The organism is Streptomyces sp. NBC_00878, from assembly GCF_026341515.1.
GTDB lineage: Bacteria > Actinomycetota > Actinomycetes > Streptomycetales > Streptomycetaceae > Streptomyces.
In genome coordinates, this window is sequence record NZ_JAPEOK010000001.1 from 5,731,766 (window position 1) to 5,787,462 (window position 55,697).

55 protein-coding genes, 1 tRNA gene and 3 pseudogenes (2 of these 59 running past the window's edge) are annotated in these 55,697 nt (G+C 70.1%); 28 read left to right on the top strand and 31 right to left on the bottom strand.

Translation table 11 applies throughout. The annotated features are described in order from the left end of the window. Positions 1 to 611, bottom strand: partial view of an MFS transporter gene (locus OHA11_RS24665; protein WP_266499768.1) — the 5' portion only. Its footprint begins 628 nt before the window's first position; 611 of the gene's 1,239 nt are visible here — the first part of the coding sequence; its start codon is at positions 609 to 611; the stop codon falls past the left edge of the window. Positions 612 to 700: 89 nt separating this feature from the next. On the opposite strand from OHA11_RS24665, the gene OHA11_RS24670 reads away from it, so the two are divergent. Beyond that, complete coding sequence (locus tag OHA11_RS24670) at positions 701 to 1,462, top strand: DeoR/GlpR family DNA-binding transcription regulator (protein WP_266499769.1); 762 nt, start codon at positions 701 to 703, stop codon at positions 1,460 to 1,462. Positions 1,463 to 1,565: 103 nt separating this feature from the next. Here OHA11_RS24670 and OHA11_RS24675 read toward each other — a convergent pair whose 3' ends face one another. From OHA11_RS24675 to OHA11_RS24705, 7 genes and pseudogenes are all read right to left on the bottom strand, one after another. Further along, the gene (locus OHA11_RS24675; RefSeq protein ID WP_266499772.1) at positions 1,566 to 3,206 is read right to left on the bottom strand and encodes a GMC oxidoreductase; all 1,641 of its coding nucleotides are present in this window, start codon (positions 3,204 to 3,206) and stop codon (positions 1,566 to 1,568) included. A gap of 376 nt (positions 3,207 to 3,582) precedes the next feature. Then, positions 3,583 to 5,118, bottom strand: coding sequence for a fused MFS/spermidine synthase (locus tag OHA11_RS24680; RefSeq protein WP_266499774.1), 1,536 nt, complete (start codon positions 5,116 to 5,118; stop codon positions 3,583 to 3,585). A gap of 164 nt (positions 5,119 to 5,282) precedes the next feature. After that, positions 5,283 to 6,056 (bottom strand): polysaccharide deacetylase family protein, encoded by a 774-nt coding sequence (locus OHA11_RS24685; protein WP_266499775.1) that lies wholly within the window; start codon positions 6,054 to 6,056, stop codon positions 5,283 to 5,285. A 347-nt stretch (positions 6,057 to 6,403) separates the two neighbouring features. Next, a pseudogene (locus tag OHA11_RS24690) lies at positions 6,404 to 6,561 on the bottom strand (thioredoxin-disulfide reductase); the annotation flags it as partial. A gap of 31 nt (positions 6,562 to 6,592) precedes the next feature. Next, on the bottom strand, positions 6,593 to 7,645 hold the full coding sequence (locus OHA11_RS24695) for a serine hydrolase (RefSeq protein ID WP_266499778.1): 1,053 nt from the start codon (positions 7,643 to 7,645) through the stop codon (positions 6,593 to 6,595). Positions 7,646 to 7,691: 46 nt separating this feature from the next. Continuing rightward, positions 7,692 to 8,528, bottom strand: a pseudogene (locus tag OHA11_RS24700) (UDP-N-acetylglucosamine 1-carboxyvinyltransferase); the annotation flags it as partial. Positions 8,529 to 8,530: 2 nt separating this feature from the next. Next, positions 8,531 to 8,968: an ATP-binding protein gene (locus OHA11_RS24705; protein ID WP_266499780.1), complete on the bottom strand. Its 438-nt coding sequence runs from the start codon at positions 8,966 to 8,968 to the stop codon at positions 8,531 to 8,533. A 175-nt stretch (positions 8,969 to 9,143) separates the two neighbouring features. Here OHA11_RS24705 and OHA11_RS24710 point away from each other — a divergent pair, with 175 nt between their 5' ends. Further along, complete coding sequence (locus OHA11_RS24710; RefSeq protein WP_266499782.1) at positions 9,144 to 10,415, top strand: helix-turn-helix domain-containing protein; 1,272 nt, start codon at positions 9,144 to 9,146, stop codon at positions 10,413 to 10,415. Further along, a complete protein-coding gene (locus OHA11_RS24715; RefSeq protein ID WP_266499785.1) occupies positions 10,412 to 10,957 on the top strand; it encodes a flavoprotein in 546 nt (181 codons plus the stop codon). Before OHA11_RS24710 ends, OHA11_RS24715 begins: the two co-directional genes overlap by 4 nt. Before the next feature lie 92 nt (positions 10,958 to 11,049). Here OHA11_RS24715 and OHA11_RS24720 read toward each other — a convergent pair whose 3' ends face one another. After that, positions 11,050 to 11,850 (bottom strand): hypothetical protein, encoded by an 801-nt coding sequence (locus OHA11_RS24720; protein WP_266499787.1) that lies wholly within the window; start codon positions 11,848 to 11,850, stop codon positions 11,050 to 11,052. A gap of 89 nt (positions 11,851 to 11,939) precedes the next feature. Further along, entirely contained in the window at positions 11,940 to 12,572 is a 633-nt protein-coding gene (locus OHA11_RS24725) for an RNA polymerase sigma factor (protein WP_266499789.1), read from the bottom strand. Positions 12,573 to 13,335: 763 nt separating this feature from the next. Here OHA11_RS24725 and OHA11_RS24730 point away from each other — a divergent pair. Next, entirely contained in the window at positions 13,336 to 13,830 is a 495-nt protein-coding gene (locus tag OHA11_RS24730; protein ID WP_266499791.1) for a DUF1877 family protein, read from the top strand. On the opposite strand, the gene OHA11_RS48380 is transcribed toward OHA11_RS24730, so the two are convergent. After that, positions 13,776 to 14,375: a hypothetical protein gene (locus OHA11_RS48380; RefSeq protein ID WP_323186629.1), complete on the bottom strand. Its 600-nt coding sequence runs from the start codon at positions 14,373 to 14,375 to the stop codon at positions 13,776 to 13,778. The two genes, OHA11_RS24730 and OHA11_RS48380, sit on opposite strands and share 55 nt — an antisense overlap. On the opposite strand from OHA11_RS48380, the gene OHA11_RS48385 reads away from it, so the two are divergent. Continuing rightward, positions 14,362 to 14,628 carry an FMN-binding protein gene (locus OHA11_RS48385; RefSeq protein ID WP_323186630.1) on the top strand — a complete coding sequence of 89 codons (267 nt, stop codon included), beginning with the start codon at positions 14,362 to 14,364 and terminating at the stop codon, positions 14,626 to 14,628. The genes OHA11_RS48380 and OHA11_RS48385 overlap by 14 nt on opposite strands. Before the next feature lie 33 nt (positions 14,629 to 14,661). On the opposite strand, the gene OHA11_RS24740 is transcribed toward OHA11_RS48385, so the two are convergent. Together OHA11_RS24740 and tgmA are read right to left on the bottom strand one after the other, a co-directional pair. Then, positions 14,662 to 15,618, bottom strand: coding sequence for an MvdC/MvdD family ATP grasp protein (locus tag OHA11_RS24740; RefSeq protein ID WP_266499795.1), 957 nt, complete (start codon positions 15,616 to 15,618; stop codon positions 14,662 to 14,664). A gap of 14 nt (positions 15,619 to 15,632) precedes the next feature. Then, a complete protein-coding gene (tgmA, locus tag OHA11_RS24745) occupies positions 15,633 to 15,824 on the bottom strand; it encodes a putative ATP-grasp-modified RiPP (protein WP_266499797.1) in 192 nt (63 codons plus the stop codon). A gap of 905 nt (positions 15,825 to 16,729) precedes the next feature. Here tgmA and OHA11_RS24750 point away from each other — a divergent pair. Further along, positions 16,730 to 17,965, top strand: coding sequence for an LCP family protein (locus OHA11_RS24750; protein ID WP_266499799.1), 1,236 nt, complete (start codon positions 16,730 to 16,732; stop codon positions 17,963 to 17,965). Between the two features lie 402 nt (positions 17,966 to 18,367). On the opposite strand, the gene OHA11_RS24755 is transcribed toward OHA11_RS24750, so the two are convergent. Further along, entirely contained in the window at positions 18,368 to 19,591 is a 1,224-nt protein-coding gene (locus tag OHA11_RS24755) for a beta-ketoacyl synthase (RefSeq protein WP_266499800.1), read from the bottom strand. Further along, the gene (locus OHA11_RS24760) at positions 19,581 to 19,850 is read right to left on the bottom strand and encodes an acyl carrier protein (RefSeq protein WP_266499801.1); all 270 of its coding nucleotides are present in this window, start codon (positions 19,848 to 19,850) and stop codon (positions 19,581 to 19,583) included. The genes OHA11_RS24755 and OHA11_RS24760 overlap by 11 nt, the downstream gene beginning before the upstream one ends. Positions 19,851 to 20,151: 301 nt before the next feature. On the opposite strand from OHA11_RS24760, the gene OHA11_RS24765 reads away from it, so the two are divergent. Together OHA11_RS24765 and OHA11_RS24770 are read left to right on the top strand one after the other, a co-directional pair. After that, positions 20,152 to 21,159 (top strand): hypothetical protein, encoded by a 1,008-nt coding sequence (locus OHA11_RS24765; RefSeq protein WP_266499803.1) that lies wholly within the window; start codon positions 20,152 to 20,154, stop codon positions 21,157 to 21,159. A 3-nt stretch (positions 21,160 to 21,162) separates the two neighbouring features. After that, positions 21,163 to 22,542 (top strand): cytochrome P450, encoded by a 1,380-nt coding sequence (locus OHA11_RS24770; protein WP_266499805.1) that lies wholly within the window; start codon positions 21,163 to 21,165, stop codon positions 22,540 to 22,542. 83 nt (positions 22,543 to 22,625) lie between these two features. Here OHA11_RS24770 and OHA11_RS24775 read toward each other — a convergent pair whose 3' ends face one another. Next, positions 22,626 to 23,888 (bottom strand): condensation domain-containing protein, encoded by a 1,263-nt coding sequence (locus OHA11_RS24775; RefSeq protein ID WP_266499806.1) that lies wholly within the window; start codon positions 23,886 to 23,888, stop codon positions 22,626 to 22,628. Positions 23,889 to 24,158: 270 nt separating this feature from the next. Between OHA11_RS24775 and OHA11_RS24780 the strand changes: the two genes are divergently transcribed. The 7 genes from OHA11_RS24780 (at position 24,159) to OHA11_RS24810 (ending at position 30,198) form a co-directional block, all read left to right on the top strand. Continuing rightward, entirely contained in the window at positions 24,159 to 25,517 is a 1,359-nt protein-coding gene (locus tag OHA11_RS24780; RefSeq protein ID WP_266499807.1) for a cytochrome P450, read from the top strand. Then, a complete protein-coding gene (locus tag OHA11_RS24785; protein WP_266499809.1) occupies positions 25,514 to 26,152 on the top strand; it encodes an ATP-binding cassette domain-containing protein in 639 nt (212 codons plus the stop codon). Before OHA11_RS24780 ends, OHA11_RS24785 begins: the two co-directional genes overlap by 4 nt. Next, positions 26,149 to 26,931: a hypothetical protein gene (locus OHA11_RS24790; RefSeq protein WP_266499811.1), complete on the top strand. Its 783-nt coding sequence runs from the start codon at positions 26,149 to 26,151 to the stop codon at positions 26,929 to 26,931. Before OHA11_RS24785 ends, OHA11_RS24790 begins: the two co-directional genes overlap by 4 nt. A 555-nt stretch (positions 26,932 to 27,486) precedes the next feature. Further along, the gene (locus OHA11_RS24795) at positions 27,487 to 27,753 is read left to right on the top strand and encodes a hypothetical protein (protein ID WP_266499814.1); all 267 of its coding nucleotides are present in this window, start codon (positions 27,487 to 27,489) and stop codon (positions 27,751 to 27,753) included. A gap of 29 nt (positions 27,754 to 27,782) precedes the next feature. Next, entirely contained in the window at positions 27,783 to 29,429 is a 1,647-nt protein-coding gene (locus tag OHA11_RS24800) for a cation acetate symporter (protein WP_266499816.1), read from the top strand. Between the two features lie 140 nt (positions 29,430 to 29,569). After that, entirely contained in the window at positions 29,570 to 29,791 is a 222-nt protein-coding gene (locus tag OHA11_RS24805) for a type II toxin-antitoxin system VapB family antitoxin (protein WP_172629543.1), read from the top strand. Further along, complete coding sequence (locus OHA11_RS24810) at positions 29,788 to 30,198, top strand: PIN domain-containing protein (protein WP_266499818.1); 411 nt, start codon at positions 29,788 to 29,790, stop codon at positions 30,196 to 30,198. The genes OHA11_RS24805 and OHA11_RS24810 overlap by 4 nt, the downstream gene beginning before the upstream one ends. A gap of 195 nt (positions 30,199 to 30,393) precedes the next feature. On the opposite strand, the gene OHA11_RS24815 is transcribed toward OHA11_RS24810, so the two are convergent. Then, complete coding sequence (locus OHA11_RS24815) at positions 30,394 to 30,660, bottom strand: hypothetical protein (protein ID WP_266499821.1); 267 nt, start codon at positions 30,658 to 30,660, stop codon at positions 30,394 to 30,396. A gap of 297 nt (positions 30,661 to 30,957) precedes the next feature. Then, positions 30,958 to 32,277, bottom strand: a complete 1,320-nt coding sequence (locus OHA11_RS24820; RefSeq protein ID WP_266499822.1) for a sodium:proton antiporter — start codon at positions 32,275 to 32,277, stop codon at positions 30,958 to 30,960. 443 nt (positions 32,278 to 32,720) lie between these two features. Between OHA11_RS24820 and OHA11_RS24825 the strand changes: the two genes are divergently transcribed. After that, positions 32,721 to 32,948 carry a DUF5133 domain-containing protein gene (locus OHA11_RS24825; RefSeq protein WP_266499824.1) on the top strand — a complete coding sequence of 76 codons (228 nt, stop codon included), beginning with the start codon at positions 32,721 to 32,723 and terminating at the stop codon, positions 32,946 to 32,948. Positions 32,949 to 33,136: 188 nt separating this feature from the next. Here OHA11_RS24825 and OHA11_RS24830 read toward each other — a convergent pair. The 3 genes and pseudogenes from OHA11_RS24830 to OHA11_RS24840 form a co-directional block, all read right to left on the bottom strand. Beyond that, a pseudogene (locus OHA11_RS24830) lies at positions 33,137 to 33,688 on the bottom strand (DUF2252 family protein); the annotation flags it as partial. 155 nt (positions 33,689 to 33,843) lie between these two features. Next, positions 33,844 to 34,257 carry an SHOCT domain-containing protein gene (locus OHA11_RS24835; protein ID WP_266499826.1) on the bottom strand — a complete coding sequence of 138 codons (414 nt, stop codon included), beginning with the start codon at positions 34,255 to 34,257 and terminating at the stop codon, positions 33,844 to 33,846. Positions 34,258 to 34,359: 102 nt separating this feature from the next. Further along, a complete protein-coding gene (locus OHA11_RS24840) occupies positions 34,360 to 34,482 on the bottom strand; it encodes a hypothetical protein (RefSeq protein WP_266499828.1) in 123 nt (40 codons plus the stop codon). A 375-nt stretch (positions 34,483 to 34,857) separates the two neighbouring features. Here OHA11_RS24840 and OHA11_RS24845 point away from each other — a divergent pair, with 375 nt between their 5' ends. The 3 genes from OHA11_RS24845 (at position 34,858) to OHA11_RS24855 (ending at position 38,188) form a co-directional block, all read left to right on the top strand. Then, positions 34,858 to 36,192, top strand: a complete 1,335-nt coding sequence (locus OHA11_RS24845; RefSeq protein ID WP_266499829.1) for a diacylglycerol kinase family protein — start codon at positions 34,858 to 34,860, stop codon at positions 36,190 to 36,192. A 37-nt stretch (positions 36,193 to 36,229) separates the two neighbouring features. Then, the gene (locus OHA11_RS24850; protein ID WP_266499832.1) at positions 36,230 to 36,712 is read left to right on the top strand and encodes a potassium channel family protein; all 483 of its coding nucleotides are present in this window, start codon (positions 36,230 to 36,232) and stop codon (positions 36,710 to 36,712) included. A gap of 291 nt (positions 36,713 to 37,003) precedes the next feature. Next, positions 37,004 to 38,188: a hypothetical protein gene (locus OHA11_RS24855; protein WP_266499834.1), complete on the top strand. Its 1,185-nt coding sequence runs from the start codon at positions 37,004 to 37,006 to the stop codon at positions 38,186 to 38,188. Between the two features lie 376 nt (positions 38,189 to 38,564). Here the strand turns inward: OHA11_RS24855 and OHA11_RS24860 are convergent, their stop codons facing one another. Next, entirely contained in the window at positions 38,565 to 39,029 is a 465-nt protein-coding gene (locus OHA11_RS24860; protein ID WP_266499836.1) for an FMN-binding protein, read from the bottom strand. 7 nt (positions 39,030 to 39,036) lie between these two features. After that, entirely contained in the window at positions 39,037 to 40,398 is a 1,362-nt protein-coding gene (locus tag OHA11_RS24865) for a ferric reductase-like transmembrane domain-containing protein (RefSeq protein WP_266499837.1), read from the bottom strand. A 220-nt stretch (positions 40,399 to 40,618) separates the two neighbouring features. On the opposite strand from OHA11_RS24865, the gene OHA11_RS24870 reads away from it, so the two are divergent. Together OHA11_RS24870 and OHA11_RS24875 are read left to right on the top strand one after the other, a co-directional pair. Then, entirely contained in the window at positions 40,619 to 41,368 is a 750-nt protein-coding gene (locus tag OHA11_RS24870) for a response regulator transcription factor (protein WP_323186633.1), read from the top strand. 23 nt (positions 41,369 to 41,391) lie between these two features. Beyond that, the gene (locus tag OHA11_RS24875; protein ID WP_266499840.1) at positions 41,392 to 42,888 is read left to right on the top strand and encodes a cell wall metabolism sensor histidine kinase WalK; all 1,497 of its coding nucleotides are present in this window, start codon (positions 41,392 to 41,394) and stop codon (positions 42,886 to 42,888) included. Positions 42,889 to 42,942: 54 nt separating this feature from the next. Here the strand turns inward: OHA11_RS24875 and OHA11_RS24880 are convergent, their stop codons facing one another. Together OHA11_RS24880 and OHA11_RS24885 are read right to left on the bottom strand one after the other, a co-directional pair. After that, positions 42,943 to 43,299: a hypothetical protein gene (locus OHA11_RS24880; protein WP_266499843.1), complete on the bottom strand. Its 357-nt coding sequence runs from the start codon at positions 43,297 to 43,299 to the stop codon at positions 42,943 to 42,945. Between the two features lie 329 nt (positions 43,300 to 43,628). Further along, positions 43,629 to 43,702, bottom strand: a tRNA-Gly gene (locus OHA11_RS24885). Between the two features lie 579 nt (positions 43,703 to 44,281). On the opposite strand from OHA11_RS24885, the gene dcd reads away from it, so the two are divergent. From dcd to OHA11_RS24905, 4 genes are all read left to right on the top strand, one after another. Further along, positions 44,282 to 44,857 (top strand): dCTP deaminase, encoded by a 576-nt coding sequence (gene dcd, locus OHA11_RS24890; RefSeq protein ID WP_266499844.1) that lies wholly within the window; start codon positions 44,282 to 44,284, stop codon positions 44,855 to 44,857. A 47-nt stretch (positions 44,858 to 44,904) separates the two neighbouring features. Then, entirely contained in the window at positions 44,905 to 45,402 is a 498-nt protein-coding gene (locus OHA11_RS24895) for a phosphoribosyltransferase (RefSeq protein WP_266507425.1), read from the top strand. A gap of 181 nt (positions 45,403 to 45,583) precedes the next feature. Next, a complete protein-coding gene (locus OHA11_RS24900) occupies positions 45,584 to 46,588 on the top strand; it encodes a hypothetical protein (protein ID WP_266499846.1) in 1,005 nt (334 codons plus the stop codon). A gap of 17 nt (positions 46,589 to 46,605) precedes the next feature. Beyond that, positions 46,606 to 47,394 carry a hypothetical protein gene (locus tag OHA11_RS24905; RefSeq protein ID WP_266499847.1) on the top strand — a complete coding sequence of 263 codons (789 nt, stop codon included), beginning with the start codon at positions 46,606 to 46,608 and terminating at the stop codon, positions 47,392 to 47,394. Here the strand turns inward: OHA11_RS24905 and OHA11_RS24910 are convergent. Beyond that, positions 47,285 to 48,523, bottom strand: a complete 1,239-nt coding sequence (locus tag OHA11_RS24910; protein ID WP_266499848.1) for a sulfite oxidase — start codon at positions 48,521 to 48,523, stop codon at positions 47,285 to 47,287. The two genes, OHA11_RS24905 and OHA11_RS24910, sit on opposite strands and share 110 nt — an antisense overlap. A 215-nt stretch (positions 48,524 to 48,738) precedes the next feature. On the opposite strand from OHA11_RS24910, the gene OHA11_RS24915 reads away from it, so the two are divergent. Then, the gene (locus tag OHA11_RS24915; RefSeq protein ID WP_266507427.1) at positions 48,739 to 50,115 is read left to right on the top strand and encodes an FAD-binding oxidoreductase; all 1,377 of its coding nucleotides are present in this window, start codon (positions 48,739 to 48,741) and stop codon (positions 50,113 to 50,115) included. A gap of 61 nt (positions 50,116 to 50,176) precedes the next feature. Here the strand turns inward: OHA11_RS24915 and OHA11_RS24920 are convergent, their stop codons facing one another. The 3 genes from OHA11_RS24920 to OHA11_RS24930 all read right to left on the bottom strand — a co-directional run bounded on the left by OHA11_RS24920 (position 50,177) and on the right by OHA11_RS24930 (position 52,118). Next, positions 50,177 to 51,163 carry a Yip1 family protein gene (locus OHA11_RS24920; RefSeq protein ID WP_266499849.1) on the bottom strand — a complete coding sequence of 329 codons (987 nt, stop codon included), beginning with the start codon at positions 51,161 to 51,163 and terminating at the stop codon, positions 50,177 to 50,179. 114 nt (positions 51,164 to 51,277) lie between these two features. Then, positions 51,278 to 51,673, bottom strand: coding sequence for a nuclear transport factor 2 family protein (locus OHA11_RS24925; RefSeq protein ID WP_266499851.1), 396 nt, complete (start codon positions 51,671 to 51,673; stop codon positions 51,278 to 51,280). 49 nt (positions 51,674 to 51,722) lie between these two features. Continuing rightward, on the bottom strand, positions 51,723 to 52,118 hold the full coding sequence (locus OHA11_RS24930) for an ATP-binding protein (RefSeq protein WP_266499853.1): 396 nt from the start codon (positions 52,116 to 52,118) through the stop codon (positions 51,723 to 51,725). Between the two features lie 196 nt (positions 52,119 to 52,314). Here OHA11_RS24930 and OHA11_RS24935 point away from each other — a divergent pair, with 196 nt between their 5' ends. Further along, positions 52,315 to 53,157, top strand: coding sequence for a helix-turn-helix transcriptional regulator (locus tag OHA11_RS24935; RefSeq protein ID WP_266499854.1), 843 nt, complete (start codon positions 52,315 to 52,317; stop codon positions 53,155 to 53,157). 11 nt (positions 53,158 to 53,168) lie between these two features. Then, complete coding sequence (locus tag OHA11_RS24940) at positions 53,169 to 53,360, top strand: DUF397 domain-containing protein (RefSeq protein WP_266499856.1); 192 nt, start codon at positions 53,169 to 53,171, stop codon at positions 53,358 to 53,360. On the opposite strand, the gene OHA11_RS24945 is transcribed toward OHA11_RS24940, so the two are convergent. Together OHA11_RS24945 and OHA11_RS24950 are read right to left on the bottom strand one after the other, a co-directional pair. Then, positions 53,354 to 54,730 (bottom strand): FG-GAP and VCBS repeat-containing protein, encoded by a 1,377-nt coding sequence (locus tag OHA11_RS24945; protein WP_266499858.1) that lies wholly within the window; start codon positions 54,728 to 54,730, stop codon positions 53,354 to 53,356. The genes OHA11_RS24940 and OHA11_RS24945 overlap by 7 nt on opposite strands. A gap of 62 nt (positions 54,731 to 54,792) precedes the next feature. Then, positions 54,793 to 55,697 carry the 3' portion of an FG-GAP and VCBS repeat-containing protein gene (locus OHA11_RS24950; RefSeq protein ID WP_266499861.1) on the bottom strand. It continues 502 nt past the right edge of the window, so only the last 905 of its 1,407 coding nucleotides appear in the window; the start codon falls outside the window, past its right edge — the gene reads right to left on this strand; it ends in the stop codon at positions 54,793 to 54,795.

Consider the following 55,697-nt stretch of genomic DNA (forward strand, 5'->3'; position numbering starts at 1 on the left):
CTCGTGGAGTCGGCCTCCCGTGCAGAGTCGGCGTCGGTGTCGGCAGCCACAGGCGCGGCCGGCAGTAGGGCGCGTGCCGACACCAGGGCGGTCACGATGCCCAGGGTCCCCATGGCGGCCATGCCCGCGGCAGGGCTCAGACCGGCGCTCGCCGTGGCAGCTCCGACGAGCGCGGCGAGGACGCCGCCGACCGAGAACGTGGCGTGGAAGGCCGACATGACGGGCCGCCCGTACGCCTTCTCCACGTGCACGGCGTGGGCGTTCATGCTCACGTCCAGGCAGCCGTTGCAGAACCCGAAGACCAGCAGGGCACCTGCCAGCGTCCACGGTTCCCGGGGAAGGCCGGGCAGCACCAGGGCCGCGCTGCACAGCACGCCGGTGGCGGGGACGACGATGCGCGCCCCGAGCCTGTCGGTCAGACGCCCGGCCACCTGCATACCGATGAAGGCCCCCAGCCCCAGCAGTACCAGCAGCCCCCCGAGCGTCGCGTGACTGATGCCCACGCGCTCCTCGATGGCGGGGATGTTCACCACCCAGGTGCCCATCAGAGTGCCGCAGAGGCTGAAGTAGACGAAGGTCGCGACGCGGGCGCCCCGAAGCGGATGATTCATGGAATCCACCGTAACGAACATCTGATGCGATCGAATACTGGCACTTCGCACACATTGAATGTTCGTTTCGTGTGGTGTTCAATCGCGGCATGAGCAACGCAGACCGGCACGGGATGATCGCGCAGGCCGTGAGGGAGTCGGGAAGGATCACGGTCCAGGAGCTCGCCGAACTGACCGGCACCTCCGAGATGACCATCCGGCGCGACCTCGACACGCTGGCCGCGCAAGGTGTCCTCGAGCGCGTCCGTGGCGGGGCGCGCACCCTGCTGCTCAGGGGCCAGGAGCCGCCTTTCGCACTGCGTGCCCACGAGGCCGTCGACGCCAAGCGCCGCATCGCCGCCGAGGTGTCCTCGCTCATCGCCGACGGCGAGACCGTCCTCCTCGACAGCGGCACCACCTGCCTGGAGATCGCCCACCTGCTGCGCCGCCGGCCGGTCACGGTGATGGCCCTGTCCTTGCAGGCCGTCCACGTACTGGGCGAGGGCCCGAGCCCGGCCACGCTGATGGTCCCCGGTGGGCAGCCGCGCGCAGCCGAGGGAGCCCTCACCGGCCCTCTCACCCTCACGTCCCTGGCGGCGCTGCGCTTCGACACCGCCGTCATGGGCTGCTGCGGTCTGAGCGCGGCCGACGGCCTGACCGCGTACGACCTCGACGACGCGGCCGTGAAGAAGGCCGGCATCGCCGCCACGCGCCGCATCATCGTCGCGGCGGACGGCAGCAAGCTCGGCCACACCGCCTACGCCCACGTCGGCCCCGCCACACTCCTGCACACCCTCGTCACCGACACCACGGCACCGGCCGACGAGGTCACGGCACTCGAAGGCACCGGGGTCGTCGTCAGGGCCGTCTGATGGGAAGCGACGGCCCCACAGGTGTCCGTACGGCGCCCGTACGGACACCTGTGGGCGCCCGTACGGCGCTCGGACGGCGCTCGGACGGGACGCGGGAACGGTGTCAGAAGTCCTCGGCGATGACCTTCTCGATGTTGCGCTCGGCGAGCGCGGTGATGGTCACGAAGGGGTTGACGGTGACGTTGCCGGGGATCAGCGCGCCGTCCATCACGTACAGACCCGAATGGCCTTGCAGGCGGCCGTAGTTGTCAGTGGCCTTGTTCAGGACCGCGCCGCCCAGGGGGTGGTACGTGAGATGGTCGCCCCAGATCTTGTAGGCGCCGAAGAGGTCCGTGCGGTAGATGGTCCCCTCGGTGGCGTTGATCTTGTCGAAGATGGTTTTCGCCATGTCGATGGACGACTGCTTCCACGCGGTCTGCCAGTTCAGTTCCACCTGTCCCGTCGACGCGTTCCAGGTGAACCGGGCGCGGTGGGGATTGTTGGTGATCGACAGATAGAACGACGCCCAGGTCTCGATACCGGTCGGCAGCGGCGCCACCTCCGCGAACGCACCGCCCGCGGCCCAGTTGTCGATGCCCGATGTCGGCATCGACGACTGGAGCGCTCCGGTCGGGTCCCACAGGTGGTTGGCCCGGCCGCACATGACGTTGCCGTTCTCGCCCCAGCTGTTGCCGATCTCGCTGTTGAGGCCGGGCAGCGCGCCCGTCGCCTTCAGCCGGACCAGCAGCTTGCTGGTGCCGACGCTTCCGGCGGCGAAGAACACCCGCTCGGCGAGCACGGTCTTGGTGGTGGTGACGGCTCCGTTCGTGTCGAGCTGCTCGATGGTCACGGAGTGGCCGCCGGTGGCCGGCGTCACCGTGGTGACCCTGTGCAGCGGTGAGATGGTGACCCGGCCGGTGGCGAGGGCCCGCGCGAGATAGGTCTTCTGGAGGGACTTCTTGCCGTAGTTGTTGCCGTACAGGATCTCGGCGGCCAGGGCCGACTTGGGCACCGTCCCCGCGGCCTCCCGCTTCATGTAGTCCCAGTCGTAGACGCTGGGGACGAACCTGAACGGGAAACCGGACCGTTGCGCGTGTTTGCGGCCGACGCGCGCGTACTGGTAGCAGTCCGTCGTCTCGAACCAGGCCGGGTCGATCGTGCCGACGCCGAGCGCGCTGTTCGCGCGCGGGTAGTACACGTCGTACATCTCGTCGGCGTCGACCGAGGGGAGCACCCCGGGGAACCGGGACCGGTCGGGCGTCACCGCCATACCGCCGTTGACGAGGGAGCCACCTCCGACGCCCCGGCCCTGGTACACGATGATGCCGCCCATGTCCTCGGCATCGAGAATGCCCGTGTACTTCGGCACGTCCTTGTCGAGCGGGAAGCCGAGGAACTGGCTCACCGGCTGCTTGGTGCGGGTCCGCAGCCAGAAGGACCGGTAGTCGGGGCTGGCGGTGTTGGCGAAGATCTTCCCGTCCGTTCCCGGGGTGTCCCAGGCCATGCCCATTTCCACCATGTGGACGTCCACGCCGGCCTGTGCGAGTCGCAGTGCGGTGACGGAACCCCCGTATCCGGTTCCTATCACGAGTGCGGTGACCTGTGCGCCGGGTTCGATCAGGTCGGCCTTCCGGGGGAGCGCGGCGGCGGTCGGGATGTCCAATGCGCCCAGAGCGGCGGCGCCTAGAATAGAACCAGTTCCTCCAATTATTCGGCGTCGGGTCAAACCTCTTCCTTGCAGTGTGTTGGCATGTCTGGTGCCCACGTAGATCTCCTTCCTCTTGCATAATCGAAACGAGTTCTACTAAGAGGAGTGAAATAAGTCACGAGAAACCTACGGGTAACTTAAGTGTTTTGAACGGGTTTTTCGCCTCAGGAATTAACCGATAACGCACCCCTCCCTCTGGCATCAATTCAAAATCGTGAATCATGCCTTGCGGAGCTGATCCCTTTGCGATTTCGCCGCGTGCGGGTTCCCTCGCCGGACGAGATCGCCGCCGTCCTCAGGGAGTCACACGGGGACGTGTGTTTGCCCGCCGAGCCTGACGAGCCCGACGTGCCCGCCGGGGCCGTCCGTCGGCACCTTGTGCGTGGGGGGCAGCTTGTTCAGATGCGTCGCCGGGACCTGGACGCGTGTCCTGTCACCGTCTGCTCCGTGGGCTGGAGGGCTGGAGGAGCTGGTCGACGGGTGCGTAGTCGTCGGTGAGCAGTTGGGCATCGCCGATCCAGGAGGTGAGGTCCTCGCCGGTGGCGATCTTCCAGCCGGTTCGCCGGGCGTCCAGCGCTTCCTGGGTCGCGCGCAGATCGACTGGTCGGTCGGAGGCGAGCACCACCAGATTGCCGCCCTCGGGCGTGGTGGTCGGGTCGAGGCCGATATCGGCGGGTTCGCCGACGAGGGCCACGTGCTCGAAGGTCTCGCCGAGAGTGGCCACTTCGGCACGTGCGAAGTCCATACGACCGTGATCGATGAGGTTGGCGACGTACAGGCCGTCCTCGTCGAGCACGCGCCGCACGTCTCTCATCGCTTCCACCGTGGTGAGGTGCCACGGCACGCTGACACCCCCGAAGGCGTCGCCGACGACGAGGTCACGACCACCGGCGTCCAGTCGCCGCAGGCCGAGCCTGCCGTCCTCGGCGCGTACCTCGATACCGGCTTCCGGTCCCAGACCGAGTTGGTCGCGGTTGATGCGTACGACCCCGCTGTCGATCTCGGACACAAGGCTGCGCGTCCCGGGCCGGGTGGCCGCGAGGTAACGGGGAAAGGTGAGCCCGCCGCCGCCCAGGTGGTGGGCGACCAGTGGCTCACCCTCGGGAAAGGCGGCATCGACCACCGACGCGATGGCGCGCACATACGCGAACTCGAGGAAGGTCGGGTCGTCGATGTCGACGTAGGAGTGTCGCAGGCCGTCCAGAACGAGTGTGCGGCCGCTGTCCCGGTCGGGGTCCGCGACGACCCGTGCGCAGTGGTACTTGGTCTCCGTGTCGCAGGCACCGGGCGCGACCGTGGTGGCGAGGCCCCCGGCGACGACCACGAGTGTGAGGGCAGGGGTGCCGCTCCAGCCGCGCGTTCGCCACTCGACCAGCGCCGCGCCGACCACCAGTAGTGTTCCGAGGCCGATCAGTATGCCGCTGACCGATAACCGCGATACGAGGACGAAGCCGGTGAGGACGGTGCCGAAGATGGCGCCGACGGTACCGACGCCGGACAGCCGGCCGACCACCGTTCCGGTCTCGGCGAGGCTGGTGAGACGGAGCTTGGTCACGATCGGCGTCACCGCGGAGAGCAGCGCGCCCGGCACGAGGATGGTCAGCGACGCGATCAGAAAGAGCAACGCCGGCGCCCACTCGGCGGTGGTGCGCAGCACGGCAGGGGTGACCGCCACGACCGCTCCCGACACCCCGAGCGAAGGACCTATGAGCCGACGTGGATCGACCTGGTCGGCGACGAGCCCACCCAGCCACGAGCCGAGGGCGATCGCGGTGAGGGCGATGCCGATCACCATGGTGCTGGTCTCAAGGGTGAGACCGAGGTAGGGAGCCAGCAGCCGCAGGGCGACGATCTCGACCACCAGGACCGCGGCCGAAGACCCGAACACAAGCGCGGCAGCGGCACGGGAACCCAGGCCGTAGTCGCGAGGCGGGCCCTCGGCGACAGGCGAGGACGACGATCCGGTCACGGGCGCCATCCTCGCATGCGACTCATCGACGGAACAGCACGGTGAAATCCTCGTTCCTTCAGCCACCTGGTGCTGTGACCGGGAAGGTTCACGGCCGCCATCCTCAAGGACACGATGGCCGGCGTCAGGACACCGCTGTGGCACCGCAGTGTCTGGGCCGGGGCTCAGTGCACCGGGAAGCCGAAGGAGTAGCCCTGCTCCGTGAGCCGGGGGAGGATCCGGCGCAGGGCCTCGACGGTCTGGGAGCGGTCGCCTCCCGCGTCGTGGAAGAGGAGCGTCGGCCCGTTCGGCACCTCCCGCTCGACGGTGGCGACGATGGCGTCCGTGCCCGGCCGCTCGAAGTCCTTGCTGTCCACGTTCCAGCCCAGCGGGCGCATGCCGCGGGAGGCGGCGAGCGCGCGGCTGGACGGGGTGAAGGCCCCGCCGGGCGCCCGGTAGTACATCGGTCGTACGCCCCCGGACGCGTCGGTGATCATGCGTTCGGCGTCGAGGATCTGCTGCGACTGGTAGGCCTGGGACTTCTTGTCCATGGTCGTGTCGTGCGACACCGAGTGGTCGCACAGCCGGTGTCCGGCCGCGACCACCTTCTTCACGAGGTCCGGGTGGGCCTGCGCCTGCGTCCCCACCATGCAGAACGTGGCCTTCACTCCGTACTCCCGCAGCACGTCGAGCACTTGAGGGGTCCACACGGGGTCGGGACCGTCGTCGATGGTGATGTTGACGCCGCGCGCCCCCTTGTCCGAGGCGTGCGCGATGGTCACCGCGACCGGCTTGACGTCACTGCCAGGCGTGGCCGACGCGTTCGCCTTCGGCGACGAACCGCCCACGGCACCGGCCTGCGCGGTCCACATCGAGGCACCGGTGGCGAGCAACGCCACCCCGAACGCCGCGCCGAGCACCTTGCCGTACCAGCCCCGCCCGCCGTTGTGCCGTGCCATGTCCGCCCCGCTTTCACACAGTTCGCCGATTCCTTGGTCAACTCGCGACCATCCGACAGGACGAGGAGTGGCGGCCACTGGATGCGTCGGTTACCGACCAAGGACAATTCCGGGGTGGTTCCCGGACAACCGAGCGAGCAGCGGGCAGACTCAGGCCGCTCGGCCAGATCCCGCCTCCCCGCCTCCCCGGCACCGCCACCGCCAACGGCGCGCGCACCGCGACGGCCCGCCAGAGCCGACGTCCTCAGCCGAGTGGAGTACCGCTCACGTCGGTGATGCCGCCGGGCGGACACCGCCGCTCGCGCCGGGGCCATTCCAGAGGGTCGCGGTCGTGGAAGAAGAAGCAAGTCGCAGATGGCGCACCAGGACACGCCCCGACAGGACAGCTCGTCCTTGTTTGCGGCAGGCCGAGCTTGCGGTAGCCGGGGCCGATCGCGACGATCACCGTCTTCGCGCGGTGCACGGTGCCTGTGGTGTCGGTGACGGTCTTGATGCCGCCGGTCAGTCGCCTGGCCGACCTCTGAAACCGACTCGGCTCAGGCGAAGGCCAACGAGCGGAATGTGTTGCGGACGTGGGTGAGCGGCTCGCGGTCGCGGGTGTAGTAGAGCTTGTTGGTGAGCAGAGTCGCCCATCGGTCCTTGCCGGGTGAGATCCAGATGCCTGTGCCGGTGAAGCCGTAGTGGACCCAGATGTCGTCGGTCTCTGGCGCGGTGCCAGGGGCCGGGTGCCAGAACAGGCCGCGGGGCGGAGTCAGTTCGCCGGTGTGGATCCGCAACGACTCCTTGATCCAGTCCGCGCCGAATCCGGGAGCCTCGACGGACCTGGTCGGCGCGAGCAGGTGGCGAAGGAACGTGGCGAAGTCGTCGAGGACGGAGAAGGCGCCCGCGATGCCGCACACCCCGCCGAGCAGGCGGGCGGAGAAGTCGTGAGCGGTGCCCTTGAGATGGGTTGCTGTGCCGTCGTCGAGTTCGGTGGGTGCGCAGCGCCGGACTGTGACAGTGGGCAACGGCCCGAAGCGGGTCTGCGGCATGCCGAGGGGGTGCCACACGTGGTGCGTCGCGAGGTCGTCGAGGCTCTGGCCGGAGAGGTGCTCGGCGAGGTAGCCGAGGATGAGGGCGGCGCGGTCGGTGTACTCGACCGCCTCGCCTGGTGGCCGATGCGCGGCCTCGCGGAGGACGCCGTCGCGGACGTCCTGGGGATCGGTGCCGTACAGGTTCTTCAGGTTGGCCCGGAGCGGGACGCCGGCGGTGTGGGTGAGCAGGTGGCGAGCGGTCACCTGGGCCAGAGGGTGCCCGTACACCTCGGGCCAGAAGTCGCCCAACGGCGCGTCGAGTTGGAGCTTCCCGTCCTCGACGAGGCAGCCGATCGTCGACCACACGGCGAGGATCTTGGTGAGGCTGGCTACGTCGAAGACGGTGTCGTGCCGCATGGGCTCGCTGGGCCGCTCGGGATCCAGGACGCCCGCGGTGCCGCTGGCCGTGGTGCCGAGGCTGTCGCCGACGGCCCAGACGGCGCCTGGGTGGACCTTGTCGCGGACGCCGTCCTGGAGGAGTTGTTGGATGCCGTCGGTATCGAGGTCGAGCGCCATGGTCTCCCGATCGATCGTGGGCCGTGCTGTGTGGTGTCCCAGTGCCCAGCGGGCCGACGTCCTTGCCGCGCACCCCCTCGATGCGTGCTGTGCCTCTGGTCGCCGCGATCGCGCACGCCAGTGTGCCTGCCTCGATCTTGTCGCCGGGTACATCCCAGGCGATGTCGTTGCTCTGACCTGAGGACGGCGGTGCAAGAGTGAGGAGATGCTCGTCGGTCCGGGTCTCCCAGCCCACCGAGTTCAGTGCGTTGAGCACGCACAGGACCTCCGGAGAGAGGTTGGGCCCGCTCAGCCTCAACGGGCGGCCGGTCGTGACACCGCGCAGCACGGCGGCCACGGTCGCCCCGCGGGAGCGGAACGGCAGCACCAGGGACACGCTGCCGATGCGCGGCGCGACGGACTCGACGCGGTAGCCGGAGTCGTCCATCGCGCTGCGGTCCCCGAACGCCTCGTACACCTTGAAGTGCAGGTCCATCCCGCGCGCGCCGATCCGGCAGCCTCCCGGCCAAGGCAGCCGTGCCTCACCATGGCGGGCGAGCAGGGCGGGCACCAGGTAGTACGAGGCGCGGATGTGAGCGGCCTGGGCCAGTACAGGAGATGTGCATCGGCTCTCCGTCGGCAGGAGTACCGCGGTCGTCGGCTCCCCGACAGGCTGTGCGACGTGCCAGCCCGCCTGTTGCAACAGGGCGAGCATGATCTGGACGTCCGTGTTGGCCGGGATGTTGCTCAGCCTCACCGGGCGGCCCAGGGCTGCCGCTGTGGCCAGCAGTGGTAGGGCGGCGTTCTTCGAGCCGTCCACGGTGACGGTGCTGGCGAGCGGGGGACCGGGGCGTACGGCGATCACTTCGGCAGCCCTGGCCGGGGTGAAAGCGGTGGTTGTCATGGTCAACTCCTCTGCAGGGGAAGGGAGATAGCGATCTCCCGATCCGGGGTGGTAGCCAGGGCGATCTCGGCCCAGCACCGCTTGCCCGCGGGCGTCGGCTCGGCGCCATACCGGTCGGCCAGGGCGGCGACGAGGAACAGACCGCGGCCGTTCTCGCTGCACTCGTCCGGGAGACCGAACCGGGGCAACACCGGGCTGGAGTCGCAGACCTCGACGCGCAGGACGGCTTCGACGAGCCGCACAGTCATCGAGATCTGGCCGGGACCGGCGTGGCGGACCGCGTTGGTGACCAACTCGCTGATCGTGAGCGCGGCCATGTCCACCACCTCGTTGTCCAGCTCCGCCTCCCAGCGCTGTATTGCCTCCACGGCCTGGTGCCGGGCGGCGGTGACCGCGGTTGGAGTGGCGGGTACGGACAAAGTGAGCTGGTGCGCTGCCATGAGCGGCCTCCCGAGGTTGGTGCGGCCACACCACGCAACCAGCCCGTCGCGGTGGGTGGTTGGCCCAGGTGCCTGCGCCGCATCGGTCATGCAGAAGCTGCATCACCGCGCGATACGGCTGATCTACGCTCGGTTGAGCAGGCAGGATCGGCGACGGCGGAAGGGGCCGTGGCAGGTGGCCGAAGCACACAGCGAAGCGAGACGGATCGGCGAAGTGATCCGTCAGGCACGGGTGTTACGGCGACGCTCGCAGAAGGACGTCGCCACCGCGCTCGGATACCACCAGTCCAAGCTGAGTCGCTTGGAGGGCGGCCGCGGTACGGAGGACATCCGCGTTCTGCGTGCCGTCGCACAGGAACTTGAGATCCCGCCACAGCAGTTGGGCCTCGCCGCTGCGCCCGATGTCTCCGCCACCGATCCTGAAGCCGAAGACATGCACCGCCGAACCTTCCTCGCCGCGAGCATCGCCGCACTCGCGACTCCGGCCGCCTCAGCCGCGGCCCACGACGACCTCGTCCGGGCGCTCCTCCCGGGCCTGAGCCCTACGAGCATCGGGCCTCCCATGGACACCACGGTGCTCCGCGAGCGGGTCGGCGCGGCCCGCAGGCTCTTCTACACCTGCGACTACACGGAACTGGAGCGCTCTCTCCCCGGCCTGATCGCCGACCTGCGGCTCGCCTCCAGCGGTGCGGTGGACAGCGACATCCTGTCCGCGCTGTTGGCCACGGCGTACCAGACCTCGACCAGCCTTTTGCTCAAACAGCATGACCAGGGAAATGCCTGGCTCGCCGTCGGCCGTGCGATGGCCGAAGCCGAACGCTCCGGGGACCCGGTCGTCCTCGCCTCCAGCGTCCGCGTGCAGGCCCACGTCCTGGCCCGCGAGAAGCACACCACTCAAGCCGTCACCCTCGTCCGCCACACAGCCGACCAACTCACCGGCTCCTACGACCAACGCTCCCCGAAGTACCTTGCGGCTGTAGGACTGTTGCTGCTGCGCGGCGTGACCGCGGCCAGTGGCGGAGGCGACCGCGCCGCCACCGGGGACTTCCTCGCCGAGGCCAAGGAAGTGGCCCGGTATGTCTCCCTCGACCAGCCCGACGCATGGGCCAACTTCAGCCCCACCAACGTAGCGCTTCACGAACTCAGCGCCTTGGTGGCCTTCGGCGACTCCGGGCTCGCCCTTCAGGCAGCCCGCCCCCTCATGCGCCGCCACATCCCCGTCCCCGAACGCCGCGCCGCCCTATGGGTGGAGACCGCCCGCGCCTACAGCCAGCAGGGCCGCCTCTCCGATGGCTACCAATCCCTTCGCATCGCCGAGACCTGTGCCGCCCAAGACGTCCGCCGCCCCGCCGTCCGCGACCTGGTCGCCGACATGGCCGCCCGCGACCACCGCCGTACCCTGCCGGAACTGCACCGCTTCAGCCGCCAACTGGGAGTCCCTGCGTGACCGAGCCGAACGCCCCGGAGAAGAAGCCCTTCCTGTACGTCGTCGTCTGCGCGTGTGGCATCGCAGGTGACGTCGGCAAGCTGATCAACACTGTGCAGGAACGGCACTGGGACGTCGGCGTCATCGCCACCCCACAGGGCTTGGGCTTCCTCGACACCGAGACGATCGAGGCACAGACGGGCTACCCGATCCGCTCGGCCTGGCGCACGCCTGGGGAGGCCCGCCCTTTGCCGCCCGCGGACGCGATCGTCGTTGCACCGGCCACGTTCAACACGGTCAACAAGTGGGCCGCCGGCATCTCGGACACCCTCGCCCTGGGCGTCCTGTGCGAGGCGTACGGCTTGGGCATCCCCACAGCAGTCCTGCCGTACGTGAACTCGGCCCAGGCCGCTCACCCCGCCTATCGCCGGAGTCTGGGCCAACTGCGTGAGATGGGTGTCCTGATCGGCGGCTACGTGCCTCACCGGCCGAAGGCCGGTGGTGGGGCGGACCGTTTCCGTTGGGAGGAGGCGTTGGAGCTGCTGGTTCCGAAGATGCGATAGGCAACCGTCGAGGGGCGGGAAGGGCGAGGAACTGCAGGCCCTGGAGCGTGCCGCCCCCGAACGGTGAGTGGCCCGGCCGATGGGCGCAGGGGCTACTCGCCCTTCCCGCCGCTTGCCTTGCCGTTGCCGGTCCCGTTGTCCGCGCCGCCGGCGTCGTTGCCGGAATTCCCGTTGCCCGACGTGCCGGTGTTCCCCGTCGTGCCCGTGCCGGCGTCCGCAGCGCCCTCGCCGGGTTTGCCCGTGTCGCCGGACTTGCCCGGTGCGGCTGTCGCCCGTGCCAGCTGCTCGGCGCAGTACGCGGCGACCTTGCTCTCGCCGCCCGCCGCCGCGACGAGTTGCTGCCAGGCCGTCGCGTCGAGCGCCTTGCCGCGGTCCTTGACGTGTTCGTAGGCGCGGCAGTGGGCCTCGGTGTCCTGGGCGGTGGCCGGGCCGTCCGTCGGTCCGACGCCGGCGGAGGAAGCCGACGAGGTCTCACCGCTCGGCCGGGCCGGGGCGGACACCGAGGGGTGCGGGGTCTTCCGGTCGGCGCCGGCGCCGTCCGTGGACGAGCCGGCCGAACCGATGGCCGCGACCGCGACACCGCCCAGGGCGAGGCTGGCGAACACGGCGGCGAACGTTGTCTTCACGGGGCGCCCGGTTCGCCGCTCCGCGGGCTGCCGCCAGTCGTCCCGGCGCCGGGTACACGCCCGATGCCCGTCCGTGCCACGAGCGGCCCGGAAGGCGGCGACGGCCCGCTGCTCGGCCTCGGGGGCGAGATCGGCTCCGCGCAGGGCGGCGGCGAGCACCGTCTCCAGCGCGGTGTCGTCACGCACGTCCCACGGGGCGGACACGGCGTCGTCAGGGTGCACACATCGACGGCCCGGCACTCCGTCGCCGCTCAGCCGTTCACCCATGTCCGCTTCCGTTCCTGTCCGACATGTTCGATTCACCTGGCGTTCCGGGCCCTGCTGCCCGTCCGCCGGCCCACTGTCGCGGGCGTCGTTCACTTCGACTCCCCCAGCGTCCCGGAAGCCTCATCCGTCACACCCTCTGCCACCTGGCCCCCGACGCCCAACTGGTGGGCGAGGCGTTTCAGACCTCGGTGGGCGGCGGTGCGCACCGCTCCCGGGCGCTTGCCGAGGACGCGCGCGGCGGCGGTACCGTCCAGGCCGACAACGACTCGCAGGAGCACGGCCTGCGCCTGGTCCTTCGGCAGCCCGCGGACCAGTTCCAGGGCCCGCTCGGTGGAGAGGGTCTCCAGCGCCTGGTCATGGGTGTTGTGCGGGTCGGGCAGGTTCAGGACGTCCTGTTCGGTCCCTCCCGACCGGGGCCGCACGCGCTGGCGGCGCAGATGGTCCAGTGCCCGGTGCCGGGCGATGGTCGCCGTCCAGCCGCGGAAACCGGCCCCGTCCCCCTTGAACCGTCTCAGGTCACGGGCGATCTCCAGCCAGGCGTCGGACGCCACGTCCTCCGCGTCCTCGCCGACGAATCCGCGCAGATAGCCGATCAGGCCCGGCTGCACGATCCGGTAGGCGACCGCGAAGGCGGTCTCGTCCCCGTCCTGGGCCCGCGCGACTGCCGCGCCCAATTCCCCGTCGTACGTCTGCACGCGGCGGGATTGCCGTGCCTGGCCCAAGACTGTCCTCGTTCGTACCTGGTTCAAAGCGAGTCCGTTCCGTCCGACGAGCCCCGTTGGCATCGACGGCCCCATTGAGACCAGCGCGCGTTCTCACGGAAATGTCACAACGCATCACGTGTCCCTCACGTCGTCGTCGGAGCTCCTGTGGCGTGGGCGGCGAAGCCGCGAGGCCCGTCGGCAGCTCCAAGGGAACGGCGACGTAAGGACGTTGAGCCGATCCGGACGCCGGGTCGGACGCCGGTCCGGGCGGCGTTGCGGCGCAGCGACGCCCGGCGAATCCGCTGATCGGGCACCTGTGCGCAACCCGTGCCGTCCCGGCCGGGTGACGTATCGCGCCGGCCGTGCGCTGTGTGAGTACCGAGTCCGTACCGGACCGCCCGACGGTGATCGGTGATCGGCGATCGGTGATCGCCGGGCCGGACGTCGTGCCACGACCACTCCCGAACTCTCTCCGCGTCGCTCTGGACTCCCCCCGGGAGCGACATGGAGAGGGGCAGGAGCGGCCGGACCCCAACCACTGCATGGGGTCCGGCCGCCCCACACGCCGTTCGGACCGACGGCGGACGATCACCTCACCCGCGTACGCCCCGAAGCCGCGCAGCGGGGCGTACGCGGGTGATCCGTCACCTGGTTCTCCGGGGTTCCGGCACCTGGCGCAGCGCCGCCTCCTACCTTGCCGCACGACGGCCGGGGGGCTTCCCGGAACGCGGCGTGCGCCGGGCGGAGTGACGCTCCGGCGTCCCCGTGCGCTCCCTCTGTGATGAGCCTCTACTTCCATTTGCGAGCGGTGCCGCCCCCGGCACTGCGCAACAGCGCGACCTGGCTGGAACGGCTGTTCGGGGACGACTCGGACACCGTCCGGCACCGCCTCGACCGGCACCGCGAGGAGGTGCTGGACAAGCGTTATCTGGACCAGGAACTCCTCTACGCCGGCGATCCCCCGCACCGTGCGGAGGATCGACCCCAGGCCCAGGTGGTGCTCGGCGGTCGGCCGGTGTTCCACCCCGATCGGTACAAGCCGCCGTTCCTGGTGCTGACGGCGGGCCAGGCGCACCGGGTGGCCAGATTCCTGACGATGGCCGACTTCGACGCGCTGTGGGCCTTCGCCCGAGACGAACTGCTGCCGCGCTACGGCGGCGTCACAGCAGAGCCCGACACGCGGGGCGTTTTCGCGGCGGCGCATCGGGAGCTGACAGAGTTCTACGCGCAGACGGCCGCGTGCGGAGACGCGGTGGTGAAGTGGCTGCCGACCTGAAGCACGCGGCACACGGACTCCCGTGCGGACGGCGACGTTGTCGCCGTATTGCTGTCGGCGACCACCGGCGGGGTGAGTCCCCGCTCGGCGAGTCCGTCGAGCAGGTCGAGCTGCTGCTTGCTACGGTGCGCCACCCCGTCGGGTACCCCGGGGGCCTGTGATACCCAGGCGCTCCCGTGCGCTGTGAGTCTCGTGAAGAAGAAGCATCCAATCCGCCATGCCGTGCTGGCCACCGCCGCCACGGTCTCCGGCATCGTGCTGCTGCTCTCGCTCAAGCCGACGACGGACCCGGCGCTCACGAAGGGCTCCGACCCCACGGCGGAGATCACGGCCGACGCCTCGACGCCTCCCTCCCCGTCCTCCCCGTCCTCCCCGTCCGCTTCGGCGGCCTCGCCGACGAAGACGCCCACGAAGCGCGCCGCTTCCTCCCCGAGCCCGTCGGCGTCCCGGCCCGCTGCGGCAGCACCCACAAGGACCACCAGCGCCCCCGCTGCTTCGAAGACGACGTCGGCCGCGCCCACCACCCGTTCCGTGACCGGGTCCACGGCACAGACGAAGTACGGCCCGGTCCAGGTGCGGCTCACCCTCGCCGACGGCCGCATCACCGGGGCGAGCGCCGTCCAGGTCCCCGACGAGACGGCGCGGAGCAGGGACATCTCCTCCGACGCCGTCCCCAAGCTCAACCAGGAGACCCTGGCGGCGCAGAGCGCGGACATCGACTCGGTGTCCGGTGCCACCTACACCAGCGCGGGCTACGAGCAGTCCCTGCAGAGCGCCCTGGACCGGGCCGGCCTCTGATCCGACCCGGCAGAGCCGTCCGGCCGCGCTCCCTCACCACCGCCTCTCGGGACGACGGCGTTCCTCCTTGGGCTGTGACAGCCACCGGGCGACCGCCTCCGAGATCGGCTGGCCGGTCGCCAGCTCGACGAAGCCGAACTGGCCGCCCTGGTTGCACTCCAGGAACCACCAGATGCCGTCCTCGTCCTCGGCGAAGTCGAAGGCGGCGTACGCCAGTCCGGCAAGGGCCACGTAGTCGAGCACCGGTTTGCCGATGCGTTCGGGTACCGGGACCGCCTCCCAGGCGTGCTCGGTGTCGCCGTAGCGCCCGTCGACCTGGCCGGGCTCGGCCGTCTTCCGCGCGGCGAACAGCCGGGTACCGACGCAGGTCAGACGAATGTCGGCGCGCTTGGGTATGTACCGCTGCAGCAGCGCAGGACCGGCCGCTACGGTGGAGAAGTCCGCGTCGGGGCCGATCAACGTGGTGGGCAGGGCCAGTCCGGGATCGCCGGGCGGCGGCCCGGAGGCGGACTTCACCACCACGTCCCGGTGCTCCTCGGCGAACTGCTGTGCCAGGCGCGGCGAGGTGGTGAAGACCGTCGGTGGTACGGCGAAGCCGCAGAGGTGAGCGACTCTCAACTGCCATGGCTTCAGGCGGGCCTGGTCGGCGTTGCGCGGATGGTTCATCCATCGCGTGGAGGCGGAGTAGAGCATTCCGTACAGGGCCTGACGGGTCTCGGCGGTCAGCCACGGCGAGGGGTGTGCCGCGTGCGCGGCCGGTTCGCCGGGCCTGCGCACCCATACGGAGCGCAGACCTCTCGTGCTGAGCACATGTCCGTTCACCGACAGGTGGCCGTCGAAGTCGCCGTGGGCGTAGTCGGCGGACAACACGGCCTTGCCCGGCAGATCGGCGGGGTCCAGCCGGATCGCGGGTGCCCCCGTCTCGTGCAGCTTGGCCACCACCATGTCGGCGGTCACGTCCTCCTCGGACGTGAGGATCAGCACGGTCATGCGGCCACCGGTCGTCAGTCGTCGAAGTGGGTCTGGGAACCGGCGGTGGACGTCGTCGTGCCGGCCGCCAGGAGCAGGGCGCGGTCGCTGACGGCCGGGCGGCCGTCGGGAAGCACGTTCAGCTGGCGCGAAGCGTCGAAGCGGTACGGCGTCACCACGGGTCGAAGCACCTTCGGGGAGGTGTAGTTGAGGGTGAACGGTCGCACTGGAGACCTCCAAAGTCGCACTTGCCTGCGTACAGTCCCTTACGCGTTTGTTGCGTAAGGAATTCATCACTTTCTGCCACATCGGGGTGAAGGTCGTCACATTGTCTGTCGCCTTCATTCGCATCACCTGCATCGTTTGCATGCACCTTCCCCACGAGTCACACATCGAATTGAGCGCCCCTAACGTCACTGGGCCACCAAGGGTGACGGCGCCCTCACTCCCGGGCGATCGCGGCGACCCCCTTTCACGCACAAAACAACGGCCATGCAAGGCAAGTCGGGCTTGGGTCCTTTCGGCACGGCCCCCACGGGCTGCCGACATGGCTTGGGGGCCTACCGGGGTTCGAGGATGCCCTCATGCATGTGTGCTGCCATGTGTGTGCTGCCACGTGTGTGCTGCGGCCAATGGGCCGCCGGTCGGCCGAATGCCGCGTGCGCCCGCACGGATTGCCGCGCCCGGACACGTCGGGGCTGTCGCGAGACACACTTCCCCGCAGCTGTACAGGCCAGCGCACCGGAGGGGCCAGGTGTCACAGTCCCCGCGGCGGGGCGGCGTACGCGCTCGTTCGGACACACCCGCGGCATAGGTCGTGGCTACACTCGCCGCCCATGCAAGAGGTCGACCGGAAGACAAACCAGCTGAAAATGCTCCATCGTTCATCGTGCGCCGACACCTGCGACCGGCGCGGAAACGCCCGCTGGAACGCCCGGTGGCGGGGGCCCGTCGTCGCGGACCGCTCTGTCGGCCCGACGCCCTCGGTCGACGCAGGCGGGCGACGCACCGCGCGGCCGTCACGGGCGGCAGTAACTCGCCGGAGCCGTACCGACAGCCGGTCGCCGCACGAGAGCTGTCGTCGAGGTGATCGGCGACGCGATTTCGAGTTGATCAAGGAGTGGTTCAACCCATGAGCGACCGGCCGGGCTCGTGGCCCGATGGCAGTGCTCGGGCCGTGGAGGCGCAGCCGCCTCGCGTGATCAGGGGAGAGGTGTCGCAGCGGAGCACCCATCCGTTCGAGGCGCCCCCCGGACCACAACCCGTCACGCCCGGTCCGGCTCCGGGTCGGGCGACCGTCCCGCGGCGGCCCGACGGCCGTACCGTCGGGCAGAACGGCGGCGCCCACGCCTCCAGGACCAGACCCGCCTGGGTACGCCCCAGCCGGCGCCGCCGGATCGCACGGCTGCTGGCGTACCTGCTCTGCCTGCTGCTCGCGACCGGCGGAGGCACCTACGCCTGGGCCGACTTCGAACTCAACCGGGACGTCGACCTCGGCAAGCTCACCGACCGTCCGCCGCAGGGGAAGGGAACCACGTATCTCATCGTGGGCTCGGACAGTCGTGACGGTCTGTCCGAGCAGGCGAAGAAGGATCTGCACACCGGAGCGGGCGGTGGCGGCCGCACCGACTCGGTGATCCTGCTGCACAAAGGTGCTCACGGCACCACGATGGTGAGCCTGCCGCGTGACTCGTGGGTGACCCTCCCGTCGTACGTCGACCCCGACACCGGCAAGCACCACCGGCCGGCGAAGAACAAGCTCAACGCATCCTTCTCGCTGGGCGGCCCCCAACTGCTCGTACGCACCATCGAGCTCAACACGGGCCTGCGCATCGACCACTACGCGGAGATCGGCTTCGGGGGCTTCGTCGGCGTCGTCGACGCGGTCGGCGGCGTGGAGATGTGCGTGGACAGGAACATCAAGGACAAGAAGTCGGGTCTTGACCTGACGAAGGGCTGCCACAACCTGGACGGCAGAAGGGCGCTCGCGTTCGTCCGCCAGCGGCACCAGGAGGCCCAGGGCGACCTGGGCCGCACCCGGAACCAGCAGAAGTTCCTCGCCGCACTCGCCCACAAGGCCTCCGCACCGGGCACCGCGCTCGATCCGTTCCGTACCTATCCCGCCCTGGGCGCGGTGCTGGACACGCTCGTCGTGGACAAGGACATGCAACTGCAGACACTCGCGTCACTGTTCCAGGCGATGAGAGGCGTCACCGCCGGCCATGGCGAGCAGCTCAACGTCCCCGTGTCCCGCGTCGGTTTCGGCACGTCCAAGGGCGGTGCCGTGCAGTGGGACACACCGAAGGCGAAGAAGCTCTTCACCGAACTGAGGAACGACCGGCCGGTGACCATCGAGGACAAGAACTGACGGGCCGGGGGCGAAGCCCTGAGATCTCACCCTGATCCATCAAGCGGTAGGCCGAGGGGCCGAGGGGCCGAGGGTTCCACTACGGGCTCCTGGTACGTAACACAGCCAGCCAGCCAGCCAGCCAGCCAGCCAGTCCGTACGGGCGAAGGCCGCAGCGCTCAATCTGCGGGTGATCCCCTCGGTATAGACCCCATGCTTGATCACTTCCCGCGCATCGGCCGCAGTCCCCAACGGCACCGCTGGTGCCGAAAAGACAGACTGATGCTCCGCGTAGGACAAGTCCCCTACACCCGTGTCTCCGATGCCCCACCGCGACAATGTCGCACTCGGCGGCCGACTGGACTTGGTCGCCGATCAGGCTTCCCCCGTACCCCGTACCCCGTACCCCGCACCCCGTTCCCGTCAGTCGGTTGTGAACAACAGGACGGCGTTCTGGCCGCCGAAGCCGAACGAGCAACTGAGGCCCGCGTTCCCGGCCACTGGCCGTGGTCGGCCGGCGACGATGTCCAGCTTGTGATCGCCGTCCTGGCCCTCGAAGTTCGCCACGGGCGGCACTGCCCGACGGTTCAGGGCGAGGACCGTGTACGCCGCCTGGATCGCACCCGCCGCCCCGAGAGCATGGCCGATCACGCCCTTGGCGGCCGTCACGGGCGGCATGTCCTTTCCGAAGACCCGGGTGAGAGCCGCGGCCTCGGCCGCGTCGTTGTGCCGCGTGGAGGTGCCGTGCGCGTTGACGAGGCCCACGTCTCCCGGATGGCATGCCGCGTCCTCCAGTGCGACGCGGATGGCCCGGACCGCTCCGTGCCCCTGGGGGTGCGGGGCCACCGGATGGTGTGCGTCCGCGCCGGCGCCGTATCCGCGCAGCACGGCCTGGACCGGTGCCCCGCGGGCGCGGGCGTGGGAGAGGCGTTCCAGTACGAGGACGGCGGCGCCCTCCCCGAGCACGAAGCCGTCCCGTGCCGCGTCGAACGGCCGACTGGCCAGCCGCGGGTGTTCGCGCCGCCGGGACAGCGCCCGCATCCGGGTGAAGCAGGTGGCCGTCATACGGGAGCGCGCGGACTCGCTTCCGCCGGTCAGCACGATGTCGCACGTGCCGGACCGCAGCAGGTCCCGCGCGACACCGATCGCGGTCGCGCCCGAGGCGCAGGCGCTGGACGTGGTGAAGTTCGGCCCCTGGGCGCCCAGGTCGATCGCGACCTCGCCCGCTGCCATGCTCGGCACACTGCGCGGCAGCGCGAGCGGCGAGACCCGCTCGGGCCGTTCCGCGCCGAGATGGCAGAACTCGGTGACGTACGTGGCAAGGCTGTTGGACCCGACACCCAGCACGACCCCGACCCGCTCCGCCGGCCAGCTGCCGGTGTCCAGTGCGGCGTCGGCGACGGCCCGTCGGGCGGCGGTCAGGGCGAACTGGATGTACCGGTCCACGCGCCGGGCGAGTGACCGGCCGAGTTCGGCCGCAGCGTCGAATCCGGTCACCTGACAGGAGAAGTCGACGGGCAGCCCGGTGAGTTCGGGATCCGGGGCGGCCAGTGAGCGGCCCTGGCACAGGGCCGCCCAGTTCGCGTCCGCCGTGTGCCCCGCCGGAGTCACCAGGCCCAGCCCGGTGACCGCGATCTCAGGCCGCATGCTCGAACGCCCGCGCCGCCTCACCGAGCGTGGAGGCCGGGAACAGGTCCAACTCACCCTCGGCCAGGACGATCCCGAACTCCTGCTCCGCCGCCACGACCAGTTCCATCAACGACATCGAGTCCATCCCGAGGCTTTCGAACGTCGTCGCGGCGGTCAACTGCTCCGGCGCCACATCGACATCGAGGTGATCGCTGAGCAGGGCGACGAGCCGCTCGGGCAATGCCCGCTCACCGTCCGTTTCCGCTGCCTGTGTCATGCCGTGATCTCCCATTCCGTCGAATCACGTGATCATCGCAGTAGCAATGACTTGCTATCGCGCCCGGGTTGGCGGGGGCCGGCCGCGAAGGCACGTCCCGCCCAACGCCGGAAGTCCCGCCAGGGCACGAACTGCCGTTTCAGTAAAGGAGAATCGGCGTATTCGGACACAAGATCACCGTGGGGCGCATGGCGCCTTCCGTACACGCTCGCCCGTTGGAGTGGACCCCTCTGCGGGGCATTGCTTAGCGCAATCCTGCTAACGCACCATCCTGGGGAGTCGAGCGAAGGAGCAGCCGAGCGTGACGCGAACCGGAGCGGTGTTCACCATCCCGTGGCCCCTGCGGGTCAACCCGCATCTGGATCAGGCCCGCGAAAGCGCGCTTGCCTGGATGCGGAGATTCGGCCTGCTGGACGGCGAGCAGGCCGCGCAGGACTTCGTCGACTGGCGGCTGGCCGAAGTGGCCGCTTTCTTCTACCCCAACGCCAGTGCCGAGGACTGCTGTACGGCGGCACAGATGATGGGCTGGTACTTCCTGCCGTTCGACGACCAGTTGGACGGTGAGATCGGCCGTGATCCCAGCGCGGTGGCGGCTGTCTGCAACGCCCTGATCGCCATCGTGCACGGCGCGACCGGGCCGCAGCCGCACGATACGCCGACGGTGCGGGCCTTCGCCGATCTGTGGAGCCGGATGGTGCGGGGGATGTCCCTGCCGCTGCGCACGCGTGTGGCGTTCAACTGGGCGTCGTACTTCTCCTCCCAGGTGACGGAGGCGATGGACCGTACGACGGGATTCGCCTATCGCGACCTGGCGGACTACTTCTCGCTGCGGGCGGCCACGACGTGCGCCTTCGGTCAGAACGACCTGGGCGAGAAGTGGGGCGGCACCGAGGTGCCGCCGGAGCTGTGGCACCACCCGGTGCTGCAGCGCATGCGTCAACTGGGCGCCGACGTCGTCGCGTTGAGGAACGACTCGATGTCGCTCAGGCATGAGGACGTCACCGGCGGGCACAACGCGATCCACCTCATTCAGCGCAGCCGCGGCTGCACGCGGCAGGAGGCGCTGGTCGAGGCGTCCCGCCACGCCCAGCGAAAGGTCGACGAACTCGTGGAGTTGGAGGAGAGGGCTCTGTCCCGACTGCTACGGGCCGTCGACGAGAGCCGGCGCGCGGCGCTGCGGGGTTACGCGGACATCATTCATGACTGGATCTGCGGCGACTACGAGTGGGAGCGGATCACCACACGGCACGACGAGCACCGCGTTGTGCCCGACTGGGCGTCCGGTCTGCTCGTGAGCGCGGGGAGTTGAACGATGGCGACCACAGACCTCCCGGCATCACTCGTTCCCGCCCCGCGCGCACCCGGCGCGCTGCCCGGCCTGGGCCATCTGCGGCAGTTGCTCGTCGACCCCACCCGGTTCCTGGCCCGGCTGCCGTCCTACGGCGACCTGGTGGAGATCCGGCTCGGTCCCCGCCCCACCTACGTGGTCTGCAGTCCCGAACTGGTCTCCGAGATCCTGGTGCGCCGCCACCGCGACTTCGACAAGGGCGGCCCCTTCTTCGACAACATCTCCGAGTTCTTCGGAGACGGCCTGGCGACCTGCCCCAACGCCAAGCACACCCGGCTGCGCCGCCTGACCCAGCCGGCCTTCCACCCGAGCAAACTGCCCGGGTACGGGGAGCTGGCCGGGCGCGAGATCACGGCTGTCACTCAGGAGTGGCGCGAGGGACAGGTCCTGGACGTGCGCCGGCTGATGCAGGAACTGGCGATGCGGATCACCGTTTCGACGATGCTGGCATCGTGGTTCGCCGACACAGGTGCGGGCGCCGACACCATCGACCGCACGCTGGGTGATGTGGACGTCCTGGTCAGCGGCGCGTTCCTGCGTATGGTCGCGCCCGGCATCGCCCGCCTCCCACTGCCGAACAACCGGCGCTACGTACAGGCCCGGGAGTCGTTGTACGCGCACATCGACGCGACGGTCGCCTCGTACCGCCGGGCCGGTACCGACCAGGGCGACCTGCTGTCCATGTTCATGGCCGAGGACGGCGACTCAAACGCGCTGTCGGACACGGAACTACGCGAGCAGGTGATGACCATGTTCATCGCCGGTATCAGCACGACGGCCGCGATGCTCGCCTGGACCTTGTACTACCTCTCGCTGGACGACGATCTCGACGCGGCCGTCGCGGCCGAGGCACAGCAGGTCTGCGGCGGCGGCCTCGCCCGGCACGAGCACCTTCCGCAGCTGCCGACCCTGATGGCCGTGGTGACCGAGGCCTTCCGGATCAGGCCCTCCGCGTGGCTGTTCAGCAGGACCACCGTCACGGACACGTCCTTGGGCACTTACCGTGTGCCGGACGGTGCCGACGTCCTGATCAGTCCGTACATCATTCACCACCGGCCCGATCTCTTCCCCGAGCCCGACCGGTTCGACCCGGGGCGCTGGACCGGCGACGGACGCACGTGGGCCAAGGCCGAGCGGGCGATGGAGTTGGTGCCCTTCGGGACCGGGATCCGCAAGTGCATCGGACACGACTTCACCGTCATGAACGTCATGCTGTCCCTGGCGTCGATCCTGGCCGGCTGGAAGCTGACCCCCGCCACGTCCCGCCCGGTCACCCTCGTCGGGCGCAGCATCATCGAACCCCGCAACCTCGACCTGCGCCTGCACCGCCGCCAGGTGTCCTAGGCACTGTCGTCGAAATCCCGTCTGCCGCCCTCCGGGCGGACGACGGGATTTCGACGACTGGGTATACGGGGAATTCGCCGCGCCTACGTGAGCAGTGCGCGGTGGACGGCCCGCTCGATGGCGTCGGCCAGGTCGTCGGTCTGCCGTGCGGTGAACCAGTCCGCGGCCATGACCACAGTGATGTCGAGGCCCGCCGTGCCGTCCTGGCTGCCGGTGAGGAAGACCGAGGGCAGGGGGCCGGGGGGAAGGGCGCACCCGTCGATGGGGTCGGACCTCAGGTCCGGGGGAAGCTGCAGCGGCGGAGTCTTGGTCATCAGGTTGCTGACCAGGACGCTGATCGGAGCGTGCGCCACGTCGTCCATCAGCTCGGCGGTCGCGGCGATGGCCTTCTGCACCGTGTTGTTCAGGACCGCTTCGCGCAGTTGCTCCAGTACGCGGCGTCCGAGGTCGACCGGATGGACGTCGGGCCCCACCTCGACCACGGCCTGCGCGGCGGTGGCGGCCAGCACCATCTCGTGCGGGGGCATGGGCGGTCTGAGCCGCCGCCGCAGATCCAGTGTGGACAAGCACGTCAAAGGGACGGTTTCGTCCGGGTGAGGCGACTGCGAATGGACCGCGCGCAGTGCGATGCCGCAGGCCAGCGCGTGCAGACTCATGCGTGCCGCCTTGGCCCGGTACGTCAGTTGATCGACCGACTCGGCGGACAGCCGTACCTGCCGCCTGTGGACGCCGGCCCGCGCCGGCGTGCCGTGGCCGGCCGCGAGGGCGGGGATGCACGCGGGGACGATGTCCCGCATCCGCGCCGAGCGGTCCCGGAGGAATTCGTCCAGCTCCTCCGCGGAGAAACGGGCGCGGAAGTGCTCCTCGACGGGGCGGGGCAACCCGGCGGTACGGGGCGGCAGCACCGGCGTACGACCCCAGACGCGTGCGCTGTAGCTGCGCCACAGGGTGTGCAGCAGCGTCAGCGCACTGACGCCGTCGCTGATGGCGTGGTGCACCGACAGGGCCAACCGGTGGCGGTCCTCCGCCTCCTCGGTCACGACGGCCCTGAGCAGCGGCGTGTCCGGCGCGTAGGGCGCCCCGACCTGTTCGATGCCGTCGGCCACACCGAGACGCGGGCCGGGCACCGACGGGGCCAGCCGCAGGACGTGGCCCCGGTCCACGGCCACGATCCGCGCGGACAGCACAGGGTGCAGGACGAGCAGGTCCCCGACGGCGGCCGCCAGCGCGTCGAGGTCGAGCCGGCCCCGCAGCCGCTGGCTGAAACAGATCGGAGTACCGAACGAGGCGAAGGCCAACTCGCTGGCCGCGAGCGGGCGTTCCTCCACCACGGTGGCGTCGGGCAAGATGATCTCCCTGCAGAGGCGGCGGGCCGGCGCCATGATGCTCGTGCACGGCCGACGGTCACCGCAACGCAGTCCGCCCCGGTTCACTCCGTCGAGGTCTTCGCACGTCAACGGCGTCGGGCACGCTTCATGCGAACGACTCAAAAGGGCCACCCCGACGGTGCCGTATCCCACCGAACAGAGCCGGTCCGGCCCCGCACTGATCTAGACACGTTCCCGGACATCGGCCGCAGTCGACCCCACAGCCTGTGCGGAAGGAACCCATTCCCCATGAGCAGGACACGATCCGACTTCCGATTCGCGGACGCACCGGGCGCGTTGCCGGGACTGGGGCACACACTCCGGGTCTGGAGAACGCCGTTGTCCTTCCTCTCCTCGCTGCCGAGCCAGGGGGATCTCGTACGCGTCCGACTCGGGCGGCTGCCTGTCTATGTGGTCTGCCATCCGGAGCTGGCCGACCAGGTACTGCGGGACTCCCACACATACCCCAAAGGGGGGCCGGGCTACGCCCAGATTCGCACGCTCCTCGGCGACGGCATCGTCACGTGCCCGAACGCCAAGCACAAGCGGACACGGCGGATCCTCCAGCCACCGTTCCAGCGCACACGCGTCGCCGATTACATCCCCACCATGGTCGAGACGGCCGACGCGGTGACCGGGGCCTGGCGATCCGGCGTTCCGCGCGACGTGATGCGCGAGATGACAGCCGTGGCCGCGATGATCGGCGTACGCACGATGTTCGCCGCGGAGATCACGGAGCACCACCGCGACGAGACCCATGCCTGCATCGAGGAGATCATCGGCGGGATCCACCACGAGGTGCTCACCTCCGCGCTCGGAGTGCGGTGGCTGTTCCCCCACCGCACCCGCCGCTTCCATCGGGCGCTGACCAGTTTCGAGCAGATCATCGACGAAGTGATCTTCGCCTACCGCCGCTCCGGCGGGGAGCACGCGGACATCCTCTCCATGCTCATGGCGGCACGTGACGACGTCGGGGAGCCGATGAGTGACCGCGAGGTGCGCGACAACGTCATCAACATGTTCACCGCGGCGACAGCAGCGGGCCGTGCCAGCGCCATGGTGTGGGCCCTTCACCTGCTCGACCGCCACCCGGACATCGCCCGTCGTGTCCAGCACGAGATCGACTCCGTCCTGGGAGGCGATCCACCGGACGATGCGGCGCTGCGACGCCTGGAACTCACCCGGCACGTCGTCCTGGAGACACTGCGGCTGTATCCGCACGGCTGGCTCGTCTTCCGCACCGTCGCCACACCCGTCGAACTGGCCGGGCAGATCCTGCCATCCGGTACCAGCCTGCTCGTCAGCCCGTACCAGCTGCACCGCCAACCGCGTCTCTTCCCCGACCCCGAGCGGTTCGACCCCGACCGGTGGGCAACCGAAGCCCCCGGCCTCCGCGAGGCGTACATCCCGTTCGGCAACGGCTCCCGCAAGTGCCTCGGAGAAGCTTTCGCGCTCACCGAGATCGTCGTCGTCCTCGCCCGGGTTCTCCAGAGCTGGACCCTGCACGAGCAAGCCGCCTCCTCGCGCCCCCTGGTCCCCCGCGTCAACGCGCTGCTGCAGGCCCCACCTCTGGTGATGACGCCTCAGCTGCGGGGCTCCCGGTCATGACCGCTCCACCCACCTCCGCCGCGACCGCCCTCAGCGCGCGGGACGTTCACAAGGCATACGGCAAACACGTCGTACTGGCAGGCGTCGACCTCACCATCCGTTCCGGAGAGACGGTCGGCGTCGTCGGGGAGAACGGCGCCGGCAAAAGCACCCTCCTGCGCATCCTGTGCGGAGACCTGAGGCCGGACAAGGGCAGCGTCACGATCGACGGCACCCTCAGCCACTGCCCCCAACACCCCGTTCTCAACAACGCCCTTACGCCGCTGCAGCACCTGAGCCTGTTCCAGGAAGCCTTCGGCCTGCGGAACCTGGACCACGCCCACGAGCTGATCGACCGGCTCGCCTTCGCCGATCACCTGTACGTCCCCGTCAAAGTCCTCAGCGGCGGAACACGGCAGAAGCTCAACCTCGTCCTCGCCCTCATGCACGATCCCGACGTGGTACTGCTCGACGAGCCCTACCAGGGTTTCGACTGGCAGACGTACCTGGCCTTCTGGGACCTCGCCGCCGCCCGTCGCGCGGCCGGGCGCACCACCGTCGTCATCTCCCACCTCGCGTACGACATCGACCGCCTGGACACCGTCATCCAACTCACCCGCAAAGTGGCCGTCATGACCAAGGGATCCAGCCGGTGAGGGCCTATCGCATCGCGGCCCGCCACAACCTGGCCGAACTCGCCAAGAACACCCTCGCCGCTCTCCTGCTGGCCGTGCTCATCCCCGTGTGGATCCTCGCCGCGCCGCAGATCTTCGCACCCGCCTCGCTGACCTTCCGGCTACGCGCGACCGGCCGGACGCTCACCGCCTCAACGGACCACGTGGGCATGATCCACGGTTGCCTCGGCGTGGTCATGCTCCTGATGGCCTTCCTCACCTTCAGCGCCGCCCGTCAGGCAGGCCCCTTCGACCGCCGGCTCACCGCGGCCGGCTACCCGCGCACTTCGCTCCTGCTGGCCAAGGCCACCTCGCTGCTCTCGGCCGCCGCGCTCGTCGCCCTGTACACCACCGTATGGACGCTGGCCGTATGGTCGCCCCGCCACCCGGAGTTCCTCTGGCTCGGGCTCTTCACCGCATGCCTGGTCTACGGAGCGCTCGGCCTCGTCCTCGCCCTCTTCCTGCCCGGTGAACTCGAAGGCATGGTCGTCATCTTCGTCACCAGCAACCTCGACCTGCTCCCACAAAGCCCCCTGGTCAACCCGGATCCGCACGGTTTCCTGGGCCCCCTGCTCCCGATGTACGGCCCCGCGCAGACCTGCCTCGCCGCCGGCCTTGCCCCGTCGGTCCCGCTCCGACCCGTAACCGCAAGTCTCGCGTGGACCGGCGCCCTCACCCTCATCGCTCTCCTGGCCTTCTGGATCCGCACTCGCACGCGGCAGCCCCGTGACACTTCACGCCGCGTTTCATACGGCGGCTGACCCACGACGGCGCGGCGACTGGCTCGACCCGCAAGCGGGCTCCTGAACGACCGCGTCCTGAAAGGATCATGGAGAAAGCCGCGGGCGACGGCCTGACCGCACGGCGCCACGAAGTCCACGGCACAGCCGGCACCGTCCGGGCTTCATGAACGTCGAGAGCCGCTCGCCACGAACGTCGAGAGCCGCTCGCCGGACCGGCGGCGCGAGGCTCACGGCTCTGCACGCGGACGGTGAGCACGGCCCGAGTCGGACCCGGGAGAGAAGAGAAACCCGGGGTACGTCGGCCTGCCGTGGCATCGGGTGTGGCCGGTGAGGCCCCCTCTATGGCCGCGTAGGACAGTTCCAGTCGGATGCCGGGCTCATAGGTTTCCCCCGAAACGGTTTCCTTCGAAACGGTTTCCCCCGAAACGGGCGACGCGTGGTGAGAACGGAGGCGGGTGCGTGCCGGGAAACACCGTGCTCTCCGCACCGTGCTTGAGCCTTCCGGACCAGGCACCTTCCTGTGCTTCCGGTACCGCCCGTTCACCCCGGTCAACGACTCGCTGGAGGGCACGAATGTCCCGATCTCATCCCGAGCTTGAGACCAAGGGTGCGTTCCGGCGTCGCCCGTCGAGCCCAGCGGGGCGGTTCCTGATGTTCAACGCGGCCGCGCTGGTGCTCCATCTGACGCTGGCACTCGCGGCCAAGACCCAGCTTGCGGCCGAGGTCATGGGCCCGATGACGGCAGGTGTCCTGCTGCTCGTCGGCCATGGGGTCCTCCTGCTGTGGACGGCCCACCTGTACGCCTCCGCCGTCGTTTCCGCGGACAGAGGGCAGGCATGATGGGGTCGGTTCTGGCGGCGGCAGCGCCGATGTCGAGCGACACCCGGGCGGTTCTGCTCGTGGTGTTCCTCGGCTTCCTGGTGGTGACTCTGCTCTTCTGCCTGCTCGTCGGGCCGGAAGGGGACGAGGCCGACGCGTTCTACAAGGGTGGCCGAAGCGGCCTCTTCGGCAGTGTTCTGGCACTGGCCGGGGTGTGCCTTCCGGCGGGCACGGTCCTGGGGACGACCGGGACGATCAGTCTGTTCGGTTACGACGGAATGTTCATCGCCCTCAGCACACTGCTCTCCCTGGCCCTGCTTCTCGTCCTTGCGGGGCCACTGCGGCGCCATGGCCGGTTCACGGTCGGTGACGTCTTCGCGCGACACGACTGGGGACGGGGCCCACGCATCGCCGCGGGAGCGGCCACCCTTGCGGTGTGCCTGCCCTTGCTGACGTTCGAACTCGCCACCATCGGTCTCAGCGCCGGACTGCTGCTCGGACTCACCGGGAGTGGTGCCCAGGCCGTCGCCACGGCGATGATCGGCATCCTGATCGTGTCGGCCACCGTGTTCGGCGGCATGCGCTGTGCCACCGCGCTGCAGATCATCAAGGGCGTCGTGTTGTTCGCCGCCTGTGCGGTCGTCGTGGTCCTGGTGCTGCGGGAGTTCCACTTCCACCCGGGTGGCCTGCTCCGGGCCGCCGAGAGCCAGAGCGGTCGGCCGGACGCGTTCCTGAGTCAGGGGCTGAGCAGGGAGGCGGGGGTTTCGCCGGCACTCGGGGTGGTCGACTTCGTCGGCCTTCAACTGACGATCGTCCTCGGCATAGCGGCCATGCCCCATGTGGTCATGCGGGTCAACACCCTGCCCGACGTGGCCTCGGCAACGGTGGCCGTCCGGCGCGTGATGCACATCGTGGCGGCGTTCGTGGTCCTGGCCGTCGTGATGGGGCTGGGGGCGGCGGCCTTCGTCGGCAGCGCACAGATCACGGCAGCCGATCCCGGCGGAGCCAGCGCGTTGCCGTTGCTCTCCGCCGGGCTGGCGGGTGGGACATCGACGGCCGGCGGGGCCACGGTGTTCATCCTCGTGGCGTGCGCTCTGTTCGTCACCGTGCTGGCCTCGACGGCCGGCGTCACCCTGGCAGCCGCCGCTGCGGTCGCCCATGACGTCTTCCGGCGGACGCAGCGTGCGGACCGGGCCCAAGGAGGATCGGAGATCGGCACGGCCCGGTGGGCGGTGGCGGGCGTGGGCCTCCTCGGCATCGCTCTGGCGGTGACCGTGCAGCAGTGGAACATCAACTTGTTGACCACGCTTTCGCTGGCCATCGCGGCCTCCAGCCTCCTGCCGGCGCTGGTGTACTCGCTGTTCTGGAGTGCGTACACCCGCCGCGGTCTGCTGTGGACGCTGTACGGCGGCACGGGGACCACCGTTGTCCTGCACGTGTTCTCGCCGGTCTTCAGCGGCGCCCCGTCGGCGCTGTTTCCCGAGTGGCATCTGAACTGGTTTCCGTTGCAGAGCGTGGCCCTGGTCTCGGTGCCGGTCGGCTTTCTGCTCGGCTGTCTCGTCAGCGCGCTCGGTGGCCAGGGCACCCGCGGCGGGCCGGTGAACCGTGACCGGCCGTCCTCCTCTTCCTCTTCCTCTTCCTCCTCTTCCTCTTCCTCCTCTTCTTCTTCCTCCTCCTCGTTCTCTGCCACTCACTGACCTCCCATCCGGGCACACAGAGGGCGCGTCACCCTCGAATTGGTCTAGACAATCCGGGGGTCAACACTCAGACGTGGACCCGCGAATGTTGGTGACGTATTCTTCTATGTACATCACCAACATTGTGCGGGAGGTGCTGTATGTCTGTGACCCAGATCGACATCGATGACGACGCCCTGGAGCGTGCCATGGCTCTGTCGAAGGTCAGGACCAAGAAGGAGGCGGTCAATCTCGCTCTGCACTTCTACGCCGAGCAGCAGGAGCGTGCGGCGCGGATCAGCCGTCACTTCGAGCGTGCGCGTGAGTGGGGTGCCGTCGAGGATGCCGAACGGCTGCACCGGGCGGAGAAGCACAGCCGGTGATCTACCTGCTCGACACGTCCGGCCTGGTCCGGCTGCTCCGCGATCCCAAACTGCAGTCGGCCTGGTACGACGCGATCGATGCCGGAGCCGTCGCCTCCTGTTACGTGCAACGCGCCGAGTTCCTCCACAGCGCCCGGAACGGACGCGAGTACGACGAGATCGTTGAGATGTTCACGGACCTCTATGCCGATGTGGCGGTGCCGAAGAACGCGGGACGTTGGATCGGCGCGGTGCAACACCGTATGGCCCGGGCCGGGGAGCATCGCAGCGCCTCAGCGGTGGACCTCGTCATCGCCGCCACCGCGGCCCACCACGGCCTGGCTGTCCTCCACGACGATGCCGACTACCGCGCTATTGCCCGGCACGCATCCGACCTGACCGAGCACAACATCCACGATGTCGCCTGATGGGAGTCGTCTGGCCGTGGGGACTCGTGCCGTAGCCGCCGGCAGGTGAGCACTCTTGTCGCCGGAAGCACGTGACTTCCGAGGTCGGACCGTGCCCCTGCTGGTCGGCCGGGAGGCCAGACCGTTGAGGGGGTGCGTGCCCCCGGGAGGTGGGGCGTGAGTCGCTGGTGATCGACACACCTGGCAGGCGGGCGATCAGCTCTGCGCGTCGGACGTGGACTGCCATGCCTGCATGCCCGCTCGGGACGCCTCCTTGGCCTGCCGCCACTTCATGGCCGCCTGCTGGGCCGGGGGCACGTCCATGTCGCGGACCAGGCGCCGGCCTGCCACCAACACGGCGGAGGCCGCGATGGCCATGCCGGCCCACGACACCACGGCACCGGCCGCGGCGAGTACGACACCGGTCGTGACGAGCCGGGTGTTGACCTCGATCGTCCCTCGGGACTGTTGGTGATGGCTCATGACTCCACCATCCAACGGGGGGAACCGCATCGCATCCCGGCCGACTGCTCAGGGCACCGGTACGGGGCCACGAAGGCTCCGAGTGGCGGGTAGGCGCAGCCGGTCGGCCAGGTCCGGTCAGGAGGCGGGCGTCGTCTGCTTCGGACGCGAACGGGCCGTCCCTCCGCGCTTCGCCCTCAGCGGTCACACACAGAGATCGGCAGGACCCGGACGCGAGTCAGTGGCCTGGGACCGAGTTGTACCTGCTGTCGCACCCGGACAGCTGTGACACGGCTCGGAGACACCCGGGCCCCGCCCTCACCTCTCGGGCCGGTCCAGGAGGCCCAGCCTGTGGCGCCCCGGGGACTCGGGTACGGGTGTCTCCTCACGCAGACCACGGGTGGCGGCCGCGGCCTTCTCGTACCAGCGGCCGTACCGCTCGGCGAGGGCAACGGCCGAAACGCCGTGCAGGAGGACACTGAGGCCGACGGTGACCGCGACCACTCTGCCCACCAGTTCCACCCCGGGAACGTGTGCGGATTCCTCCGCCACGAGCAGTGCCAGCACGACGGACGCGAGACCGCGCGGCCCGAACCACCCGATGTACGCCACCGTCGGCACCCGCAGCCCACTCCCGACGAGGGAGAGGACCACCGGCACCATCCTGACGACAGTGAGACTGAGCAGCGCGTACAGGACGATCCGCCAGCTCAGGTGCTCCAGCGCCGGGCCGAGCAGCACCGCCCCGAAGACCAGAAGGCTGATCGACGCCAGGAGTCCTCCGAGGTTCTCGGCGAACTCGGCTGTGCGGTCCGGGCTTTCCTTCTCGCCCCCGGTCCGGTGGCGGCGCAGCGCGAACCCGAAGGCGAATCCGGCGACCCAGGCGGCAATGAAACCGCTGCCGTCCGTCACGACGCCGAGTTCGTACGACGCCACCGCGACGGCCAGCACATGAACCTGCCGCCACTCCCGCGTGACCCATCCCCTGGCCCGGGACCACTGCAGCAGCCGACCGCCCAGCCCACCGACCAGAAGACCCAGGGCGGTGCTCAGCACCAGCGCGCGCCAGAAGACACCCTGCGCACCCTCTTCCGCATAGTGCGTGCCCGGGACGGCGGCCAGGAACAGGACGAAGAACGGCAGCACCATGCCGTCGTTCAGGCCGCTTTCCACGTTCAGCCCATGCCGTACGAGCGCCGGGACCCGGGGATCGGAGATGGCGGTCTTGCCGAGGGCTGCGTCGGTGGGTGCGAGGATCGCGCCGACGAGCGCGAGTTCCCACACCGTCAGTCCCGGCAGCAGAGGCCAGGCGAGCAGCCAGCCCGCCCCGATGCTCAGCGGCAGTCCGATGCCCAGCAGACGGCCCGGGAGGAAGCCCCCGGCCGCGAGGTCACGTCTGCGGATCGTCATGGCATCGGTGAACAGCACGAGGGTCAGCGCGGCTTCGAGAAGCGCGATGATCGGCGCGGTGTCGTGCTCCAGGTCGATGATGTCCAGCGCGGCCGGCCCGATGAGGATCCCGGCGCCGACGAACACGATCGCCGACGACAGCGGCGTCGAGGACAGCCGACGCGAAACCAGTGCGTAGGCGGCAGTGACCCCCGCCACCGCCACACCGGTCCAGGCACCACCGCTCATGCTCCGACCCTCCGGATCCACCCGCCGGACACCCACGGCGGATTGTCGACTCGTGTGCGGCTGCGGAAGCCTGACTGGTCCGTCTGAACGCCCGCTCGCCTTCTTCTCTACAGGTCGGCGAGGGGCTGCCCGCCGACGTCGAGCAGGACACGCCGGACGGTGCCGCCTCAGGAGTGCGACGGTGGGCCGGGGGTGTCAGGAGCCGGTCGGCCGCCGTCCCGCCCGGCGCAGGCCGTCAGCGGCTGCGGCGGGCATGCGACTGCCGTGGGTGTCCGAGACGCCCATGAATCGCCGCCCGGTGTGCAGGTGACGCCGCTCCTTCGCTTCGCTGGGCCACGGCATCCGAAGCCACTCATGGACCTCGGGGTGCAGCGCGCGCGGACGGCTGCGACCGTTGGAGTGATGTGCTGGATGGTCCCGATGGTTTGACACTGGAGGCGGCCATGACGGTGGTGGCACACCCTTCGCTTCTGCGGGAGCTGGTCGAGCGGTGCGAGACGCTCAGACGGCAAGCGGTGTCCGGCGGCAGCCCGGCGGTCGCGCGCCGGCTCGAGGACGCGACGTACACGCTGTGCGTGGTCACCGGCACCCGCCAGTTGGATGCGGCGCTGTCCGTGGCCCGTCGGCAGTTGGCCGACGCCATGACACGACAACAGCCTCTTCACCGCTGAACGCGTACCCGGCGTCGGGGCCGTCGCCGTCCCGCAGTACAGGGCGCGGGGGCGAGCCCCGCGTCGGGCGGGTGAAGTATCTGATCGGCGCGCGGTTCAAGGCTCCGGCCGACGGCGGGTCCGACACCGCCGCCGAGTGAGCCGTCGCACCGGGTCGTCAGACCGAGAGCCCGGTGTCCGGCGTCTCGAAGATTGCCCATTCCGGCAAAGCTCCGCATGCCCTCGCGGTAGGACCGCACGGCCGCCCGCACCACCGACGCCCGCTCCTTGGAACTGAAGCCGTTCGCCCGGCCCGCGATGACCAGGCTGGCGGACAGCCGCTTGACGTCCCATTCCCACGGTCCGGGCAGCGTCTCGTCGAAGTCGTTGATGTCGAACATCAGGCGGCGTTCCGGCGAGGCCAGCAACCGGAAGTTCAGCATGTGCGCGTCGCCGCAGCACTGCACCCTGAACCCGCTGCGCGGCGTCTCCGCGAGGTCCGCGGCCATGATGGCGGCGGCCCCGCGGTAGAAGCGGAACGGAGCCTCGCTCATCCTGCCGTAGCGGATCGGTACGAGTTCCGGCACCCGCGTCGCGGACTGCTTCTCGATGATCTCCACCGGGTCCGTGCGCTTCGGCGGAGGTATGAACTCGGCGTGGCCGGAACGGGGTACCGCGGCCCGCGCGGCCCTGCCACGGGCGACCCGCTCCTGCGGGGTGAGGTGCCGCGTGTCGGTGCCGGAAAGGTGGTTCTTGGTCATTGCAGACACTCCACGATGGGTGGGCCGGCGTTGTGCAGCGGGCACGAGGCCGTCGGGCGCCGCACCGCGGGCACCGTCGGTATCGGTCTCCGGACGGCCCGCTGACCGATCCGGGGCGGCGCCCACGGTGTCCTGTGCCCGTACGCACGAGCGGGTCAGTGGAGGACCTTCTCCTTGGCCCGGCGGTACTCCTCGTCGGTGATGTCGCCCTTGGCGCGGATCTCGGCGAGCTTGGCGAGTTCGTCCGCCTCGCTGGCGCCCGCGCTGCCTGCGGTCTCGCGGATGTACCGCTCCGTCTGCTCCTGCTTGGCCCTGGCGTGGCCCTGCTCGCGCTTGCCCATGTCCTTGCCCCGGGCGATGACGTAGACGAAGACGCCCAGGAAGGGGAGGACGATGGCGAAGAGGAGCCATCCGGTCTTGGCCCATCCGCTCAGGTCGTCGTCACGGAAGATGTCCACGATGACGCGGAAGAGCAGGACGAACCACATGATCCACAGGAAGAACCACATGATCGCCCAGAAAGCCCCCAGGACGGGAAAGTCGTAGGCCAGGTTCATGCTGCCGCTCATTGCTTCTCCTCTGGGTGTCGTCCGCCGGGAGCCCGGCGGACCTGCCTGCGAGTCCCGCCTGTAGACGGGCAGAACTCATGGGCGGTCCCGGTCGCCTTGCTGCTATTCGTCCTCGGTGCTGAGTTCGAAGGTGTCGAGGGTCATCTGGACGAGCGTCTCGAACACGGGGGCGTCCGCCTCGGCGAGGGCGGCGACACCTGCGGCGCCTGTCTCTTTCTGGGCCATGGTTCACGTTTCCTTCCTGGGCGTGGTGTGGTGCACCTCCCATGAGAACCGGGCCTGCCCCGGACCGCCTCACCCGCAGGAGGTGATCGGCCGGTCGCCGGCGGCCGGGTGCTGCGGTGCCTCGGAGGCTGCGGTGCCTCGGAGGCTGCGCGGCGGAGCGGCCAAGGTTCCCCGCCGTGCTCGGTTGCTCACCGGAAGCGGAGACGCGGAGGACTCGCGCCGGCTGCCCGACACAAGACGTACTGCCGGCCCGCGAGGACCGCTCCGCCCGCGCGAGGACCGCTCCGTTCGGAGAATCCCCCGGGTCGGGTGATGCCGGACCGGGTGGCGGCACGGTGGCATGGACCGAGCGCATCCCGCCCTTGGGAGGTCGACATGTCAGACAGCCGTTCCGTGCTCGCTCCACGCTGGGCCGCACGCGTGGCTGTGATCGCGGCCATCGGGGCGATCACCGTGCTGCTGCTGTTCGCCGGGTTCGACAGCCTGCTGCTCGTCCTCGTGGGAGCCGCCGGGCTGGCGGTGACGGCGGCGGGCCTGTGGTGGGCACTCGTCCACACCGGTCCGGTCAGGGTGCTGGGCGGGGCCCTGGCCCTCGCCGCCCCCGCCGCCGTCGTCGTGCTCTACGTGCGGGCCGGGCTGCTGTGGGTGGTGCTCGTCTCGCTCGCGCTGTGGGTCCTGGCCGTCTTCTGCGGCCGGGTCGCACTGGCAGGCACCGAGGCCGCCCCGGCGCGGTCCCCGCAACGCCCGCTGGCGCCGCCGCGGCACCCCTACCTGATCATGAACCCGCGCTCGGGCGGTGGCAAGGTCGGCCGGTTCCGCCTGCGGGAGAAGGCCGAGGCGCTCGGCGCCGAGGTCTACGTCCTGGACGTGACGCGCCGACAGGACGTGGCCGCGCTCGCCCGCCGGGCCGCCGACGCGGGCGCGGACCTGCTCGGCGTCGCGGGAGGCGACGGCACACAGGCCCTGGTCGCGGCCGTGGCGGCGGAGCGCGACCTGCCGTTCATGGTGATCTCCGCCGGCACCCGCAACCACTTCGCCCTGGATCTCGGGCTGGACAGGGACGACCCGTCGAAGTGCCTCGACGCTCTCACGGACGGCGTCGAACTCCGCATCGACCTGGGCTTCATCAACGACCGGGTGTTCGTCAACAACGCCTCGTTCGGCGCCTACGCGGCCGTCGTGCAGAGCCCCGCCTACCGCGACGACAAGGTCCGCACCACCCTGCAGATGCTGCCCGATCTGCTGACGCACGAGAACGGCCCGCGCCTCGCCGTGCGCGCCGAGGGCGTGACCGTCGAGCAGCCGCAGGCGGTCCTGGTCAGCAACAACCCGTACCGGATGGACGACCCGGCGGGGCTGGGCCACCGGGAACGGCTGGACTCCGGCGTCCTCGGGGTGCTGGGCGTCAAGGTCGACAACGCGGCGCAGGCGGCTGGGATGCTCCGCGGGCGCCGGGCGCCCGGGCTCGCGCAACTGACCGCTCGGGAGGTCGTCGTCGATGCCGATGCCGACACGGTCCCGGTCGGAGTGGACGGCGAGGCGCTCAACCTGCTGACCCCGGTCCGGTGCCGGATCCGCCCGCGCGCCCTGCGCGTGCGGGTCCCCCGCGACCGCCCCGGCGTGTCGCGCGGCAGACCTCCGATGGACTGGCACCAGGTGCGGCGGCTGGCCCTGACGACGATCCGGAGGGCCGCGGGACATGACAGGTGACCCTTCGCGGCCAGGCCGTCGCGCGACCCTGTCGGCGGTGGCCCGGTCGATCGGCATGGCGACCGGACTGATCGTCGCCTACTACCTGCTGCCCATGGACGGGCCGTTCGACGACGGCACGATAGCCGGGCTCGTCCTCGGTCTGCTCGCCCTGACGGCCCTGTTCCTCTGGCAGATCCGCGCGATCGCCCGTTCCCCGCATCCCCCGCTGCGGGCCGTGGAGTCGCTCGCCGCCCTCGTCACACTGTTCGCGCTGCTCTTCGCCACCTCGTACTTCCTGCTGGAGCGGGCCACACCCGGCAGCTTCACCGAGCCCCTCACCCGTACCGACGCGCTGTACCTCACGCTCACCGTGATCAGCACCGTCGGCTTCGGCGACATCACCGCCCACACCGAAACGGCCCGCGTCATGACGATGATCCAGATGGTCGGCGGGCTCCTGCTCGTCGGGGTCGCGGCCCGGGTGGTCGTCAAGGCCGTCGAGACCGGCCAGCGGCGGCAGGACCCGAAGACCAAGTGACGGTGCTCGAACGGTTTGGCTGACCGGCGGCAGTCGACTCCTCGCCGCCTGGCCTCAAGCGGTTGGCCGCGCTTCGTCCGTACGGCCCACCTGGGCGTGCCGTCTCGCCGTACAACTGTGCGAATGGAGGCAGGCCAATCCCCCAGGATCCCCCGGAGCCTCCATGACCAGCCCGCCCGAGCCCGGCACAGCCCCGGAGGGGGGGGCGCACGTGATGCGGCGGGGAGTGGGCACAAGCGCGGCTCGGCGTCCGCGCGGATCACGCGGAACATCGCCTCTGCGGTGCTCATCGTGCTCACCTGCATCCTGGTGCCGGTCGCGCTGCTCACGGTGTGGGTGCACGACATCGCGCTGGACACCGACCGGTACGTGGAAACGGTCTCGCCGCTGGCCTCGGATCCGGCGATCGAGGACGCGGCGGTCAAGCGCATCACCCAGGCCGCGGACGTACGGGTGGACGGCAGCCAGGTCACCTCGGACATCGCCGCGTGGCTGCAGTCGCAGGGGCTGCCGCCGAAGGCCGCGCAGGCCGTGAAGGGGCTGGGCCCGCAGCTCGACTCCGCGGTCAACGACACGGTCGAGAAGGTGGCCACCCGCTTCGTGCGGAGCGACCGCTTCGAGAAGATCTGGGCGGACGCCAACCGGACCGCCCACACCGCTGTCGTGGACGCGCTCACCGGCGAGGGCCGTGGTGCCGTGGGCGTGGACGGAGGGACGGTCACCCTTGATGTCGGTGAAGCAGTCGACCAGGTCAAAAAGGCGCTCGTGGACGCCGGGGTGTCCCCGGCCTCGAAGATCCCCGAGGTCGACAAGCAGATGGTGCTCTTCCAGTCCGACCAGTTGGACCAGATCCGTGAGGGTGCCCATCTGCTGGATGTGATCGGGAACTGGTTGCCCGTGATCGTCGTGGCGATCGGCGCGTGCGGGGTGCTGCTGGCCCACCGGCGCCGCCGGGCCCTGGCCCGTACGGCTCTCGGCGCGGCCTTCGCCTGCCTGGTCGTGGCCGTCGTCCTGGTCGTCGCCCGCCGCTACTACCTGGATCACCTCCCGTCCCAGGTTCAGTCGGATGCCGCCGCGGCGGCCGTCTTCGACACCCTGCTGCGCTTCCTGAAGGTCAGCCTGCGCACGACGATCGTGCTCGGTGTGGTCATCGCGCTGGGCGCCTACCTGATCGGCCCCGGCAGATTCCCGCGCGCCATCCGGGGCACGTCCGAGCGCGCCGCGGACTCCACAGCGCGGTGGGCGTACGGCCACCAGGTCCATACCGGCCGGGTGGGCACCTGGGTCCAGGCCCACGGACCGACACGACTGCGTGGGTGTTCACCGGCTCGCCTCTTCGAGAGAGGCACCGATATACGGGTGCTGGAGGGCGGCGTGGAGGGTGTCGGCGTCGGTGAGGGTCTCGTCGTCAGTGAGCTCGCACCAGCCGCCGAACCAGTCGTCGATCAACTCCAGGCCGGGCGCGACGAGCCATGAGTTGATGGAGAGGTGCTGTACCGGCAAGTCTCCCCAGCTGTCGGTGGTGCCGGGCTTCGGGGCGCCCGAAGCGGCCCGTGAACACCCATGAGGTGACCGCTTCGCCTCGACTCAGGGCACGCGGAGGGCACGCCACCCCCGAATTGGACTAGACAACAAGGGGCCCCGGGTCATCGACCTGGGGGTTTCTCCTGGAGCGGGTGACGAGAATCGAACTCGCACTCTCAGCTTGGGAAGCGACGGCGCTTGGACGACCAGATGGTCGCTGACCTGCGTTGATTCGCTGTGTCGCCGCTGCCGCGGGGGGCTGACCGCGCTGCTGTCGACCGTGGCGGTCCGCTCTTACGGGCATGGAACGGGCACGACCACGCAGGCGTCAGCCGCTCGCGGAGTCCAGCGCCGACTGGAGCGACTGGCGGTAGCCCTCGCTGGTGTACGTGGCTCCGGAGACGGTGTCGATGTCGGCGCTCTGGGTGGTGAGCGCCTCTCTGGTCAGCTGCGGGATGGCGTAGGCGTTGATCTGCTGGTCCCTCGGGTTCTCCTGGGGATAGATGATCGCGGTGACGTCGGTGAGTTTCCCGTTCTTCAGGGTGACGCGGACCTGGACGGGGCCGTAGCGGGTCTGGACCGAGTCCCCGGTGAGGGTCCGGGTGCCCGTGGCCGATCCGCTCGATCCGCTTGTTCCGCTCGAACTGCTGGACGGTGCGGGAGCCGTGGCCACCCCGGCGGCAGTCGGCGTCGTGTGTGGCTTGAGCGACAGCAGCAGCACCATCCCGGAGACGGTCGCGGCACCCGCCAGCACGATGCGGCGCAGCGGTCGGTTCTTCCTCAGCGTGTGCAAGACGGCCTCACAGCTCGAAGGACTCGTGGTGGATACGGCGGTCCGGAACCCCGGCGGTGCGCAGCGCCTCGTACAGGTCCCGCGCGAACCCGTGCGGGCCGCACAGGTACACGTCGTGGGCGTCCAGGTCGGGCACGGCCGCGCGCAGGGAGTGCGCCGTGAGGTCCGGGCGCCGGTCGTGCGGACCGTTGAGCGCGTACAGCACCTTCGCCCCGCGCCACCGTGCGACGGCCTCCAGCTCGACGCCCAGGGCGAGGTCCTCGGCCGTGCGGGCGCGGTAGAGGAGGGTGACGTCCCCGGGCAGTGTCTCGAACAGGGCCCGCAGCGGAGTGATGCCGACACCGCCCGCGATCAGCAGCGACTTGTGCGAGGTCTGCCGCTCGGCGGTCAGCGCTCCGTAGGGGCCCTCCGCCCACACGCGGGTGCCCGGCCGCAGCAGGGCAACGGCGGCACTGTGGTCGCCGAGCGCCTTGACGGTGATGCGCAGCAGGTCCGGACGCGGCGGCGCCGACAGGGAGTACGGAGTGGCGGTCCAGCGCATGCCCTCGGTGAGGAACCGCCAGCGCAGGTACTGCCCCGGCTGCGCACCCATCTCGTGCAGCCGCCGGCCACGGATGACGACGGAATACACGCCCGGCGCCTCCTTGTGCACGGAGTCGACCCGCAGCCGGTGGCGCAGGTTGAGCCGTACCGGAGCGAGGATCCGGAACCACCCCACCAGGGCCGCGACGCCCAGATACAGCGCGTACCAGGCGGTCTGAGCCGGCCGGTTGCCGGTGAAGTCGGACCCCAGAGCGAGCTGGTGGCCGAAGGAGAGGAAGACCGCGGCGTACGTGAGCAGGTGCACGTAGTACCAGAACTCGTGGCTGACCCGGCGGCGCACCGCGCGGGCGGAGACGAACCCCACCGCGAACAGGATGACGGTACCGGCGGTGGCCTTGAGCATCTCCGGGTAGTCCAGGACCACGGTGAGTGTTTCGTCCAGGACCGAGGAGCCGTCCTGGGCGGCGTACCCGAGAAGGATCAGTACGACGTGGGCGACCAGCAGACAGATCGTGTAGCGGCCCGCCATCGCGTGCCAGCGCGCCACCCGGTCCGACCCGATCCGCCGTTCCAGGAGCGGGACCCGGGCCATCAGACCGACGAGGACGGCGCAGGCGTACCCGCTCAGCAGTCCCGCGATCCGCCCGGCGCCGGTCAGCCAGCCCGCCGTGCCCACGACCGACCCCGTGTCGTGCCACCACAGGGCGATCACGGCGGCGGCTCCGCCCCACAGGACGGCGAGCACGGGGCCCGCGGGGGAGCGCCGTGGCGCGGGCGGCGCGGGCGGCGTATGGGCCGACCTTCGTTGCGCGTACACCGTCGTCATCCGTTCGTCCCTTCGGCTGTCCGTACGCCCTGTCGGCCGTCCGGGATGTCACTGTGCCGACGCAACCTCTGAGCCCGCTCTCAGCGCGTGGCCCGCGGCGCGGCCCCGCCGCAGGTGGCGCGGGTGGCCGGGGTGGTCCGGCGGCACGGCGGACTCAGAGCGAACTCAGAGGTCCGGGGAGCGGCCCGGAACGCGGCGAGGCCGCATCCTGGTACGTGAGATGAACGCCCACCGCCCCCGCGGCCCCGCCCGCCCCGCGCTGACCCGGACCGACGGCGCCCCGCTCCGGGTCCTCGTCGTCGACGACGACCCCGACCTCGCGGAGGTCCTCTCCGGCGCCCTGAGCTACGAGGGCTGGGAGGTGCGCACGGCGGGCGACGGCGTCTCGGCCGTCGCCGAGGCACGCGAACTGCTGCCCGACGCCGTCGTCCTGGACGTCACGCTCCCGGACATGGACGGCTTCGCCGTGCTGCGCTCGCTGCACGCCGTACGACCCGATGTGTGCGTGCTCTTCCTGACCGCACGGGACGCCGTCGAGGACCGCATCGCCGGCATCACGGCGGGCGGCGACGACTACGTGACGAAACCGTTCAGCCTGGAGGAGGTGGTCGCCCGCCTGCGCGGACTGCTGCGCCGCGCCGGCATGGCCCGGCAGACGGAGGACGGTCCACGGCTGACCGTCGGCGACCTGATCATGGACGAGGAGGCCCGCGAGGTGACCCGCGGCGGCGAACTGATCGAGCTGTCCCCGACGGAGTTCGAACTGCTGCGCCTGCTCATGCGCAACCCGCGGCGCGTCCTCAGCAAGGCGCAGATCCTCGACCGGGTCTGGTCCTACGACTTCGGCGGCCAGGCTCATGTCGTCGAGCTGTACATCTCCTACCTGCGCAAGAAGGTGGACGCGGGCCGCCCGCCCATGATCCACACAGTGCGGGGCGCCGGATACGTGCTCAAGCCGGTGACCCGGTGAGGCCACGTCGGTGGCTGCCCCCTGTGCCGCGCCCGCACACGCTGCGGGCGCGGCTCACCGCCGGGCTCGTCGTGCTGCTCGCGGTCAGCTGCGCGGCCGTCGGGGTGGCCGCGGTGGTGGAGCTGAACGGCTTTCTCACCGGCCGTCTCGACCAGCAGTTGCGCGAGGCGGGGGTGCGCTTCCCGGCGAGCCTGGAGCACGGCGGGACGCTGCCGTCCGACCTCCCCCAGTCTCGAAAGGACTCGACCGGGGGGGACCCCATCGGAGACGAGGACGCCGACGGTGACACCCGCCGCCAGGCAGTCGGAACCTTCGGCGCCCGGCTGGTCGGCGACACGGTCACCAACGCCGCGGTGGTGCCGTCCGGCAGCGCTACGGGCGGCACCGTGACCGTATCGCTCGGCGCGCGGGACAGAAGAGAGCTCGCCGGACTGCCGGCCGACGGCGAGGGACACACGACCGAACTCTCGTCGCTGGGCGACTACCGCATGATGGCCAGCGAGGGCCGGGACGACGACGTCCTCATCACCGGGCTGCCCATGGAGTCCGTGGAGGCCACCGTCCACCGGCTGGAGCTGGTCGCCGCCATCGTCTTCGGCGCGGCGCTCGCCGTCGCCGGCGTAGCGGGGGCGCTGTGGGTGCGCTGGTCGCTGCGCCCGCTCAGCAGCGTGGCCGCGACCGCCACCCGGGTCAGTGAACTACCGCTCTCCAGCGGCGAGGTGGCACTTCCGCCCCGCGCGCCCGAGAGCGACCCGCGCAGCGAGGTGGGACGCGTCGCCGGCGCCTTCAACGCGATGCTCGGCCACGTCGAGGACGCGCTGACCAAACGGCACGCGAGCGAGGAACGGCTGCGCAGTTTCGCCGCCGACGCCAGCCACGAACTGCGTACGCCCGTGGCGTCGATCCGCGGCCACGCGGAACTGGCGCTGCTGCACCCGGAGCCGGTGCCGCAGAAGGTCGTACGGGCTCTGGAGCGCATCGAGGCCGAGGCCGCCCGGATGGGGGAGGTGGTCGACGACCTGCTGCTCCTCGCCCGCCTCGACGCGGGCCGCCCGTTGGAACGCCGTCCCGTGGACCTGACCCGCCTCGTCCTGGACGCCGTGACGGACGCGCAGGCCGCGGGCCCCGGACACCGCTGGACGCTGGAGCTGCCCGAGGAACCCGTGACGGTGCCGGGCGACGCCCACCGGCTGCACCAGGTACTGGCCAACCTGCTCGCCAACGCCCGCCTGCACACACCCGTCGGGAGCACGGTGACCGTCTCCCTGCAGACCGACGCCGGCACGGCGGCACTGCAGGTCCACGACGACGGACCGGGCGTAGCCGAGGACATCCGGCCCAAGGTCTTCGAACGCTTCACCCACGGGGACCGCCGCCGCACCGAGGGCGCGGGCACCGGCACCGGCCTCGGCCTGTCCATCGTGGCGGCGGTGGCGGAGGCCCACGGCGGAAGCGTCGCACTCGAAAGCCGCCCCGGAGCGACCACGTTCACGGTCCGGCTCCCCACCGGCGAAGAGTGACCGGAAGCAGGGGAGCGCCACAGAAACCAAGTGGCCCCAGGCTCCCGGCAGTTCTCACCGCAGCGGCCTGCGGATCCACACATCCCGGGCCAGCGGTGCCGGGCCGGAACCGTCATGGGCGGCAGGGGGATCGAGTTCGCCCAGCTTCGACCACCCCCAGGAGCGCAGGACGTCCGCCGCCGTGTCGCCCTCCGTCCGGTCGCCGGTCCGTTCCACGGCCGCGACGAGCAGGTCGGCGTCGAGGCGGGCCAGCAGCCGCTCGCCCAGGCGGGCCGCGATGCCGGTGCGGCGGTGGGCGGGAGGTCCGCGACGGCATCCCGCTGCTGATCGGCCTGCCGGCGGGACAATCTGCGCAAGTTCACATCTGCCATGCGAGCCTCCCCCGGCCGCGGGACGGGCATCCCCGAACACTGCAGGGGGACATCAGGGGCCGACGGGGTGAACCGGGCCTCGGGACATGTGCCGACCGGGCGGCGGGTTGCGCACGGGTGATCCGGGTGTCTCGTCCGGTGTCGGGCGCACGGGCGTTCCACCGTGCCGTTCCCGAGGGGGACGACGAGGGGCTCGCCGTCCGTCGCCAGAGCCGTCTCGACGGTATGCGGCGCGACGCACCTGAGAAGGGTGTTCTGCGGGGCTCAGGTGAAGCTGACGCGCAGGGAACCGCAGGCCGAGGGCCGCAAGCGCGAAAGGGTTGTGATGCACACTGCGAAACCCCAGGCCGCTGACCTGGGGTTTCATTATGGAGCGGGTGACGAGAATCGAACTCGCACTCTCAGCTTGGGAAGCTGATGTTCTACCACTAAACTACACCCGCGTAAGACGCCGGTTCAGGCGGTTTGGACCGGTGTCGGAAACGCGGAATCACCATACCTCATGCCAGGCCCCCGGCGCTGAAGCCGTGGCCCGCCCGGTGCTGTTTCGGGGGGTGGACGGGGCTGCGGGGCGCGGGAGTTGGGGCGTACGGTGGAGGGGTTGAAGAGGGGCTGCGCGGGATCGGAGTGCCGCCTGGAGGGCTGTCCCCTTCGTCCCGTAATGTGGCGCTTCCTCGTCAGTCAGACGCAGCTCTTGGGGAAGGGACTCTGAGGACTTGATGGAACGCAGCACCGTCGTCCGTTGTGCCGAAGGGCACGTATTCAGCACCGCTTCGCTTCCGATGCAGCAGGCCGAGCGGCTCGGTCCCGGCCGGTTGATCCGTTGCCCACGCTGTGCCCGGCTCCGCAATGTCGTACCTGTGGAGTTCGAGAAGCACTGAGCGCGCAGTACACGCAGAGCGCAGAGTGCAGCGCGTAGTACGCAGTGCCGCGTACCGCGCGTTCGCTTCGTTCGCAATCGCCCGGGTCCGCCACGATCACCGGATTGTGGCGGGCCCGGGCGCTCTGCGTATCCTCGGGGCGTGCTTCTCTCTGACAAGGACATCCGGGCCGAGATCGACGCCGGGCGCGTACGGATCGATCCCTACGACGAATCCATGGTGCAGCCGTCGAGCGTCGACGTGCGGCTCGACCGCTACTTCCGGGTGTTCGAGAATCACCGTTATCCCCACATCGATCCGTCCATCGAGCAGGCGGATCTCACGCGGCTCGTCGAGCCCGAGGGGGACGAGCCGTTCATCCTCCACCCCGGGGAGTTCGTCCTCGCGTCGACGTACGAGGTCATCACGCTTCCCGATGATCTGGCGTCGCGGCTCGAAGGCAAGAGTTCCCTCGGGCGGCTCGGGCTCGTCACCCACTCCACCGCCGGGTTCATCGACCCCGGATTCTCCGGCCACGTGACCCTTGAGCTGTCCAATCTCGCGACCCTCCCCATCAAGCTCTGGCCGGGTATGAAGATCGGGCAGCTGTGCATGTTCCAGCTCAGCTCGGCGGCCGAGTTCCCGTACGGCAGCGACCGGTACGGGTCCCGTTACCAGGGCCAGCGCGGGCCGACCGCCTCGCGGTCCTTCCTCAACTTCCATCGGACCCAGGTGTGAGTGGCGGCGATATGAGCGGCGACATGAGCGGTGATACGAACCGTGGCATAGGCGACCAGCGCGAGAACCTCACCTACGAGCGCTTCGGCGTCGCCGTTCGCGAGCTCGCCCAGACCATCGCCGACGACGGGTACGAGCCCGACATCGTGCTCAGCATCGCCCGCGGGGGCGTCTTCGTCGCCGGCGGGCTCGCCTACGCCCTCGACTGCAAGAACATCCACCTTGTGAACGTCGAGTTCTATACGGGGGTGGGGACCACGTTGGACATGCCGGTCATGCTCGCCCCCGTGCCCAACGCCATCGACTTCTCCGACAAGAAGGTGCTGATCACGGACGACGTCGCCGACACCGGCAAGACGTTGAAGCTCGTGTACGACTTCTGCGTCGACGCCGTCGCGGAGGTGCGGTCCGCCGTCATCTACGAGAAGTCGCAGTCGCTCGTGAAGTGCGAGTACGTGTGGAAGCGCACGGATCAGTGGATCAACTTTCCGTGGAGTGTGGAGCCGCCTGTGGTGAAGAGGGCCGGGCAGGTTCTCGACGCCTGACGTTCCACTGAGTGCCCGTTTTTTGGCTGCGGCGCCGTTGTGGCTGGTCGCGCAGTTCCCCGCGCCCCTTACGGGGCGCGTTTTTCTTGCCGTTAAAAAAACGCTTGCGTTTCGCTAGTGGCCCCCGTAGCGTTCGTGTACGAAACCGTTTCGTATCGATCGAAGGGAGGGCCGGGCCGCGATGCTGACCAGTCCGGTGTTCCTCGCACTCGTGCTCTCCCTCGTCTCCGCGTTCTGTTACGCGGCGGCCGCCGTGGTTCAGGAGCGGACCGCGGCCGGTACGGCCGATCTGCGGGGCACGCTCGCCCGCGGCTCGTGGTGGTGGGCCGTCGGGCTCAACGCCTCCGGCGCGCTGCTGCATGTGGTCGCGCTGCGGTACGGGCCGCTGACCCTCGTGCAGCCGCTCGGTGCGCTGACCCTCGTGGTGGCGGTGCCCCTCGGCTCGCTGGCCGTCCGCCGCCGGACCTCGGGTACGCAGTGGCGCGGTATGGCCCTGACCCTCGTCGGGCTGACCGCGCTGCTGGCCGCCACCGCGGCGGGGCAGGCGCCGGACGACACTCTGGGGACCGCCGAGGTTCTTGGGGTCGCGCTCGTCGCCTTCGTCGTCATCGCCGTACTCGTCCGCTCCGGCCTCGGCGGTCTCGGCCGTCTCGGCGGTCTTGCCTTCGCGGCGGCCTCCGGTGTCGCGTCCGGGGTCGGCTCCACTTTGGCGCAGAAGCTCGCCGTCGGGCCGACGTTGTCCTGGAGTGTGGCGGTGGTCGCGGTTCTCGCCGTCGCGTTCGCCTCGGCCGGGCTGCTGCTCTCCCAGAAGGCGTACCGCAGCGGCCTCGGCGGTCCGCTCGCCCTGCTCACCCTCGTCAACCCCGTCACTGCGTCCGTGATCGGCATCGGCCTGCTCGGCGAAGGCTTCCGGTACGGCACGGTCGGCACCCTGATCGCCCTCGCCGGTGCGGTGGTGGCTGCCCGGGGCGTGGTCCTCCTCAGCCGGCCTCAGCCGCGATACGGCCGATACGGCCGATCCGGCGGCCAGCCTGCCCCCGCCCCCACTCCCGATCTCACCCCCGCCCCCGATCTCACCCCTGCCCCCGTCCTGGTCCCCGCCCGGCTCCTCCGCGCCCGGCTCCCGTCCGCCGCGCGGTTACGCCCCGTCACCGTCGAACTCACCGGCACGAGCCGGACCGTCTGAGAAGGAGAACACCAGACATGACCATGACCATGACCATGACCATGACCATGACGAAGACCTCGAACTCGGCCTCGGCCTCGGCCATGGCGAAGCCTCTTCCGACGCGGCCCCGGACGACCGTGCGCGCCGCGGGACTCGTGGACGTACCGGCCGTGGCCCGCCTGATCGCCCCGGCCCACAACGGAGTCGTCCCGCAGCACCCGGACGCCGCACCGGTGGACTGGGACCGGGCTCGGCGTGCCATGCGGCTGATGCTCGCCCACCACGCCCTGGAGGACGGTCAGGTGTGGGTGGCCGAGCGCGAGGACGGCACGCTTCTCGCGGCCGCCGTCTGGCTGCCGCCCAGCTCCGGTGCCGAGCCGCCCGACCAGCGCTTCAGTAGCCTGCTCTCCCGTGAGCTCGCCCTCGGCCCGCAGGAGCGCCCGCTCCTGTCGGCGGGCTTGAGGAAGGCACGGCCCGAAGGGGGAGCCGGGCCCCAAGGGGAAGCCGGGCCCGACGAGTCGCACTGGAAGGTGGCCGTCGTCGGCGCGCTGGACGACACGAGCGCCTGGGACCACACCGTGGCTGCCGACCTGCTGGCGCCGGGGCTGCGTGCCGTCGACGAGGAGGGCGGCACCGCCGTCGCGGTCACGCTCTCCGCCCGTCACGGGGACCAGCTGCGGCCGCTCGGGTTCCGCCGGCCGCGCGCGGTCTGCCTCACACCGGGCGGGAATGTGTGGATGACGACCCGTCAACCTGCGTGCACAGTACGGGAATCCGTTGCACCAGGTTGTTTCCGAAGCCTCCCCGGTTCCAGGGCTGCGTGACCGGCTGGGTGGTGCCCGCGGCATCCGTGGCGCGGGCCGTCAGGACATGGGCGCCCGGAGTGGCCGTCCAGAGCGACTGCCAGTGGCGCCAGGACCAGGCATGGCCCGCGCGGCCGTCCGGCGGCGCGAGTTCCGCCTCCCGCCACGAGCCGCCGTCGTCCGTGCTGACCTCGACCTTCGTCACCGGGGCGCGGCCCGACCAGGCGCGCCCCTCCAGCCGTACCGGACCGGGGCGTACGACCCTCGTGCGGGACATGAAGTCCGGGAAGCCGGGCGGGATCATCAGCGCGCGGGGCGCGATACGGGTGACCGGGGCGCCGGGCTCGTCGGGGGCCTGGCGGTAGCGGTACGCCACCGCCTGCTGGAAGCCCGTGAACTGGGTGTCGGTGAGCGTGATGTCCCGCAGCCACTTCACATGCGCCATGCCGTACCAGCCGGGGACCACCAGACGGAGCGGGTGGCCGTGCTGCGGTGGCAGCGGGGCGCCGTTCATCTCGTACGCCACCAGGACCTCCGGGTCGGGGGCCGTGGCGTCCGTCAGCGGCAGGCTGCGGCGGTAGTCCTGCTCCACGCCTCGTTCGACGCCGTGGTCGGCTCCCGTGAAGACCGCCTCGACGGCGTCCGGCTCGACTCCGGCCTCGGCGAGGAGTGTCCGCAGGGGTACGCCGGTCCAGTCCGCCGTGCCGACCGCCTCGACCAGCCAGGGCTGGCTCACGGGGCGTGGGGTGAGGCGGGCCCGCCCGTTGCCCGCGCACTCCATGGTCACTCGGTGCGTGACGGGTGGCAGGGAGTGCAGGGCGGACAGGTCCAGGACCAGGGGCGTACGGACCCGGCCGCCCACCGTGAGCGTCCAGGCGTGGGCCTCGGCGGGCGGGACGTACGGGATGTCGTAGTGGACGAGTACGTAGTGCAGGCCGGGCGGGGTCACGTCGTGGTGGAGGGCCTCCAGGGGGAGGCCGTGGTTGCGGGCCGCGAGGGCGAGTTCCTCGTGGCTGATGCCTTCGCCGGGCTCGGCCACGCGCCCCGGCGTGCTGATGTCCTCAAGCGAGCGCGCCGAGCCGACGGGGCCGCGGCCGTGGTCGTGACCGCTGTTGTGACCGTGACTCTGCCTGCCCCTGCGGCTGTCCATGGCTCCATGGTGCTCCCGTCGCCCGGCCCCGGGTACCCCGCTCGCGATTGCCAGGCCCTCCGCGCGGCGAGACCCTGGACATGGACGACATGGACATATCGGCCCTGGGGCGGATGAAACGTGCGATCGCAGACGGACCGTACCCACGGGCCTCGCGGAGGAGAGCGATCGTCATGGGCGGCAGCGGCAGCGGCAGCATCGGCGGCGGCAGTGGCATGGACGGCACGACCCTGGAGGCGATGCGGACCGTACTGCGCGGGCCCGTCATCACTCCTCAGGACCCGCAGTACGACGGGGCCCGCTCGATCTACAACGCGATGATCGACCGTCGGCCGGCCGCCTTGGTGCGGTGCGCGGATGCCGGGGACGTGATGAACGCGGTCGACTTCGTCCGTGACCACGGGCTCGAACTCGCCGTGCTCGGCGGCGGACACAGCGGCCCGGGACTGTGTCTGGTGGACGGCGGCGTCACCCTCGACCTGTCACCGATGAGCTGGGTACGGGTCGACCCCGTCGCGAAGACCGCGCAGGTCGGCGGCGGCAGCACGCTCGGCGACCTGGACCACGCCGCGCACGCCTTCGGCCTCGCCACCCCCGCCGGGATCATGTCGACGACGGGCGTCGGGGGCCTGACCCTCGGCGGCGGACACGGGCACCTCACCCGCAAGTACGGGCTCACGGTGGACAATCTCCTCTCCGCGGACGTCGTTCTCGCCGACGGCGGGTTCGTCACGGCGAGCGAGGCCGAGTTCCCGGACCTGTTCTGGGGGCTGCGCGGCGGAGGCGGGAACTTCGGCGTCGTCACGTCCTTCACCTACCGGCTGCACCCGGTGCACACCGTAGGGGCCGGCATCACGGTGTGGCCGGTCGACCACACACGCGAAGTGCTGCGCTGGTACCGCGAGTTCCTGCCGCAGGCGCCTGATGACCTGAACGGCTTCTACGCGGCGCTCGCCGTGCCGCCGGGGCCGCCGTTCCCCGAGGAACTGCACGGGCACCGGATGTGCGCCGTCGTGTGGTGCTGGACCGGTGACCCTGCCCTGCTCGACGAGACGCTCGCCGTGGTGAACGACGCCGGACGGCCCGCCTTCCACTTCACGAGCCCGATGCCGTACCCGGCGCTGCAGAGCATGTTCGACGAGCTGATCCCCAAGGGCCTGCAGTGGTACTGGCGCGGCGACTTCTTCGACCGGATCACCGACGAGGCGGTCGACGTCCACCTCAAGTACGGCGAGAACCTCCCCACCGACCTGTCGCTGATGCACCTCTACCCGGTCGACGGAGCCGCCGCCCGGGTCGGTCCCGACGACACGGCCTGGAGCTACCGCGACGCCGTCTGGTCCGGCGTCTTCGCCGGCGTCGACCCGGACCCGAGCAACGCCGAGCTCATCAGCCAGTGGTGCGTGGACTACCAGGAGGAGCTGCACCCGTACTCGATGGGCGGTTCGTACGTGAACTTCATCGGGCCGGGCGAGGGCCAGGCGCGGGTCAGGGCCACCTACCGCGACCACTACGACCGGCTGGCGCGGGTCAAGCAGACCTATGACCCGCACAACCTCTTCCACGCCAACCAGAACATCGAGCCAGCGTGACCGGCGTGACCGGCGTGACCGGCGTGACAGAGGCTCCCGCGCCGGACAGGCCGGACAGGTCCTAGAACGTACCCAGCTTGATGATCGACAGCAGGGCGGCCAGCTGGATCGCCGACGCTCCCAGGGCCTTGGGCCACGGCAGGTCGTGCGACTTCTTGACCATCAGCGTGAACAGCACACCGGCCGCGACCCACGTCGCCCAGCCCAGCAGCCGCACGAACGGCGCGTCGCCGCCCGCGAACATCGCGACGACCAGACGCGGCGCGTCCGTGAGCGACATGATCAGCATGGAGAGGCCGACCGTGGGCTGCCAGGCGCCGTCACCGCCGAGCTGGCGGGCGAGGGTGTGCGTGACCACGCCCAGGATGAACGCGCTGAGGACGATCGCGACCGCCGTCGTGAGGACGATGGGGATCGCGTTCGACAGGGTGGCTTTTATGACGTCCTCGCGGGCGCCGTCGAAGCCGAAGACCGCCAGTAGGCCGTAGAGGAACGACACGATGAGGGCGGGGCCCCACATGGTGTAGTCGCGCATCCGCAGGAAGGTCTGGTTCGGGCGCATGACGACGCCGCTCAGCAGTTCCTTCCAGTGCAGCGGCGGGCCCACCGGGGGCGCGGGCGCCTGGCCCGCTCGGTACGTACCGCCCTGGCCGTACGGGTCCTCGCCGACGGCGAACGCCGCGGTGTGACCCGCCTGGTTCGCCGCGTACGGGTCCGGGCCCTGGGGGTGGTGGCCGTTGTCGCCGAAGTACTCCGGCTCGCCGTGTCCGTTCCCCTGGGGCCACTGCTGCGGGCCGTTGCCGCCGCTGCCGTACTGCTGCTGCGGGGGGTAGGGCCCGGGAGGATGGCCGTACGACGGGCCTCCCTGGGGGGCCTGTTGTCCGTAAGGCTGCTGCCGCGCTTGTTGCTGCGGGTGCGCCTGCTGCGTGCGGTTGTCCCGGCCGCGTCCGATCCTGAATCCAGCCACGCAATCGAACGTACCTGGTCCCGCACGGTGACGTGCCGGGCCCGGGGCATCGGACCCGGCTTTGCTGCCGAGCTGTGACATCCCCTAAGGGACGTCCCGGGCGGCTGTCATGGGTTTTTCGGGGACATTTTCGGGGCCTTTTCGTGGCTGCTGAGGGTTTGGCCGTACAAGATCAAGGCGTACGGTCCCGGGGCGTCACTCCCAGAACGCGGCCTCCCTTTCCAGGTCCTCCTGGCATTCGTCGATGTCCGTCATCTTGTCCCCTACGATCCGGAAGACGAGGCAGCCGTTCTGCTCGATGCGCTTGCCGTTGCGCTCGGCCGTGTAGCGGTGCACGGAGACCGCGTGGCCCCGGCCGTCGACGCATACGTGGCTCAGGTCGACGCTGAAGGTCCCGTTCGTCTCCTCGAAGAGCCGGCCGTACAGCCCGATGACCGCGTCCTGTCCTTTGTAGTCGCCGGAGAGCAGGTGGTCGCCGGGGACGTGGTGCGTACAGTCCCCGGCCATCAGGCCGCGCAGGGTGTCCATGTCACCGCGCGTGAAGGCCTCGTAGCCCTTGCGGACGAGCAGTGCGTGCGGGTGTTCAGCCATCGTGATCGCCGCCTTTCCTTTGCCTGGCGTCTTATGGCCGACGTTTTGATTATCCGCTCTTTTCAGCCTTTGTGCTGAGTTCGCACCATACGTACTTGCCCGCCGTGCCGTTGACCTGGAACCAGCCCCAGTCGTCGGCGTACGCGTCGACGAGGTGCAGGCCGCGGCCGGATTCGTCGCCCTGCGGGCTGGTGATGGGTGGCGCGGGGTCCGTGTCCCACGCGCCGAGCCGGAGGGAGTGTCCCGCATGTCTGAGCTTGAGGGCAGCCGGGCCCTTGGTGTGCCGGATGGCGTTCCCGAGGAGCTCCGAGGCGAGCAGCTCCGCCGGTTCGATGAGGGCGGGGAGGTGGTGGCTGGTCAGGATGTCGCGGAGGGCGCGGCGACAGATGCCTACGGCTCGGGGGTCGTGGGGGATGTAGAAGGTGTACTCCAGGGGTGCGGGCATACGGGTCTCCTGGTGGGGAGTGGTGGAGGAGGGGGGCGGGGCGGTGGCTCTGTCGGGCCCGGCATGGCGTGGCGGGGGGATGCGCTTCCGCTCCGTTGAGTGGCTGCTTCGTCACTGACCGTATGGGGTTAAACTGATGCCCGTCAAGCCGAACGGGGATACTGGGGGACCTCAACTCCCCGGAGGGAACGGGTACATGCCAGCTAGGAGCATCATCACGGCACGCCAGGAGCGGCTCGGCGCGGAGCTGCGCAAGCTCCGGGAGCGGGCGGGGCTCAGTGGCCGGGAGGCGGCACGGGCGTTGGGGATCGCAGAGAGCAGGCTCTCCGCCACGGAGACGGCCCGGGTCGGGGTGAGCGCCGAGCGCGTGCGGCACTGGGCCAGTGAGTATGCGTGCGATGACGCCGCGCTCGTCGACGCGCTGGCGGCCATGGCGACCGAGCGTGTGCGTGGTTGGTGGGCCGAGTATCGAGAGCAACTGCCGCCCAGCTTCCTCGACTTGGCGGAACTGGAGCATCACGCCACGCACCTGAGGTCATTCGAGAACGTGCACATTCCTGGCCTGTTGCAGACCGAGGAGCAGGTGCGGGCGGCGTACGCCTCTCCGGGGACCATGCTCAGCGAGGAGAGGATCGAGGGGCGTGTCGCATTCCGTCTGCGTCGCCAGGCGGTACTCGAAGAAGCCGACTACGAGGTGGTCGTCCATGAGGCGGCGCTGCGCGTCAGGTGGGCCGACCGCAAGGTGGCTCAACGGCAACTGCTTCACATCCTGGAGCAGTCCGAACGTCCCCAAGTCACCGTGCGTGTAGTGCCGTTCGATGTTGACGGGTTCACGATGATCGGCACACCCGTGCTCTTGGCGGGCGGTCCTGTCCCACAACTGGACACCATCCTGCTGGACCACCTGCACGCCGGGACGTTCATGGACGCGGAGGCGCAACTGCGCCTGTATCGGCGGGTGATCAACTCCGTGGAGAGCGCCGCGCTGGGGGTCGTAGAGTCGAGAGACTTCATCCACCGGCTCGCGCAGCACATCTGAGGGGACCCGCCATGACACCCGTCGTCCACTGGCAGAAGTCGTCGTACTCCGGTCCTGAAGACGCACCCAACTGTGTTGAGATAGCCGCCCGTCAGAACACCCGCACCCTCCTCCTCCGCGAAAGCGACGACCCCGACGCGGTGATAACCACCACCGGCGCCGGGCTCGCCGCCCTCATATGGCACCTCCGCCACAGTTACTGAAGCGTGCCCTCGATGAGCTTCTCCTCCGCGGGCGCCGCCCCCGTCGTGGTGACACCCGTCGGGGAACCCGGCAGGCGCAGCGTGTTCACACTGCCGCGTACGTACAGGTCGGCGCGGCCGTCGGCGTTCGTGTCGCGGAGGCGGACCCCGTAGCCGAAGTGCTCGCCCTCCTCCAACGCGCCCGGTACGCCTGCCGAGTTGCGGGCGAACCACTGCGAGCGCGTGCCGGACAGGCCCGACGCGCGGCCGTACAGCACGTGGACGCCGCCCGCGTACTCCTTGCCGTTGATGGCCTCGCCGATCACGCCGACCGCCAGGTCCTTGTAGCCGTCCCCGTTGGCGTCACCGGCGGAGACGGACCAGCCGAACTCGTCGTACGTCTCCGGGGAGCCCGCCACCCCACTCGTCGCCTGGGTGATTCTGGTGCTCGTGGAGGGGCCGGACGACGAGCCGTACCAGACGGAGACCCGGCCCTTGGCCTTGGAGTACACGGATGTGCCGACCGCGATGTCGCCGTAGCCGTCCTTGTCGAAGTCGGCGATGACACCGTCGCCGCCGCGGTCCGAGCTTCCGCCGTTGCCCGACAGGGACTCCAGGCGCAGGGTCTTGCCGGACGTCAGGGTGGAGCCGCCCTTGACGAACCAGGCGTCGGAGGCGATGTACGAGTCGGTGACGACGTCGCCGATGACGACGAGGTCGGTCTTGCCGTCGCCGTTCACCTTTCCGGCGATGAGGGCGGTGGAGTAGAAGGACGTCGTCTTGTCGAGGGTCGTGACCGAGCCGTGGACGCCGGACCGGTTGATGGAGCCGCGGTAGACGTACGTCTTCTCGTCGTTGACGAGGGCGAGGTCGGTCTTGCCGTCGCCGTTGAAGTCTCCGGTGGCGAGGTCGGAACCCATCCGGTTGAGGGAGTCCTTGGGCGCCTTGTTCGGGACGGTCGTGCCTTTGGAGAGGCCGTTCGGGCCGCCCCAGAGGATGGTGACCGCGCCCTGGTCCTTGCGGCCGTCGACGTCCTCGCCGGTCGCGGCCACGGCGAGGTCGCCGTAGCCGTCCTTGTCGAAGTCGGCGGCCGTGCGGACCTCGCCGAACCAGTCGTCCGCCTCGTCGGCGCCGGGCACACCGGGGCTCGCCTGGTCGACGAACTGGGTCCGCGTACCGGGCCCGTTCGCCGTACCGAAGGTGACCTCGACGCCACCGCCCTTGCTGTCGTCGCCCCAGTAGACGGCGTAGTCGCGGAATCCGTCGCCGTTGAAGTCGTCCGCGTACTTGGCCGCGGCGGCGGAGGCGCTGGTGGTGGTGAGGGTCAGCGGGGTGACTCCCGCGGCCAGCAGGGCGGCGAGGGCGGTGGTGGTGCGCAACTGGCGCTTCATCGGGTGGAGTTCTCCAGAAGAGTGCGTGAGGGGGAGGGGGTCTGTCCGTGACCGGTCCGCGGTCAGTCCGCCAGTTCGGCCACGAACCTGGTGAGTGACTGGAGGCCGAGGACCTCGGCCGTGAGCATCGACGAGCCCTGGCCCGTCAGGCCGCCCGACGCGGTGCCCGGCAGGATGTGGAGGCGGCCCAGTTCCGGGGCGGACGCGATGAGTTCGGGGCGGCCGTCGCGGGTGAAGTCGCGCAGCTGGACCGACTCGCCGAACCAGGCGTCGTTGTCCTCGCCGGGCTCGCCCTCGACGCCTGCGGTGGCGTAGTCGTACATGCGGGCGTTCGTGCCGGTGAGGCCGGACCTGCCGCCGCGCAGGACGGTGACACCGCCCATGCGGAACCAGTTGTCGCCGATCACCTCGCCCGCGACGCCGACGGCGAGGTCGGGGTAGCCGTCGCCGTTGGTGTCGGCGGCCGAGACGTCACTGCCGAAGTAGTCGACCGACTCCGGCGTGCCGGGGACGCCGGACGTCGACTGGGTGATCTTCTTCGCCGGGCCGCTGGGGCCGGTGGAGGTGCCCGGGAGCACGAAGACCGCCCCGCCCGTGCCCGAGCGGCGGCTGCCGAGTGCCAGGTCGCCGTACCCGTTCTTGTCGAAGTCGGCGATCGTGACGCCGGCCTCGGTCAGTGAGGCCGACGCGGGCAGGCTCACCTTCTTGGTCTTCTTCGGGCCGCCGGAGCCGCCCTTGTAGAACCAGACGCGGTCGCTGTCGGTGTCCCAGTCGCGGCCCAGGACAGCGAAGTCGGCCGTACCGTCCTTGGTCACCTTTCCGGAGGCGACGACGACCGGGTCGATGTTCTCGCCGTCGGTCGGGTCGAAATTGGTGGCGGTGCCGCGGGAGCCGGACTTGGTGAACGGGCCGCGCAGGTACCAGATGTTGATGTCGTCGACCGCGACGACGTCCTGCCTGCCGTCGG

Excerpts from the sequence above, each read along its gene's own strand:
- OHA11_RS24670 (WP_266499769.1), top strand. The coding sequence starts at position 701 with ATGAGCAACGCAGACCGGCACGGGATGATCGCGCAGGCCGTGAGGGAG.
- OHA11_RS24685 (WP_266499775.1), bottom strand. The coding sequence starts at position 6,056 with ATGGCACGGCACAACGGCGGGCGGGGCTGGTACGGCAAGGTGCTCGGC.
- OHA11_RS24695 (WP_266499778.1), bottom strand. The coding sequence starts at position 7,645 with ATGGCGCTCGACCTCGATACCGACGGCATCCAACAACTCCTCCAGGAC.
- OHA11_RS24705 (WP_266499780.1), bottom strand. The coding sequence starts at position 8,968 with ATGGCAGCGCACCAGCTCACTTTGTCCGTACCCGCCACTCCAACCGCG.
- OHA11_RS24720 (WP_266499787.1), bottom strand. The coding sequence starts at position 11,850 with ATGGGTGAACGGCTGAGCGGCGACGGAGTGCCGGGCCGTCGATGTGTG.
- OHA11_RS24730 (WP_266499791.1), top strand. The coding sequence starts at position 13,336 with ATGAGCCTCTACTTCCATTTGCGAGCGGTGCCGCCCCCGGCACTGCGC.
- OHA11_RS24740 (WP_266499795.1), bottom strand. The coding sequence starts at position 15,618 with ATGACCGTGCTGATCCTCACGTCCGAGGAGGACGTGACCGCCGACATG.
- OHA11_RS24750 (WP_266499799.1), top strand. The coding sequence starts at position 16,730 with ATGAGCGACCGGCCGGGCTCGTGGCCCGATGGCAGTGCTCGGGCCGTG.
- OHA11_RS24755 (WP_266499800.1), bottom strand. The coding sequence starts at position 19,591 with ATGCGGCCTGAGATCGCGGTCACCGGGCTGGGCCTGGTGACTCCGGCG.
- OHA11_RS24760 (WP_266499801.1), bottom strand. The coding sequence starts at position 19,850 with ATGACACAGGCAGCGGAAACGGACGGTGAGCGGGCATTGCCCGAGCGG.
- OHA11_RS24770 (WP_266499805.1), top strand. The coding sequence starts at position 21,163 with ATGGCGACCACAGACCTCCCGGCATCACTCGTTCCCGCCCCGCGCGCA.
- OHA11_RS24780 (WP_266499807.1), top strand. The coding sequence starts at position 24,159 with ATGAGCAGGACACGATCCGACTTCCGATTCGCGGACGCACCGGGCGCG.
- OHA11_RS24785 (WP_266499809.1), top strand. The coding sequence starts at position 25,514 with ATGACCGCTCCACCCACCTCCGCCGCGACCGCCCTCAGCGCGCGGGAC.
- OHA11_RS24795 (WP_266499814.1), top strand. The coding sequence starts at position 27,487 with ATGTCCCGATCTCATCCCGAGCTTGAGACCAAGGGTGCGTTCCGGCGT.
- OHA11_RS24800 (WP_266499816.1), top strand. The coding sequence starts at position 27,783 with ATGTCGAGCGACACCCGGGCGGTTCTGCTCGTGGTGTTCCTCGGCTTC.
- OHA11_RS24805 (WP_172629543.1), top strand. The coding sequence starts at position 29,570 with ATGTCTGTGACCCAGATCGACATCGATGACGACGCCCTGGAGCGTGCC.
- OHA11_RS24815 (WP_266499821.1), bottom strand. The coding sequence starts at position 30,660 with ATGAGCCATCACCAACAGTCCCGAGGGACGATCGAGGTCAACACCCGG.
- OHA11_RS24820 (WP_266499822.1), bottom strand. The coding sequence starts at position 32,277 with ATGAGCGGTGGTGCCTGGACCGGTGTGGCGGTGGCGGGGGTCACTGCC.
- OHA11_RS24825 (WP_266499824.1), top strand. The coding sequence starts at position 32,721 with ATGACGGTGGTGGCACACCCTTCGCTTCTGCGGGAGCTGGTCGAGCGG.
- OHA11_RS24835 (WP_266499826.1), bottom strand. The coding sequence starts at position 34,257 with ATGAGCGGCAGCATGAACCTGGCCTACGACTTTCCCGTCCTGGGGGCT.
- OHA11_RS24840 (WP_266499828.1), bottom strand. The coding sequence starts at position 34,482 with ATGGCCCAGAAAGAGACAGGCGCCGCAGGTGTCGCCGCCCTCGCCGAG.
- OHA11_RS24845 (WP_266499829.1), top strand. The coding sequence starts at position 34,858 with ATGTCAGACAGCCGTTCCGTGCTCGCTCCACGCTGGGCCGCACGCGTG.
- OHA11_RS24865 (WP_266499837.1), bottom strand. The coding sequence starts at position 40,398 with ATGACGACGGTGTACGCGCAACGAAGGTCGGCCCATACGCCGCCCGCG.
- OHA11_RS24870 (WP_323186633.1), top strand. The coding sequence starts at position 40,619 with ATGAACGCCCACCGCCCCCGCGGCCCCGCCCGCCCCGCGCTGACCCGG.
- OHA11_RS24900 (WP_266499846.1), top strand. The coding sequence starts at position 45,584 with ATGCTGACCAGTCCGGTGTTCCTCGCACTCGTGCTCTCCCTCGTCTCC.
- OHA11_RS24905 (WP_266499847.1), top strand. The coding sequence starts at position 46,606 with ATGACCATGACCATGACCATGACCATGACCATGACGAAGACCTCGAAC.
- OHA11_RS24910 (WP_266499848.1), bottom strand. The coding sequence starts at position 48,523 with ATGGACAGCCGCAGGGGCAGGCAGAGTCACGGTCACAACAGCGGTCAC.
- OHA11_RS24915 (WP_266507427.1), top strand. The coding sequence starts at position 48,739 with ATGGACGGCACGACCCTGGAGGCGATGCGGACCGTACTGCGCGGGCCC.
- OHA11_RS24920 (WP_266499849.1), bottom strand. The coding sequence starts at position 51,163 with ATGTCACAGCTCGGCAGCAAAGCCGGGTCCGATGCCCCGGGCCCGGCA.
- OHA11_RS24925 (WP_266499851.1), bottom strand. The coding sequence starts at position 51,673 with ATGGCTGAACACCCGCACGCACTGCTCGTCCGCAAGGGCTACGAGGCC.
- OHA11_RS24930 (WP_266499853.1), bottom strand. The coding sequence starts at position 52,118 with ATGCCCGCACCCCTGGAGTACACCTTCTACATCCCCCACGACCCCCGA.
- OHA11_RS24935 (WP_266499854.1), top strand. The coding sequence starts at position 52,315 with ATGCCAGCTAGGAGCATCATCACGGCACGCCAGGAGCGGCTCGGCGCG.
- OHA11_RS24940 (WP_266499856.1), top strand. The coding sequence starts at position 53,169 with ATGACACCCGTCGTCCACTGGCAGAAGTCGTCGTACTCCGGTCCTGAA.
- OHA11_RS24945 (WP_266499858.1), bottom strand. The coding sequence starts at position 54,730 with ATGAAGCGCCAGTTGCGCACCACCACCGCCCTCGCCGCCCTGCTGGCC.